Origin of the sequence: Ruminobacter amylophilus (assembly GCF_900115655.1) — a bacterium.
Lineage (GTDB): Bacteria > Pseudomonadota > Gammaproteobacteria > Enterobacterales > Succinivibrionaceae > Ruminobacter > Ruminobacter amylophilus.
The window spans coordinates 1-50,243 of sequence record NZ_FOXF01000013.1; the positions used below are offsets into that span (position 1 = coordinate 1).

Consider the following 50,243-nt stretch of genomic DNA (forward strand, 5'->3'; position numbering starts at 1 on the left):
AGACAAATAGAATTCGCGGCGAACCATTGACCTGAGGTATCCAATCCACGTATAACAGAGTGGCCAATGCCGTGCTTACACTGAGGAAAATGTCTTGCCTAAATTTCTGCTTGACAAAGGTCGTTTCATAACAGTTATACAGCGTTTTTGTCTTTTTACTTTGCAATATTCCCGTTTTTTTGAGAATATTTCAAATAGAACTAAAAACACACAAATAAATCACAATCCTTAGGAAAAGAAAATGTACAAAAAAATACATCTGTATGCCATTGCCTTCATCGGCCTGATTATTACATTCTGTACCATATACAATATTTTTAACAACAATCATATTCTTGATGCGGGCAATCTTTTTCTTCTTCTGCTATACGTGTGTTTCGCCGGAGCATATGTGCTTATTTACCAGAGATTTCACTTCAGATTCAAATATTCATGGATTGCAGGTCTAGTGTCATATCTTCTGACAGTACTGTTTGCCGGCCTGGCCGTATATAACCATTCATGGAGCGAATACGGACTGTTCTATCAGATACCGCTTGTTCTTGCTCTAACTTTAACTCATATATGTTTTGTTAATTTTTCCAGTGCAAAAGGTTTATTTTACACTCTGATATCGGGACTGCTTAAATTCCTTGCCGTGGGCACCGCTGCTATAATAATTGTTCTTCTGTTCATGGGAGATTCAACTGCTGCAGACTTCTTGCAAAAACTGGCAGCATCTCTATTTATTATGCTGTTATTCGGTGATTTTATGGTTTTCTATGTTAATTATTTCTACAGCCCCGAAAATGATAACTATAATGTTCTTACTCTGTACAAATCGTACAGAGAAAATGTGTATGCCGATAAATACGGCAGGCTTTATCACGTAGAAGCAGAAGACGTACCTGCAGACAAACAGAATTAATAAAGCGGAGGATTAACTCTGTATGAATGAATATCAGAATTTCCAGTCAATGGACAACAATGAAACCTACGAGACCGACTCAACTCATTTAAGTCGTCTGGATCGACTCAGAAAGACTATGCAGCATATGAATCTCGACGCTCTTATTATTACCAGAACTGATGAGCACTTAAGCGAATATCTTTCTCCCGACAAGGAACGACTCGCCTATATTTCAGGTTTTACCGGATCTGCCGGAACAGCAGTGATTCTGGAAAATGAACATCTGATAGACAGACTCAAGAATAAAACCGTAAAAAATGCGGGGAACACTGACATCACACTGAAAAATCCAGCCGCTATATTTGTTGACGGAAGATACACAATTCAGGCAAGAGTCCAGACCAGCGAAACACTGTTTGACGTTTTTCATTTTACAAATGTCAGACTTGAAGACTGGCTTATAGCAACTTTAGGAAATACGGCCCGCATAGGCATAGATCCAAAATGCATCAGTTACAACCGCTATTCAGCCATTAAATACGCTCTGAGTCCTTATCAACTTGAACTGATATTCACTGAAACCAATCTTATTGATGAAATTTGGACAGACAAACCTCAGGTACAGCCTTCCCCCGCACTGATATTCGAAGATCACTACAATGGCAACCCTAGCATTGAAAAAAGACACCTCATTGCTCAGAAACTGAAAGAAAAAAACATCGATGTCACCATTATCTCCAGCAGCGAATCGGTAAACTGGCTGTTAAACATTAGAGGCCGGGATGTTCCGAATCTTCCTATAGTAAACTGTTTCGCAGCAGTATACAGTTGCGAGGAAATCGAGTGGTTCGTTGATTTAAGAAAAATTCCTGAAGATAAAATATCAGATTTTCAGCATCATTTCGGTAATATAACCTACATGGAAGAGAATAAGCTTGAAGATCTTATAAATAGACTGGCCAAGCATAAATATTCTGTTTACATTGACGAAACATCCACTAACGCATGGATTATTGAAAAGCTCAAAAAAAGCAATATTCCACTGACCTTCGGACAGGATTTGTGTGAATACCCAAAAGCCTGCAAAAATCCCACCGAACTCAAGGGCATGAGAAACTGCCATCACAAGGATGCCGTAGCCATGTGCAGATTTTTGGCATGGCTCGACCACCTTACTGAAAATCTTATAAACGGGGAGCTCAAACCTCAGGCAGAAGAACTTGTCAAATCTCACAATGAAGCTACTTTGAGTGATCAGCTGTTTAAATTCCGTTCTGAACAAGACGGCTTTATTGAAACCAGCTTTGATACAATTTCCGCATTGGGTCCTAATGCCGCCATCATACATTACAACCATGTAAACCTTAACAGACCTAGGGCTTTAGGTAAGGATCCTTTATATCTTGTGGACAGTGGAGGACAGTATAACGAAGGTACTACTGATATTACCAGAACGGTTCTCGTAGGACCGGGACTTACCGAAGAGATGAAAGAGCGTTTCACTCTTGTACTCAAGGGAATGATAGCCCTGCATCTTGTAAAATTTCCGAAAGGTACTTTTGGTGGAGCATTGGACGTGCTTGCACGTGCACCATTATGGCAGAACGGTCTGAACTATGACCACGGAACAGGACATGGTGTCGGTCACTGCCTTAATGTTCACGAAGGACCTCAGGCCATTTCATACAGATATGGACAGACTCCGCTGGCCCCGGGAATGGTTACATCAGTAGAACCGGGGTATTACAAAGAAAATGAATACGGTATTCGTTGTGAAAACCTCTGTGTTGTAGAGACTGTACATGACACCCAAAATCAAACAGAGATGCTTGCATTTTTACCTATTACTTATGTACCATTTGACATCAGACTGATTAAAAAAGATTTACTGACGGATGATGAAAGAATATGGCTGAACAACTATCATCTTAAAATCAGGGAAATTGTCAGAGAACATCTGAGTGACATGGAAATAAACTGGTTACTTAAAGCTACGGCGGCGATTTAATAAATGAAAATTATAAACACTCTGCACGGTCTGTTCGGCAGTGCGAAACATAAAATCGAAAATTTATCCAAGATTGCGGTAAATGCGGACGCATACAATATTCTTGAGGATCCGAAAGTCTTCCGTGAGCGTTTGCTGACCAATATCAGAAATGCAAAATCCCGCATCTGCATATGTGCGCTTTACTGGCAGAATGATGAAATGGGTCAGGAAATAATGCAGGCCGTAAATGAAGCCGTAAATAAAAATCCTAAATTATATGTTCGCATTTACGTGGATTTTCACAGAGCTCAGAGAGGTCTTGTGGGCAAGACAAATCAGGTCGTAAACAGTGACTGGTACCATGAACTTGCCAAGAAACAGTTAATTCATCCTATCATCTACGGCGTACCTGTAAAACGCAGGGAAATTTTCGGCGTTTTTCATCTTAAGGGTTTTGTTATTGACGATACTGTTCTGTATAGCGGAGCCAGCATAAACAACGTCTATCTGCACAGACTGGACAAATATCGTATTGATCGTTACCACGAGATAAATTCACGTGAACTGGCCGATTCACTGTTCTATTACTGCGTTGATGTTTTCCACAGACACAATGCCGTTCAGGATTTTGCTCAGGATTCAATTCCAACATCAAAAGAACTTAATCTTGAAATCAAGAAGCAGCGTCGGGAACTGAGTACTGAAAGGTACAAAATCAACGACATGGAAATCGGAAGCCGACAAGTCGGTGTAACTCCGCTGGTCGGTCTTGGAAAGAAAAACAACATTCTCAATACTTCAATAATAAATCTTATTGAAGCTGCAACAGAAGACATAACCATCTGCACTCCTTATTTCAATTTTCCAAGTCAGGTATTGAAAGCCGTAAACAGAGCCCTGACAAAAGGTGTAACCATCACAATCATAGTAGGAGACAAAGAAGCTAATGACTTCTTTATTCATGAAGGAGAACCTTATAACAAGGTAGGAGCAGTTCCTTACATCTATGAAATGAATCTCCGTGATTTCGTGAATACACATACAGGGTACATCAATGATGACAAGCTCAGAATCAGACTATGGAAAGACGGACTGAACACATATCACGTCAAGGGGATATCAGTAGATAACAGATACCATCTCATTACCGGAAACAACCTTAATCCTCGTGCATGGAGACTTGATTTGGAAAACGGGCTGCTGGTTGACGACGAACATCACCTTCTACTTGAAAAAATTACTCACGAACGCAATTATCTTTTAAGCAAAACCACTCCAATAACAACGCCGACGGAACTTCAGACAATAGACGATTATCCGGAAGACTATCGCAAAATTATCCTGAAAGTTAGAAATTTCGGGGCACAGTGGTTATTACGAAAGCTGCTCTAGTTCATTTCCAAATACTTTATTGATGCAGAACCTTAGTGGTTCTGCCTGTCAGAGCAGCCATATACACATTGTTATACACAGACATAACGGTTACATATGGATATATCAGCTATTTCTATTGATGAACTGAAAGGCATTACAACCAAACAGGTATCAGCCTTGAATAAAATAGGCATCTTTACCGTTATGGATCTTCTGTTGCACCTTCCATATTCATATCTGGATCGAACCAAATTTACCGCGATAGATGAGCTTCCGGTTGATTCTTATGCCAGTGTCAGAGCAAAAATAATTTCCAGAACAACCGGCAGAAACAACATGCTCATTCTTACACTTTCCGATGACACCGGAGTTCTACGAGTTACTCTGTTTAACTGTCCAATATTTATAAACAGAGAACTGAAAACGGGAAACATTCTTATATGCCATGGTAAAGTAAGCATTTTCAATAACAGTCTGCAGATGACCAATCCAGAACTGAATCTAAAGGATTCCGAACTGCCTAAACACTACACACCTATATACAGACTGACCAAAGGAATCAAAATGCAGTCTATGCGAAATCTTGTGCAGAAAGCGTTAAACGAACTGGATAATATAGATGTCTGTGAAGAACTGATACCTCCTGAATTAAATCATACCGGTCTGACATTTAAGGAGGCTCTACAACTTGTGCATGCCCCTAAAATAGGCTCGTCTCTTTCCGAACTGTCATTATTCAATTCTCCTCAACAGCAGAGAATTATCTGTGAAGAACTGATATCCCAATACATAACTGTGCTTAAACTTAAGGAAAGCAACAGATTTCTCAATGGAATTCCTTTAAAACCTGTTGATAACCTGATAAAGAAATTTTTATCAACATTACAGTTCAGTCCAACAAATGCTCAAATCAGAGTTTTTAATGAGATCAGCAGGGATCTTGCAGAAGCCCAGCCGATGAACCGACTGGTACAGGGAGACGTGGGTTGCGGTAAAACACTTGTAGCCGTTATGGCCTCCCTGCAGGCTGTAGGCAACGGCATTCAGGCAGCAATCATGGCTCCAACCGAAATTCTTGCTGAACAGCATTTTGTAAACATCCAGAATTTTTTAGAACCTCTCGGATTAGAAACAGCAATACTTACCGGAAGTCAGAAAAAGGCAGAAAAAAACAAACAGCTTGAACTGATTAAAAGTGGTAAGGCATCCGTTATTGTCGGTACTCACGCCATTTTTCAGGAACAGGTTAATTTTCACAGCCTCGGACTGATAATAATAGATGAACAGCACCGGTTTGGTGTCGAACAGCGAATGAAACTCCGAAGCAAGTGCAGCATAGAAAATAAAGTTCCCCACATGCTGGCCATGACCGCCACACCTATTCCCAGAACACTGGCACAGACCATATATGCAGACATGCATGTATCCGTTATTGACGAATTACCTAAAGGTCGTAAACCTATTACTACCATCATGATCCCGGAAACAAGAAGAGATGAAATTATTGAAAGAATAGGTGTGAACTGTGCTGATAAAAAACAGGCATACTGGGTCTGCAGTCTTGTTAATGAATCTGAGGTTCTGGAATCTCAGGATGCGATTAATGCCTGTGAATATCTTACAAAAAAGCTCCCGAATCTGAAAATCGGCCTGGTTCACGGTCAAATGAAATCTGCAGACAAAGATTCCATTATGCGTGATTTCAAAAAAGGAAATATCGATGTACTTGTAGCCACTTCAGTTATTGAAGTAGGTGTTGACGTTCCAAATGCCTTCCTAATTGTTATAGAAAATGCTGAAAGATACGGACTGGCCCAGCTGCATCAGCTTCGAGGACGAGTAGGACGAGGACAGCTTGATTCATTCTGCTGTCTTATGTACTCAGACAAAATTAACAGCATAGGAATGGAACGCCTATCTACTCTTAAAAACAGTAATGACGGCTTTGTCATAGCCCAGAAGGATTTGGAAATCAGAGGACCGGGAGATCTGCTGGGAACAAGACAGACAGGAGAAATATCCTACCGCGTGGCTGATGCCATACGTGATTATCAGTCTATGGATAAATGTACAGAAATAGCCACGGAAATTTACCACAAACACAAAGACCTGACGCAAAAGCTGACGAAACGCTGGTTCCCAAACAGTGAAATCGTGAGTGTAATGTAGCTTCCACAAAAAAAAGCATACTATATTTTGGAGTATGCTTTTTCATTATCTAGTGATATTTTCTACTGCTTCTCATTTTGAAGCTGGAGTTTGTATTGCTTGTAACTAGACAAAGAAGCGGAAATTTCTGCTCCAAGCAGAACAATATACCAGTTGATATATGTCCATACCATCAGTAAAGGAAGTGCTGCTACGGCTCCGTATATCAGTGTATAACTGGTAAAATTCATAATGTAGTAGGTAAAAAACTGCCTCAGTAATTCCTGCACAAGAGCAGCAAATAAAGCACCTATTACTGCATGAGTAAAATTTACTTTAGTACACGGAACAGCCGTGAACAATAAAGTAAAAACCACAAAGGTTAAAAAACATGGAAGCATCTTCATCCCCAAGGTATTCAGCCATATTGCAGCAGAACTCTGCCCCAGATAATTGGATGCCAGAATAGAAGAAGAAACAACAATAGAAGCTCCCAGCAGAATAGGTCCCAACGTCAGCACGGTCCAATAGACTGAAAAAGTGGTTACCCTGGATCTGTTCAGCTTAACATGCCAGATTCTGTTAAGAGTGATATCAATTCGTCTAATCAACGCAAGAGCGATAAATATCAGCGTTATAACACCTACTGCCGTGGTTTTGGATGCATTTGAGACAAAAGAATCTATGTTCTCTTTTAATACCCCTCCTACCTGAGGCATCATATTGTTAAGAATATAATTCATCATTTCATCACGATAAGTAGTGAAACTTGGAGAAAGTGAGAAAACACTTAAAAGAACGGCCAGAACCGGAATGAGCGACATTATGGTAGTATAAGAAAGAGATGAAGCCAGAACATCTATTTCATCATCAGCTATTCTTTTGGATAAAAAGAATAGATAGGAGAGCTTTTTCTTCAGAAATTGATAAAAAGTAACAGCCTTCTGCTTCAATGAAGACTTTTTCTTATTCTGCTGTCCACCTTCCTGTACGTGAGCAGAGACTGTTTCAGGCTGTTCGCGCTTTTCAGAAGTCGTTATCTCTTGTTCAGTCATTTTTCCCCACCAAAATGCAAATACAACACTGAAGAAACTGCAACTTTATTCTTTATGTCCTCAAAACAAAGATCAGTAAAAATAAAGACGCTTACTTCATTATAGACAAAAAAAATCTCTCAATACCTGCAATTCCTCTCTAATCTGAAATTTAATCATCTAAAACCTGAATATAGGTTTTACAACGCACCTGAAATAGAAATACTGAATTCCATGTCTAACCAAACTGAAAAACCCCATGTAATAAGACATTACATGGGGTCTCTTATGACATATCAGTCCCACTCTGTTATTTTCCCTTTACAGCATTGACTACTGCGCTGTGCAGGAACTGAGTCATCTTTTCCCCGTGATTTTCCAGCATCTTAGGGAACATTGATATAGGAGTCATTCCTGGGAAGGTATTGATTTCATTTAACAAAATCTGATCTTCACCAACAAGGAAAAAGTCAATTCTGGATAAATCCTTTAATTTAAGAACCTTGAAAGCTCTGGCAGCATATTCTCGAATCTTTGCTTTGAGATTATCAGGAATGTTGGCCTCCACCATGGTGGTTGACTTTGAAGTACTGTTGTACTTTTCTTCAAAGGTATAGAAATCATTATCCGGGGTAACAATCTCCCCGGGATTGGTCACTACCAGCCTGCCTTCATATTCGTATGTGGCGACTTCAAGTTCACGCGGTTTTACAGCCTGTTCAAGCAGAACATCTTCACTGTATCCAAAAGCCTTTCTGATATACTCATCAAGTGAGGCTTCATCTGAAACCTTGTAACAGCCAACAGAAGATCCCTGAGAAGCAGCCTTAACAAAAACAGCTCCATACTGTCTGAAGAAATCATGAGCCTTTCTCAGATTCTCTTCATTATCTGAATCAATAAAACTGAAAGGTGTATTAGGAATGCCTATTGCACTTAGCCATAACTTTGTGCTTACCTTGTTAAAACATAGCTTGCTTGCTTCTGAACCGCATCCAAGATAAGGAAGATTCATGATTTCAAACAGTGACTGAATATCTCCGGTTTCACCGGGAACACCGTGAATGCATGGAATCACGTAATCAATATGATACGAAGAATCTTTGAAAGACAGCTCATGTTTATAATTTATACTACACTGATTACCTGACTCATCAACCCACTCGTTTTTGTGAATAACTACTTTTATTACATTAAATTCAGGAAATGTATTTAACTGCTGCTCAATATATGAGGCACTCACAAGAGATATTTCGTGTTCAGATCCGTCTCCGCCGCACAGGAGGAGAATATTGTATTGTTCCATGATTATGATTCCGTTGTTTAAGCATCCTTTGCTTATTATAAATACGCGATAATTATACTTTCATGTAATTATCGTTACAATCTGAAAAACCTAATGAACATCGATAATTTGACGACGAACAGCACAAATTTTTCGTTTTTTTAACCATTACTGATAAAATAAACCAAGTTTGAATTTTGTTGGATATGAACTGAAAATGAATTTAAGCAAAATTGTCGCATATGCAGTAATATCAGCTGTTATCACCACCGGTTGCGTTACCGTTACAGCTGACGGAAGAAAAATTAATGACAATAATGAGGTAGCTACAAATAATACCTCCAAAGAACTGTCACTTATGCTGAATACGTTAAAAGGTGATTATCTCAAGCTGAATACTCAAAAAACCAACAGGATTGTACAGGAAATTACTGATGGCAACCTGGATACCATAAAAATGGTTATGGATAACCCGAATGATTATGAACCACCTGTACTTTTTGCTTATGCTGATCAGGTATATAAATCCGGACATTATGACACGGCAATGTTCTGGTTCTACACGGCACAGCTCAGAGCCCGTTCCGATGCGAATAAATCTCTGGATAAATCAGTGCAGGAAGGTGTTACACGTTTAAGTTCTGTCTACAGCCAGACAATCGGTGTATACGCACTGGAACATCCCAATGAACTTGAATCAACCATGAAAAAAGTTTTGGAATGGGATGCCATCACCGAAAGAAACTACGATCCAAAATGGGTTGCGATTTTAGGCAACGAAGCCAAAATAAGTGATACCATTCGATTCTGCGAGCCTGAAAAATATAAATCCATAAATCAGGAAGTAAGACGCGGCTGGAAGATAGGTTTTGATGCAGCATTAAAAAAAATACGTGAAAGCAAGCTTGAAACACCGGATAATTAACCGAAGTTTCAACAAACACAACAGCTTCTTTTCTCAAATAAAAACATCCTGAAATATGTAATGCCCCCTGTAAGTTGGACAAACTTGCGGGGGCATTTTTATGAAGTTTACATACAAAGATAAAGTCGAGATGTATCGACTTTGGAAAGAAGAACACTACAGTTCAAGAAGACTTGCAGCACAATTTCAATGCAATCGAACCGTAGCGACCTACATAGTAAAGCTGATTGATATTCATGGAATATCTGTAGTTCAGAAAAAGAAAAATAGGGAGTATTCAGCAGAATTTAAGGAAGAAGCAATCCGGAGAGTTTTGATACAACATGAAAGTATAAAACAAGTTTCGTTGTCTCTAGCGATTCCGATCAAAGGTACATTGTCATTATGGATTAAGTCTTACATAGAAAACGGTTATAATGTCATCGAAAGAAAGCGAGGGTGTTATGGCCAAAAAGAATCAGCGGAAGACAGAATCATCAGAAGAGCTGATGAAGAAGATACAGGAGCTTCAGAAGCAGAACATGAAGCTATTGATAGAGAACGAATACTTAAAAAAATTAGACGCCTTAATTTCGGAAAGAGAAAAACGAGAGCAGAAGAAATAGCTCATGCTATCACTGAGTTAAGGCGGGAACTGAAATGCTCTCTGTGATTCATACTGGCAGTCATCAACGGTACGCCGGATGTTCCTCATATGACTCGTTCTGATTATTACTACACGATAAATAAAATTGACAAGGACGAAAAGAATCAGGAACTTACAGAAAAGATCAAGGCAATATATGCTGAACATAAGGAGCGCTACGGCTATCGTCGTATCACTATGGAACTGGCTCGCCGCGGTGTCTGTGCAAATCATAAGAAAGTTCAGCGCCTGATGCAGAAATATAAGCTTAAGGGTATTACTCCCAGAGCGAAGTATAAGTCATACAAAGGCGATTTCAACGGCACCGTTAAGAATCTGCTTCTTAACAAGGTGGTAGACACTAAAAAACATAAAACGTACTATACCAGGAATTTCTGTACTACAGCCGTGAATCAGAAATGGACCACTGATGTATCTGAATTTCACATCGCGGCCGGAAAGCTTTATCTGTCTCCGATCATGGATATGCACAATGCTGAAATCGTGTCTTTCAATATTTCAAAATCACCGAATTTCACTCAGACAATGGATATGTTGAATCAGGCGTTTCAAAAACATCAGAAGCTTGAAGGGCTTATCCTTCATTCAGATCAAGGCTGGCAATACCAGATGACTCCGTATCATTCAATGCTCAGAGAAAAAGGTATCATTCAGTCAATGTCTCGCAAGGGAAACTGCTATGACAACGGTATTATGGAAAATTTCTTTGGAAAGATGAAAAACGAGATGTTTTATGGACATGAATACGAGTTTAGCACACTGGATGAACTTAAAGACGCAATGGTGAAGTATATCCATTACTATAACAATAATAGAATACAGGAAAAACTAAAAGGCCGAACTCCTTGTGAGGTAAGGAATTCAGCCTTAGAATAAGCATAAGTTTTATTTGTTCAACTTATGGGGGTCACTCCAATATTGAAAATCAGGATGTTTACAATCTACACAGACAAAATCGTCATCCACAGAAGAACTGCCCCGCGGATATGTCAAGGCAATATCTTAAGCTGTTGCCTGCTCAATAAACTCTTTCATTTTCTGCTTGTTCAGGGCACCGACCTGTTTTGCAACAAGCTCACCATTCTTAAACACCAGTAATGTAGGAATATTTCTCACTCCGTACTGCGCAGCAAAATCTCTGCTCTGATCCACATTAACCTTAACAAAGGATACGTCGCTCATTTCCCCTGCCAAATCCTCAATAACAGGACCAACCATCTTACATGGTCCGCACCATGGAGCCCAGAAATCAACAAGCACAGGTTTTTTGCTGAACAGCACCTGTTCTTCAAATAAAGCATCATCAATTTCTTTTACTAAATCACTCATTTATATCTCCTTATAATTATTAAAAACCAGAGATCCCATTGGCATAACAGAAACCAGCCAAAGAATATTACGACTTGTTATAACCAACTTTATAGCGATGCACTTACCCAACTGACACATAAACAGAATTCCGGCCGGCATACATCTGGAAACATTTCAAGCCCTCAATATAACATATTGACAGCTTATTTTTTGTTAAATTCCCCCAAAAAAGATTATTTCTCCTTTTTGTGAACTTATGCCAAGAAACTAAAGTGAATAAAAAAATAATCCACACAGAGCATCACTATATTAATCCAGTAACTGACATTTTTACCTGAATATTGAAACCAATGCAATAATTTGTGATAAAAAGCTAATGAAAAATCCATTTAAACACAAGCCGATACATATAATGTATACTGTAAATAACTTTCAATCATATACTAAGATCTGACCTTCTTTCACTCTCATTCAAAAGTCAGACTGGAAAAAAGCAGAATTTAAGGAATACGGATATGCCAGGTTCTTCTCCTTTATATGCAGCAATAGATTTGGGATCAAACAGCTTCCACATGCTGGTTGTCAGAAATGTCTCCGGCGCAATCAGAGCTGTTTCCAGAGTTAAACGCAAAGTTAAACTGGCTCAGGGGCTCGATGAAAACAATATTCTTTCTGACGAAGCAATCCAAAGGGGGCTCGACTGCATCCGTCTTTTCTCAGAACAGCTAAAAGATATCCCGGAACAGAATATCCGAATCGTGGCCACTGCGACATTGCGTCTTGCGAAGAATGCATCCGTTTTTATTGAAAAGGCGGAAAAAATACTGGAACACAGCATTGAGATCATTTCAGGAGAAGAAGAAGCCAGAACAATCTACCACGGAGTCGTCAGCACCTCCAGTGCATCAGGTAACGTACTCGTTATTGATATCGGCGGGGCATCAACGGAACTTATCATAGGTCAAGGGCTTAATGTAAAGGTTCTCCACAGTACTCAAATGGGGTGTGTAACCTGGTTAAACAATTTCTTCACCGATGATGAAATCACCGAAGATAAGTACGATAAAGCCATTGAAGCGGCAATAGAGATATTATCTCCTCTGGCTGATGAATACCTGAGGGAAGGATTTGCAACATGTGTCGGGGCATCCGGCACAATTCAGTCACTTCAGGAAATTATGATATCCAACGGCGAAAGTGAAGTGGTAACACTCGAAAAGCTTATTCATCTGAAGGAAATGACCCTTGAATACGGAGCTTTTTCCAAACTTAACATTGCCGGCTTATCTGCTGAAAGACTGACTGTTTTCCCTTCAGGATTATCAATTTTAATTGCCATTTTCAGAATACTTGATATCAAGGGAATGACTTTGGCCGGAGGAGCTCTGCGTGAAGGTGTTATCTACAGGATGCTGGGAGATTACGCTCCGAGAAATATCAGGACCAAAACCGTAGACAGCCTGATTACCAGATATCAGATTGACAGAGAACAGGCTGAAAGAGTAACGAAGGTATCATTATTTGCTTTTGACAATCTCAAGGAAGCTTGGCAACTTAACGACCCTTCGGCAAGACCTGTTTTAAAATGGGCATCAATGCTGTACGAAATAGGCCTGTGCATCGAATATAAAAAAGCCCCGAAACATGCATCTTACATAATCGATAACATTGAAATGCCTGGTTTCACCAATGCACAGAAACATCTTCTCAGCGCTCTTCTGCTTAATGAAAGAGATGCCTTTAAACTTGAAGCCCTAAAAAAACAGAGTGCCGTATCTTATGAAGAAGCATGTGCTCTGGCAAGAATATTGCGTCTGGCCATTATAATATGTGTTCGTCGCAGTCCTGATGCCATTGACGGAGAGATCAGTTTTAACATGCCTGAATACGGCAGACTTGAGCTTGTCACTACTAAAGACTGGCTGGACAATCATTACCTGAGAGCCACCCTGCTGAAAGAAGAATGTCAGAGGCAGCAGGAACTTGGCTGGTCAATGACAATCAGAGAAAAATAATATGCAGATTCAACCCATACTCCTGGTAGCTGCCGGCGGGGCAATAGGAGCCGTATGCAGGTACTTGACCACAAGTGCTATCACTTCATTTTTCGGAAAAGAATTTCCCTATGGAACAATAACAGTAAATATCATAGGCTCCTTTCTGATTGGACTGCTTACCTCCGTACTCAGTCAAAACTATTTGGAACCACAGCTGAAGCTTCTTTTGATTACCGGGCTGTTGGGTGGATTTACGACTTTCTCGACATTTTCTCTCGATACAGTTAATCTAATTCATGCATCTGATTACATCAAATTATTCCTTTACATTGCCGGAAGTATTGTATTGGGAGTCGGCGCGGCCGTTACCGGTCTGCTTATCGGAGAAGCCATAAAAGCTCATTAGTTTTCACAGAAAAAAATATCAACACATTAAATTACTGAAATAGGATTTTACATGGCCACAAATTCACAGTTAGTACTCATTGACGGTAATAACTTTCTGTACCGTGCCTACTACAGCACGGCCCGTTCCGGTCTGACCAACAGTAAAGGCGAACCTACCGGAGCCACAAAGGTTTACATCAGCATGATTCAGAAACTGGAAAAATCATACCCCAATGCACTCATTGCGGTAGTATTCGATTCTCATGGTCCATGTTTCAGACATGAATTGTTTCCCGATTATAAAGGAACGAGAAAACCAATGCCTGACGACCTCCGAGCCCAGGTAGATACCATAAAAAAAATAATTACAGCCATGGGAATTCCTTTGATTTCCGTACCTTGTGTTGAAGCTGACGATGTTCTCGGAACATATGCAAAACTAGGTTCAGAATCAGGAATGGATGTATTCCTTGCAACAGGAGACAAAGATCTTGCGGCAATGGTTAACGAACATGTATTCATTGTAAACACCATGGACGACACTGTTATGGATCGTGACGGTGTAATAGCAAAATTCGGGGTTCCGCCTGAGCTTATCAGTGATTATTTGGCACTCAAGGGAGACACTGCCGATAACATTCCAGGAATGACCGGCATAGGTGATAAATCAGCAACTGCACTGTTAAATTCCATTGGCTCAATTGAAAAAATTGCAGCCAACCTTGATGAGGTAAAAAATCTTAATTTCCGCGGCTCAAAAACATTTGCGGAAAACTTCATTAAACAACAGGAAAACGTCAGACTGTCCAAAATACTCACAACAATTAAGACAGATGTGGACGTACCGCTGAAACCGTCAGAACTTGTAAGACAGAAAACCGATCACAAAACGTTGCTGGAAATATACACAGCTTGTGAATTCACTAAATTAATCGCCACCGAAAAAGCATGCATCGCCAATGAAGCCAACGGAGATCTGTTTTCCACTCAGCAGGAAAGCACAAACAGTGAAGACGCCGTTACTGACAATCACAGTTCAGAAAACATCAATTTGTCTCAAAAGAAACATATCCGTGTAACCGTAAGCAGCGAAAATACACTGAAAATGCTTATAGCAGAGCTGAAAATCAGTGATTCCCCTGTTCTTTATCCTTTAAGAACTTGGATTAACGCAGTAAATTCCTGTTTAACAGGGCTTGCAATAAGGACAATTAATTGCGACTTCTACATACCACTGGGACACACATATTTAGGAGCTCCGGCTCAGCTTGAATACTCAGAGGTGTTCTCGGCTTTATCTCCAGTCATCAACAACGGACAGAAGGAAATAATCTCATACGACATCAAAGATCTGATGCATACTTTGGATAAGTATGGTATTGAAATAACAATGCCATATCAGGATATAATGAATGAACTCCACAGCTTTAATTCGGCAGCAGATACGGATTTATCCAAAGCATCAGAAATCTTCTTAGGCCAAAGTCTTGATGACGAACAGGAATTATGTTCTGTAGCCGTACCATCAGGCAAAAGAAAACAGAAAATCCTTCTGGCAGAAGTAGAGGTTGAAAGAGCAGCTGAATTTGCGTTCAAACACCTTGAGGCAATACAGAACCTTCATCAGATCATAGGTCAAAAATTAAATGAAATGCCTGAAAACAAACAGGCTTATCTCGTTCAGGAATTACCACTGATAAAAGTTCTTTACAAAATGGAAAACAATGGTTTTTATCTGGATAACAACGAGTTTTCAAAACAGAGCTTATCCCTTAATCAGAAACTGAGGGAAGTTAAAGACAATATACTCATGCTGGCAGGAGAGGATTTCAACATCAACTCAACCAAGGAAGTATCATACATTCTGTATGATAAACTCGGTATCGACTGTCCCAAAAAAACTCCTACAGGTCAGCCATCAACATCAGAAGAAACTCTTTCTCTAATTGCCGAGAACTATGAAATAGCCAGACTTATCCTTAATTACAGAGCTCTGGCAAAACTTATCAACACCTACGTTGACAAACTTCCTGCTCTGGTTGATGCATCCACCGGAAGAATTCACGGCTTGTTCCATCAAACAGGAACATCAACAGGTAGATTATCTTCAAGCGATCCAAATTTACAGAACATTCCGGTAAGAACACCGGAAGGAAGAGCCGTTCGAGCAGGTTTTGCAGCAAAGCCTGGATACAAAATCGTAGCCGCTGACTATTCACAGATTGAATTACGCCTTATGGCTCATATCGCCAACGAGCATAACATGATCAGATCATTCAATGCTCATGAAGATATTCACAGATCAACAGCAGCTCAGATTCATAATATCAGCTTAGATGATGTTACTTCCGATATGAGACGTTCAGCCAAAGCTATTAATTTCGGACTGATTTACGGTATGAACCGTTTCGGTCTGGCTAAACAACTCAATATTTCCAACGATGTTGCCAAAAACTACATAGATAATTATTTCGCCAAATACCCTGGAGTAAAAACATATATGGCCGAAATCAAAAAATCGGTTCATGAAAATGGATATGTTTCAACCATAAGCGGAAGAAAGCTGAATTTTGATGCCATACATACCGCGTCAAAAATGGCACTTTCCGGGATAGAAAGAGCAGCAATAAATGCACCAATGCAGGGAAGCGCGGCTGAAATTATCAAATCAGCAATGATCCGGATAGATGAATGGATGAGCAAACTCCCGGATGACAACATAAAAATGCTTTTACAGGTTCATGACGAATTAATTTTTGAAGTTAAAGCAGAATTTGTAGAAGAATATAGCAGAATTATTTCAGAAATCATGTCTTCCGTGATAAAACTTGAAATACCTCTTGAAGTCAGCGTTGGAGTGGGACAAAACTGGAGCGAGGCACACTGATTATGATAAAGAATTTATTATTTACTCTTTTTATGTGCGGTATGACATCTACCGCAATGGCAGTTGATCTGACCGCCACAAAAGATCTGGAAGATGTATCAGAGGCTCTGATGTACATGCCTTTAATCGAAAGAATGGACGATATCAGAGCAGAGATATTCCTTAGCAATACTCCTGATGCACTGGCTAAGAACTCCAACGATATGATGAAGCTAAAAAAGGTGTCTCTTGATGAAGATAAACTGGAAGTAGTTTACGATTTTGAAGTCATCATACCAAAGGAAATGAAAACAGAATCCATAATTAGTGATTATGCACAGGATATAAAGAAAATCACAACAGAAGAAGACTGTTCATCAATGAACTTTTATCACGCTGATGTAGCCAATCACTATATTATAAAAACAGCTGACACAGGCAACGTTATTGCGGACTATGTGACTTCCTATGGTTTCTGCAGAAATAAAGTACGGATTCCGTATGCACACTAAACTTTTATTCTGATTAACAAAATATAAAAGGCATTTCCGATGGAAATGCCTTTTGAATAATAATTATATGATTAGGGTAAAATTAGAAATTCCTTTTTTCAATGGTTATTGAAGGTCTATTTTCAGGATTAACCTTATCATACTCAATCTTTATATAAGAAAATCCTCTCTGATTCCAATCGCCTGTATCCATAATAAGATACTGATTATCAATCATAACTTCTTCAGCATTATGGGTATGCCCGTGGATTAACACATCTGCTCTGATTTTTTTCATAAGCTTAACAGCCTTGTCAGTATTTATCATCCGCTTAACAAAATTGGCAGCAGCAAAATTACGTATGCTCCTGTCACGCATGTTCATGGCGATTTCCGCCCGATAACTGTACGAGGTGCACACATTAAAAAGCCACTGCATAAAACCGCAACGGCTAAACCACCTGAAGAAACGATATCCCAGTGATTCATCACAGAGTTCATCACCGTGAACCATGGCAATTACGGAACCATTAATCTCCACTCTGCTGATATCTTTAAGAAGCTGAATTTTAAAATAACTGGCATCTCTGTTATTAAGCAGAAAATCTCGATTTCCATGGATAAAATACACCTTGCCACCTCTGGAAATTATGGATGAATTAATTTCCCTGACAGCAGCATGCACCTTATCATCAGGATTTATACCGACATAATAATTAAAAAGATCCCCTAGAATGTACAGTTCATCCTCAACCGAAATCTCGTCAGCGAAAGCCCTGAATTTATCGAGTAATTCAGGAGTATCCACTGACAAGTGGAGATCTGCAATAACAAAGACTCTCACTATTTTACTTGGCCACTACTTCGTTAATTACGATATCCTCTACAGGAACGTCGCCGTAAGGTCTGAACTTATTGGTTGTTTTTACTGATTCAATCTTATCAACAACATCAAAACCATCAACAACCTTACCGAAAACGCAGTAACCCCAACCATGAAGATCTTTACCTGAATGATTAAGAAAATCATTATCCTTGGTGTTAATAAAGAACTGAGAGGTAGCTGAATGAGGATCCATGGTTCTTGCCATTGCAATGGTATACTTATCATTCTTTAAACCATTATCAGCCTCATTTTCTATCGGAGCTCTACGGGAAGCCTTATCCTTTAAACCTGCTGTAAGTCCTCCTCCCTGGATCATAAAACCCTTGATTACACGATGAAAAATAGTTCCTTCGTAGTAACCATCAGCAACATATTTTAAGAAATTATCTACGGTTACAGGAGCTTTTTCCGGATTTAATTCAAGAGTGATATCACCGACATTTGTTTTAATAATTACCATTGACATACGACAAAACCTTAAAAAAAACAAAAACAAAGCTGCAAACAGGCACAGCCATTTAACTGTCATGCATTATACCACAACAGAAATAATGACTTACTCAACTTTCCCACATGATTTTGAGTGGAAAAACATAGCGCAACCTTAATCCATGCGGTTTAGGTGTTTTTTAAAAACATGTATTGATTCGCTTTATGTACAGCTTGTTTGTGACAAAAAATCAAAAAATTTGATCTGATTTATACTTTCATATCACTCTTGCTTTATGCCGTTATAACCGGCATTTTTAATTCCCTTTGTTACCATGTTTCTCTTAGTATAGAAAGGCATAACCTCAGCCTTATCAGGCATTTTCCATATAAAAGCCTTTTTGGTGGCTCTGTTTCCTCCAGCGTTGTTTCTTTTGATATCAAGGGTCTTGTGTCTTCTGTAGAAATCAGCGATTATTCTGTTTCGCTTTTCCATTATTTCGCTACCCTTACCTTCAAAACATAATGCCGGCGTAACGTAGCATATACCACTGTGGCGATGCTCTTTATTATACCAGTCGTAGTAGCCCTTACACCACACACGGGCATGTTCGATGACAAGATTAAATGTTAAGACGGTAATATTCGGGAAGGGAGATATCGGTCACCTTACAGATCCGAAGGTTGCGGCCTCCGCACTGAATGCCATAAAGGAACGCGTGTTCATCGTGCCTTACGGTCGATTCACCACCATGGAACAGACCGATGATTCCGTCGTAATATACTACCTTGACGAAACAGATCACGAATGCTACCTGAAGGTGGACTATGTTCTCTGTGCTACCGGAAGAATACCGAATCTGGATGAGCTGCAGCTTGAAACTGCCGGCATTCAGCTTAACTCCCTCAATCAGGCATACTGTGACGAGGAAACTCTTCGGACCAGCGTTCCGCACATTTTTATTGCGGGTGACACCACCTCATCCACGAGAAGCAACCTGCAGAAGGCCCTGTACCAGGGAAAGATTGCGGGAGCAAATGCCGCAACATATCCTAGACTGTATCAGACCTGCAACATGCCGCATCAGGACATAACCTTCACGGATCCGGAAATCACCGTTACCGGTCTGTCATTTGAGGAAGTAAAGCAGCGTGCAAGAACAGGACATAAATTCATACTTGGTGAAAGCTCAACTGCAGACAACACCACTTCCGTGATAAAGGGATACAGACACGGTCTGGTTCATGTATACTTTGATCGTGAAACCCAGCTGCTTCTGGGTGCGGAAATCTGCGCTCCTTATGCACAGCAGATGTCGCAGTTCATTTACGGAGCCCTGTACAACAGACAGACTCTGGATGACCTCATAGGATACAACTTCTACCACCCATCCGCTTTTGAAATGCTCACGGAAGCCTTTGAGGATGCAAAGAAGAGTTTTAAGTTGCTGGGGCCCGTAGCCTAGATCGTATCATCTTCCCGCCTCATCTTTTCTCCGCAGGCCGGCTAACCTCCATGCTCAAAATGGATTTAAATAATAAAACGGTCACAATGACTGACCGTTTTATGCTGCCGTACTGCCTCATTCCCCTGCATCCGCACGCTCTGGCTGACACTCCCGGCGGTGTCAGTAGGTTTTACCGAAAAAGCGTTCCTTTCTCATAATCATCAAAGAATCCACAGCTCCGCAACCCACGGCCCGGCAACAATCACGACTTCCCCATAACCTTTTAAAAACATCACACTTCTCACTTTTGAATAATATTTATTTTCTGTTTTTTGAAATGAGAAACATGTCACTAATACCCGTATGATTTCGTGTAACATGTAAATTGGCCTTATAAGTGAACGGCCAACAGAATCAATACACTTAGCAATATTTTAAAGAAACGGAAAATGGATTTACCAAGCACAGAATCCCTGCTTACCCCTCTTCCCGATAATGACACCGGCGAGAATCTGGAATACGATTCCGCGTATCTGCAGATGGAAGAACTTGCTCTTGCCGTTCCGCCAACTGAAATCGGCGACAGCGTAAGCGAAGGAAAAGAACCTGACTACAGGTCTCTCATAAAGAACACCATTGAGCTCTGGAATAGAACCAGGGATCTGCGTGTTGCGGCTTATCACACCCTGGCCGCCTTCTGTCTTAACGGACTTGAAGGCATGAAGCAGGGCCTTTCAATGATAAATTATCTGTGCGGTTCTTTATGGGATAAATGCTATCCCGAACTGGATCCTGACGATGACAACGATCCTACCGAAAGAATCAACATTCTGAGCATGCTCTCCCCAAAGACAGGAAGCTACAACGACCCTATTGATTTCATCGGTCAGTTCCGCAGACACAGAATATGCGACGAACTGCCCTACACCCTGAGAGACGTTCTCATTGCTCAGGGGATTATCACGGCGGAAGCAAAAACTGATTTTTCACTGATGGTGTCCGAATTCAGAAACCTACCGCGTGACATTATTGCACAGAAATCCGCACTGCTTGGTGAAATAAAAGAGCTCCTTGAAAACATCAGAAACAGCATTAACACCAAAACTGGAGACTCTGCACTGCTTAACTTCGAAGCCCTTGATCGGGAAATCGGGCACATGAACAGGTTTCTTGACACCCTGCTCCCTGAAGAAAATACCGCAAATGAAGATACTGCAGTTCCCGTCACGGCAGACACGTCCCAGCAGGGAAATGCCGGAGCATCCAAGACGGCATGCGGGGTAACGAATCTCAGTACCGTCATCATTACTAACAGAAATGATGCTCTGATGATGGTAAAGAAAAGCGCCGAATATTTCCGCAAAGCTGAACCTTCAAGCCCGTTGCCGTACCTTCTGGACAGGGTCCTGAAAATGTCCGACATGAATTTTATCGAGATTCTCACTGAAATCGACAAGGGAGCACTCGAAAAGGTTCGTGAACAGCTTGGAGTTCCAGAGCAGAATCAGGAATATTAATACGGGATTATCAAAAACGTTTTTAAAAATTGTTACCAGTAGTTCATTCACGATGAACAGTAGAACGAGGAGATTTTAACAATGGCAATTACAAATTCTCAAAAGTTTGTGGGCAAGAACCGCGCCCCTCGCGTTCAGGTTGAATATGATGTCGAACTCTACGGCTCAGAGAAAAAGGTAAACCTTCCTTTCGTAATGGGAGTCATGTCAGATCTTTCCGGAAAACCGGCAGAACCGCTTCCAAACGTGGAAGAACGAAACTTTCAGGAATTCAACGCCGAGAACTTTGATGACCGTTTAAAGAGCATCAAGCCGAGAGTGGCTTTCTCAGTACCCAACACCCTTACCGGTGAAGGCAACATTGCCGTGGACATTACCTTTGAAAGCATGGATGACTTCTCTCCGGACAAGGTAGCCGAAAAGGTAGAAGGACTCAAGCAGCTTCTCGAAGCCCGCAAACAGCTTTCCAACCTCTTAAGCTACATGGACGGCAAGACCGGTGCGGAGGAACTCATTGCCAAGCTTCTGAAGGATCCCGCACTGCTTCAGGCACTTGCCAAGGAAGCAAAACCGGCAGACGAAGAAAACAAGGCTGAATAAGGAGGAAAAACATGAGCGAAGTTGAAAAATCAGCAGAACAGGGACAGGCTGCTTCAGGTATTGAATTTTCTGAATTTGACCAGCTTCTTGAACAGGAATTCAAGCCAAAGTCAGCAGAAGCCAAGACCGCAGTGCAGAGTGCCGTACAGACCCTTGTCGGTCAGGCTCTCGAGAATGCCAATATCGTCAGTGACGATGCAATCAAGACAATTGAAAGCATCATCACCGAGCTGGATAAGAAGCTCAGCACCCAGGTTAACGAAATCATTCACCACAAGGATTTCACCAGTATGGAAAGTGCGTGGAGAGGCGTATCCTATCTTGTCAACAATACAAACACCAACGAATCAATGAAGATTCGCGTGATGAACATCAGCAAGAAAGAACTGCTCAAGACCCTGAAAAAATTCAAGGGCACCTCCTGGGATCAGAGCCCTATCTTCAAAAAGATCTATGAAGACGAATACGGCACCGCCGGCGGTGAACCTTTCGGTGCACTCATCGGTGACTACTACTTCAACCAGACCGGTCCGGACATTGAACTGTTAAAGGGGATCTCCCAGATCGCCGCCGCTGCCCATGCTCCCTTCATCAGCGCCGCAGATCCTTCAATCATGAACCTTGACAGCTGGCAGGATCTTTCAAAGCCCCGTGACATCAGCAAGGTGTTCTCGACCCCTGAATACGCGGCATGGAGATCATTCAGAGAATCTGATGACAGCCGTTATGTTGTTCTGACACTTCCACGCGTACTTTCACGTGCTCCTTACGGTGAAACAACCAATCCGGTTGAAGGCTTCAACTACAACGAAGACACCAACCTCGGAGATTCACAGAACTATAACTGGATGAATGCCGCATATGCAATGGGCGTCAACATCAACCGTTCGTTTACCGACTACGGCTGGTGTGCACACATCCGCGGCGTTGAGTCCGGCGGTGTTGTTGAATCACTTCCTACCCACACATTCCCTACCGATGACGGCGGCATGATTATGAAGTGCCCTACCGAAATCGCAATTACGGATCGTCGCGAAGCCGAACTGTCAAAGAACGGTTTCCTGCCTCTGTGTTACTGGAAGAACACCGACTATGCGGTATTCCTCGGTGGCCAGACCGTGAACAAGCCACAGGAATATGACAACCCGGACGCAACCGCGAACGCAAATCTGTCGGCAAGACTTCCTTATATTTTTGCCACCTCACGCTTTGCCCACTACCTCAAGTGCATCGTAAGAGACAAGATTGGCTCATTCAAGGAACGAGCCGACATGGAACAATGGCTGTCCAACTGGATTTCAAACTACGTAACATCCGATCCTAACGCTTCCGAAGAGGTAAAAGCCAAATACCCTCTTGCCGAAGCCAAGGTTGTGGTTGAAGACGTGGAAGGTAATCCGGGATACTACAATGCCAAATTCTATTTAAGACCGCACTACCAGCTTGAAGGTCTCACCACATCATTGAGACTTACCACCAAGATCCCTAGTGCAGGCAAATAGGTCATAGTCCTGCATCACGCCATGTGATAATTGCGCGAAGCTGACATATGCTTCGCGCAATTTATTTTTAAGGTAAAGCTCCCCTCCCCCCGTTTTCCATGAAATTATTTCATTCCGTTTCAAAAAGTCCTTCAACAGGAACTCAATTTGGGACAGTCACCCTCAAAAAGATGCTCTTTCATGACGATTTTTATCCAGTCATAATCTACCTGAAACCGTTGAAAAATAAGCATGTTAAGCTATTTTATTTATACTGATTTTTCGGTTAAGAATCATACCAACTTTTCACCGTTTAATAACTAAATACAAAATATTGAAACGGCTTCACAACATGAAAATAAAAGGTGTGACCATGTTAAAAAACGAGATCAAATATTTACCAACAATCCCTACCTTGTGCAAGAATTAAGCCATGAACGCGAAGGTTCAGCAATGAACCAAAGCTTTATTTTGTGATTTTAGTGTTTTAATTTTGAAAGCAGGAGTACTGTTATGGCATCTGACTTTTTTATCAAACTCGATGGTATCGATGGTGAATCCAACGATAAGGCACACGCAAAGTGGATCGAAGTTGTTAACTTCAAGCACGGCTCTGCACAGAACGTAACCTCTGGCCGTACAACCGATGTTTCAGGCAGAGGCACCTTCACCCCGTTCAGCTTTACCCATGTTCTGGACAAGGCCACCCCTAAAATCCAGCAGTTCTGTATGAACGGTCAGAAGATCGCCAAGGTCAGCTTCCAGGTATGCCGTGCCATCGCAGGCGCTCAGGTACCTGTATACGAAGTTACCCTTGAAAACTGCAAGATCGTTAAGGCAGAAGTTGTTTCAACCGCTCCGGGTTCAGCACCTGACGTCATCCTTCCTCCAGAAAATTCCGCTTATCCTGTGGAAGTTGTTGACATCGTTGCCGGCAAGATCACCTGGAAGTTCACCGCAATCAAGCCTGACAACACCAAGGACGGCGCAGTTGAAGCTTCATTCAACCAGATAGAAAACGCCTAAGTTTACACCTGCCGGCCGACACTCGGTTTTCAGGCAAACAGCATAAAAAAGGACGGATAATTTAAAATCCGTCCTTTTTACGCGTTTATGCATATTTATTATCGTTCTCCAAATATTTTTGACTAATACGTCAATTACCTTCGTCAAAACAATATAAACATTTGAAACTGTTGAACTGATCGCGGTTTAAATACCCCGTTATTCGTTACCATAGTATCAGGTCAGCATCTCTCAGAAGATTGGATGATCCGCCGGCCCCATGACGGCATACAGGCGCTTAACGTCCAATCCCTGAATAAATCAAAGGGGATTCTTCTTATGATAAAACTAAAGAAAAAACAGTTATTCTCAAAGCTGTCAAACGTGGCATACAGGGCACTCGAAAGTGCCACCACCCTCTGCAAAACCAGAGGAAATCCTTACGTTGACATAGCCCATTACATTAACCAGATACTATTAAGCGAACCCAACGATCTCCACGAGATCATTAAATACTTCAACATAGACGAGGCCAGACTATCAAACGATCTTACCAAAACACTGGATCTTCTGCCTCGCGGTGCCAGTTCAATATCGGGATTCTCACCTCTTGTGGAAACAGCCATTCAGGAAGCATGGATGGCGGCATCCATAGTATACTGCTCAGGAGCCATCCGTACCGGACACATCATTCTGGCCCTTAAGCTTAATCCAGACCTTGCCCGCAGGCTTCATGAAATAAGCGGCGAGTTCATTAAGATGAACGGAGATCTCCTGCAGGAAAAGTTTTCAGAAATAGTCAGTGACTCAGCCGAAGCAGGTCACGTCAATACGGTGTCTGATGCCGGTACCGGGCAGGTGGCATCCGTAATGTCAGATCCGTCTCTCGGCAAGGGAGAAGCTCTTAAACTCTACACTACCGACATGACGGCACTTGCAAAGGAAGGCAAAATCGACAACATCGTCGGAAGAGACGAGGAAATCCGTAAAATGCTGGACGTACTGCTCCGTCGCCGTCAGAACAACCCAATACTTACAGGGGAAGCCGGCGTAGGTAAAACAGCCGTAGTCGAAGGCTTTGCCGTGCGACTGGCAAGAGGAGAAGTACCTGACTGCCTAAAAGGTACCGTACTCCGTTCCCTTGACCTGGGACTGCTTCAGGCAGGCGCATCCATGAAGGGGGAATTTGAAAACAGACTGAAACAGGTAATAGAAGAAGTCAAAGCCTCTGACACACCGATTATCCTCTTCATTGACGAAGCCCATACCCTTATAGGTGCCGGAGGCACGGCCGGTCAGAATGACGCGGCAAACCTCCTTAAACCGGCACTTGCGAGGGGCGAACTGAGGTGCATCGCCGCCACCACATATCGCGAATACGTAAAATACTTCGAAAAGGATCCTGCACTTACCAGACGCTTTGAAAATATTCTGGTACAGGAACCGGATGACGAAAAGGCCTTCAGAATGCTCCGCAACATGACGGGCTTTCTCGAAAAATACCACGGGGTTCGTATTCTTGACGAAGCCGTTAAAGCCACCGTTACCCTGTCCCGCCGCTATATTCCGACAAGACAGCTTCCTGACAAAGGAGTAAGCATTCTTGACACGGCGTGCGCCAAGGTAGCGCTCTCCCAAAGTACGATACCTGCCGAAATCGAATTCACCGGCCGCAGGCTTGAGGCTCTGAAGCTCGAAAAGGACATTCTCACAAAGGAACATCGCGAAGGTTTTAACAGAGAAGAACAGATTGCGGAAGTTTCCGCTTCAATTGAAAAAAGCGAAGCGCATCTCAAAGAACTTAACGAACGCTTTGAGCTGATTAAAAAGAAGTCAGCTGAATACATCGGACTCAGAACAAAACTTGTCTCAGACAGTTCATCATGTGCCGATGCGGGGGCTGACGGCACCATTACTGAATCAGAAGCATCAAATGCTCAGACTCCCGATAAGGGTATAATCTCCGATGAGGACAGAAAGAAGCTGCAGAGCACCCGTTGCGAACTCAACGAGCTTCAGGGCGACAGTCCGATGATCCTTCCGGAAGTCGATGAACAGGCCGTAAGTACGGTTATTTCGGAATGGACGGGCATTCCTTTAGGCCGCATGGTGAAGGATGAAATCACCTCCGTGCTTAATCTTGGCAACTACATGAAGGAGAGGGTCATCGGTCAGGATCAGGGAATTGACCTCATAGCCAAGCGCATCCTCACGGCTCGGGCATCACTTGCCGATCCGAACAAGCCGATTGCGGTAATAATGCTTGCCGGTCCTTCAGGCGTGGGTAAGACCGAAACAGCACTCGCGCTTGCGGAACAGCTGTACGGAACCGAAAACAATCTGGTTACGATTAACATGAGTGAATTTCAGGAAGCCCACACCGTGTCAACCCTTAAAGGTGCCCCTCCGGGATACGTGGGTTACGGCGAAGGAGGTGTGCTTACGGAGGCCGTAAGACGTCGTCCGTACAGTGTGGTGCTTCTTGACGAAATAGAAAAAGCCCACAGGGACGTTCATGAGATCTTCTTCCAGGTCTTTGACAAGGGGCAGATGGAAGACGGCTCAGGAAGACTCATTAACTTCCGCAACACCGTCATCATTCTCACCACCAACGTGGGTGATGAAACCATCATGGAGCTTTCCGCTGACGAGAACAATCTGCCTGATACCATGACGCTTGCAAACGCCATAAAGGATGACATGATGAAGGTATTCCCGGCAGCACTCCTTGGCCGCATAACCATCGTGCCTTACTATCCTCTCGGGAAGGCAGCCACCAACAGAATCATTGATCTCAAGCTCAACAAGATCAGGAAACGCGTCATGGAAGGATATCATGCGGAACTCACCTGCACGCAGGCTCTGCGTGATGAAATCATCCGCCGCTGTGATAACGCGGCCTCAGGTGCACGCCTCATCGATGCCGTGATAAGCAACGATCTGCTTCCGGACATCAGTGAAAAATTCCTGGAGGTAACCATGGAGGGTAAAGAACTTGCGTCAGTAAAGGCTGACGCGGCCGACGGAAAGTTCGTGTTTGAATTTACCGAAAAGTAAGACAGACATGATCCTGCCTTAGCAGTTTCAGCGTGAAGCCGCGGGGTCTCCTCCGCGGCCTCACTGTTTTTTAGGGGCAAAAACTCCAACTCTATTTCAGGTATCACGGAAATTAAACGTCGCCGCATGTAAATCAGTCACCATCGGCATTGTTTGAAATACAATAAACCTTAGATCTAACGCCAACCTTACCGATATTTAATTATTCTTAAGATGCAGACTTTTACGTTTATTCCGGAGCAGATCGGACGGTACCTTAAAAACCGTTTTTCAAAAAGCCAAAACCTCCGGAGGCAGAAAGAATACCGACCGGTAAGAAATGACAGCAGGGAAACAGCTCATGAACAGATTCAGCTTTTTCACGGAACCTGAGCCCGGGCAGGGCGTAACTGCGGAAAACGAAACCCGAAGCATTTTGTCCGATCCGCAGGAAAACGATACGGAAGTTACCGCGTTAGCGGACACTTCGGAAATCACGAAGTGTCTGTCTGCGCTTGACGCCGAACAGAAAAAAGGACTTCTGACCTGTGTCAGGGTCATAAGCGGAAATCCTGAGCTTGCGACACAGAATCCCCGCTATCTCATTGAATCACTCATTGCCGAAACCGACATAAAGATAGGAGAGGAAATAAACCTCATCATTCACCATCCCGATTTTCTGGAAATTGAGGGAATATGGCGCGGACTCTATTATCTTGTTACCTCCACCAACACCTCGGCTAACCTCAAGATAAGAGTATTCAACATCTCCAAAAAGCTGCTCGGAAAAACCCTTAAAAAATTCAGGGGAACATCCTGGGATCAGAGTCCCATATTCAAAAAACTCTATGAGGACGAGTACGGAACCGCAGGCGGTGAACCGCTGGGAGTCATTATCGGTGACTACTACTTCAATCATTCGGCACCGGATCTTGAACTTTTAAAGGGAATCTCCCAGATAGCCGCTGCCGCACACAGTCCGTTCATAAGTGCCGCGGATCCGTCCGTCATGAATCTTGATTCATGGTCAGAACTCGCCAATCCTCGCGGTATATCAAAAATATTCAGCACGCCTGAATATGCCTCATGGACATCCTTCCGCAACTCAGACGACAGCCGATACGTGGCACTGACACTGCCAAGAATTCTGGCACGACTCCCCTACGGCCCTGATTCAAATCACATTGAAGGCCTGAATTTCACTGAGGATACGACCGGTAACGCCAGCCTCAACCACGTATGGATGAATTCAGCCTATGCCATGGGAATCAACATCAACAGAGCTTTCGAAAAATACGGCTGGTGTGCCAAGATCCGCGGAATAAAATCAGGCGGTCTCGTTGACCACCTGTCCAAATTCATCGGACTTACTGGCAATCCGGCCGAGGACATGAAGGTTCCCGTGGAAATTGCCATATCCGATCACCGAGAGGCTGAAATTTCCTCATGCGGTTTCATCCCGCTGTGTTTCTGCAAAAATACCGACTACGCCGTATTCCTCGGCGGTCAGACCGTTAACAGTCCAAGGGTTTACGACAACCCGAATGCCTCGGCAAATGCCCAGCTGTCATCAAGACTGCCATACCTCTTTGCTGTGTCAAGATTCGCCCACTACGTCAAATGCATAGTACGCGACAAACTCGGCTCCTTCGAATCAAAGGAGGACATGACAAAATGGCTTTCGGACTGGAGCAGTGAATACGTAACCACCGACCCCAACGCCGATGAGGACATCAAGGCCCGTTATCCGCTCGCGGAAGCAAAAGTCAGCATTGACGACATTGAAAACCAGCCGGGATACTATAACGTTAAATTCTATCTAAAACCGCATTATCAGCTAGAAGGTCTGACCACCACCCTGTGTCTTACCACAAAGGTTCCGCGTCCCGCATCACAGTGACGCCTGAAAGAATGCTCAACGGGTAGGATGATGCTATTTTTACCGCTTAAATTAAAACATTACGCAAAATTTTAATGAGTCATGCATGTTAAAATTAGGTTATCCGGAGTGTCCGGATCGCATTTTCATAAAATGATTCATGGACGAACTCCGACATGGTACAGAAAATACACATTCAGGACAAATTTCAGCCGTGCATTCTGTCAAGACTCACTGACAGAAGCCTCACCGGGAACGGATCCGCCGAAGATTCGCTTCTTTCCCGCATTCATCGGGAAATTCTGCTGAATCTTAAAATGCTGTTCAATTCAAGAATGCATCCTGGGGCCGATGATCTGGACAAATGGCCGGAGGTAAGAACGTCGGTTCTCGGCTACGGGCTGTCCGACTTCTGCGGACTGGATAACAGTGACAGAATTTTTGACATGGTAAAAAAGGAAATATCATGGCAAATCAGATGCTTTGAACCCAGACTTAACCCGGACACTCTGGTCATTACCAGACTTGACACTCAGGAGGCGGACAAGTGCAGTTTATCCCTGCACATCGAAGCAGCTTTTGCGATATCAGAGCTGAAAGACGGTTTTTCCTGCAATTTCTACATAGAACTGGAAACAGGAAGGGCAGCCGTTAAAGGAGATGCTTAAGTAAATGAAAAAAGACTTCTTTGCGTATTACAGTGACAACCTGGCATACATCCGCAAGATCGGCCAAGAATTTGCCAGGGAATTCCCAAAAACCGCGTCTCATCTTGATCTGTCCTCGATCGAGTGTCAGGATCCTTTTGTTGAAAGACTGCTTGAAGGAACGGCTTTTCTCAGTGCAAGAATTGAAAACAGGCTCGATCACGGATACGAACGTTTCCTTGAATCCATCCTGAACTCTGTTAATCCAAATGCCGTGGCTCCAATTCCGTCCATGTGCAACGTTCAGATTCCCGAAGCATCACTTCCGGAAATAACCGGCGGCTGTCTCCGTGTTTCCCCCGGATGCAGATTCACCAAGACAAAATCCGAAAGCACCACACAGATCTGTTTCGAGAGTTTCTTTGAAACCGAAATCCACGCTCTGTCACTCAAAGACGTAAAAACAATGGAACACGACATTTCCATTACCAATCTCACGGGAGAAGGCTACAGAAACTCAATTTCCATGACGCTCAATACCGAGGGCAATGCCACCTTCGCATCCATCAATCCGGAATATCTGGACATTTACCTGAATCTTACCGATCAGGATGCATCCAATCTGTGCGAATACTTCTTCGCCAGTCTGAAAAGAGTATTCATAAAACTTCCGGACAACAGCTACGTGGAGATTCACGGAGTATCAGTGGAACTTTCACTGCTTGATGCAAAGAGCAATGTCTACTCCGCAAACTCCCCTGCCATCAGCGGCATCAACAACATGAATCTCTACATGAAGTATCCGGGGCTCGTGAAATTTCTGCGCATCAGAGGCCTGAAGAATGCCTTTAACGGCATAACCTCAAAGGAAATCTCACTGGTATTCATATTCGATAAAAAGCAGAATTTCGGAAACAGTGACAAACTGCATCGGGAATCACTTCTTCTCAATGTCATTCCTCTCATAAATCTGTTCAGAAAAAGAACCCAGAGAATGTTCACCAACCATGACTTTGAGATAAACGTAAGCGTTGACAGTACCCATCAGCTGGACTATGAAATTTACTACGTTATCGGAGCAGACTTCTTTGACAACTCAAATCAGCCCATCTTCAGCGCGTATCCGTTTTTTTCAACAGGCTCCGATCAGGGAGACGGAAGGACATACCGCAATTTCTTCAGCGTACACCGCAGACAGAGACAGACAGGAAGCACGGGATATAAAAACCGTCTCTATAAAAAGCAGGAGACGTTCATATCATTCTCAGGTCAGGACTATGTTCAGAAGATGAATGAAAACCTGCAGTTCGTGGCGGACTGTCTGGTAACAAACGCCGACCTTCCATGCTGTCTGACCAATCACGATCGTCTCAACACCGCATCTTTGGGCGATCTGCACGAGGTTCAGATCATAGGCCAGATTACAAAGCCAATGCCTCCCCTGATATCATCCGGCAGTTCCGATGACTTTAAAAGACTGGCTTTTATCATGTGTAACTTTGCCTCCGTTCTTGCCAGTGGCGATGATGGACTGCTGTACAATCTGAAACAGCTTATGGATGCCTTCTCAATGAAAAACGCGGAGGAAACCGCCCGCATGAAATCAGCCCTGCGAAAGGTAAAAATCAATTCCAAAGTCTACCGTTTCATCAGTAAGGGAGTGGTGTTTTTTGAGAAAGGCTATCTGATTGAACTTACCCTGAGTCACAGGGATCTGGAAGGTATCGGATTCTTCACCTTCTCCAGAATCATTGCCTCTCTCATCATAAATTACCGGGATCTGAACATTCCGGTATGCGTTGACGTCTATTCGGATGAAAAAGGATTTGTATACTCATGCAAGAACTTGATGGAATAATTAAATCCCTGGCAAAAGAAGATGACGGCAGCACGGAAGCCGACTTTTTCTACCTTGTCCGCCTTCTGGAAAATCAGATGAAGGAGTTGCCGCGCATTGGTACGGCACAGCATCCGAATGCCGAAGCATTACGATTCGGTCAGATGCCTTTTCTGAAACATACTGATTCAGACATTCATTCGGTGACCCAAAAATCAGCCGAAGGCCGGTACGGAATTTATGAGGTTCTTGTTTATTTCTTCGGACTTCTTGGACCAAACGGTCCAATGCCCCTTGAGCTTACCGATTTTATTTACCATCAGAACATCAATGACTATGATGCCACGACCAGACGTTTTCTTGACATCATAAATCACCGTTTCCTGTCCCTCTACTACCGGGCCTTCAGCATGTGTGAAATGCCGGTATGTTTTGACAGAGAGGATCCGACTCTCATGAACTTCTTCAGAAGCTTCAACCGTCAGGGATACAAAAAGATCACAAGTCTTCCGGAATATGCCCAATTTGCCTTCACGACAGAGTTTCTTCACGGAAGACGCTCGGCTCTCGGGCTGGAAAACATCCTCAAATCATATTTTGGCATACATATAAACATCAGGGAATTTGTGGAAAAAACGCATTTCATCCCGAAAGAGGTTAGGATGCATCTTGGAAACAGAGATACCTCCGTACTGGGACTCAATGCCCAGATAGGAAGCAGATATACCACTCGGACACAGGACATTATCGTGGAAATCGGCCCCATAAATTATAAAGAGAGTCTTGACTATATGCCCGGAACACCTAACTTCAGACAGATGTATGAAATCATCTCCTCCTATCTCAACAGACCTCTCACCGTCCATACCGAACTGAAAATAGACGCAGAAACTGTCAGGGAGCTTTATCTTGACGGTACCAGGGCTTTGGGACACGGAACCCACCTCAATTCAAGTCAGGGTAAAGGCATTACGACCGTCAGCATCAACATGACATCCATCATGATGCACAGATTCTTCAAGAAAGTTCCCTCCTGACCACCGTTTTGAGGCGACCGGTGTTAACAACTGCTTAACTAAATCTATAAATAGTTTATAATACATTTAAAATAGTTATAGGTTTATTTTTAATGAATAAGATTATTTCAATTGGACAGGCTGCTAAATTGCTTGGTGTTCATGTTCAGACTTTACGTAACTGGGAAAAATCAGGGAAGCTAAAGCCTGACAGTATATCTCCTGGAGGAACCAGAAGATATAACAGTGATACCATAATGAGGATAAGCGGTAAAGAGCTTCCTCAAATTGAAAAAGATGACAGGGTCACCATCGCTTATGCCAGAGTAAGTTCTCAGGATCAGAAAGAGGAGCTCAAAAGGCAGGCTCAGGTTTTGGAACTTTACTGTGCTGAGCACGGTTATAAGTATGAACTTATAACCGATTTAGGTTCGGGAATGAATTATTACAAGAAAGGACTGACCGCATTAATCAGCAGGATTCTTGATGACGGCGTAAAAAGACTTGTTCTAACGCATAAGGACAGACTGTTAAGATTCGGAGCCGAGCTGATTTTTTCAATATGCGAAGCCAAAGGTGTGGAAGTCGTGATTATCAACAGAGGCGAGGAAAAAGCCTCCTTTGAAGAAGATTTTGCAAAGGATGTGCTGGAGATAATCACCGTATTTTCAGCCCGTCTGTACGGAAGTCGCAGCGGTAAGAACAGAAAGATTATAGAGAAACTGCAGGAAAGCGTAAAATAATAATGTCACAGGTGCTCAGTCATAAAATCAGAATTGAAGCTAACAATAAGTTTAAGACTTATTGCCGGAAGGCTTTTGGCTGTTCACGTAAGGCATATAACTGGGGATTGGCGGAATACAAAAAGGAATTGGAAAAGTATAAAGAGGCAATGTCTTTATACAGAAAAGAACTGGGACGGTATGAAGAAGCTCCTCTGCAGTTCAGTCAGGTTCCGGAAAAACCACGGCTTCCGTCAGTACTTGATTTAAAGAAACGCTTTAACAGCATCAAGGCGAAGGATTTTCCATACATGTACGAGGTCACCAAATATGCCTCGCAACAGCCGTTCATATTTCTCGGAAAGGCGCTGAACAGATATTATGACGCGAAGAAAAAGAAAATCGGCAAAGTAGGTTTTCCCGTGTTCAAGAAAAGATCGGAAACTTCCGGTTCATTCTATCTGGGAGGAGATCAGGTAGAACTGCAAAGATTCAAAACCTGTTCCGGTGCTGAGAAAAAATCAGGAAAGCTCTTTTTGAGAATACCAAACTTCGGTTGGGTAAAGCTCACGGAAGAACTGCGTTTTTCAGGGCATGTTAACAATGTAACCATCAGTCAGGACGGAGATGAATTCTTTGCAAGCTTCAGCATCAGTGTTCAGGAAGAATCAATTGAAAAGAAACCTGCTCCTAAAAATACCGGAGTAGGAATAGATCTCGGGTTGGACGCAGCTATTACTCTGTCTGACGGAATTAAGATATATGCGCCCAAACCGTTAAAAAAGAATATAAATAAAATAAAGGCTTTACAGAGAAAACTATCAAGAAAGCAGCATCCGAAAACCAAGGATGATCAGACGAAGTTTTCAAAAAGTTACATGAGACTTTTAAGGAAGATAAAAAAACTTCATACAAAGATAAGTCATTTAAGGAAAGACTTTATTAACAAAGCGGCATCAGTTATTGCGAGAAACTACAGGTATGTTGTTTTGGAGAATTTGAGTGTGACAGGAATGATGTCCAATCACAGACTTGCACGTTCTCTGGCAGATGTAAGCTTCGGCAGACTGAAAACAGCAATCGTTAATAAGGTTCAAATGAATGACGGAAAGATTATTGAGGCAGACAGATTTTATCCGAGCTCAAAGACGTGCTGTAAATGCGGGGCGGTAAAGAAAGAATTAAAACTTTCAGACCGAATTTACAGATGTGACAGCTGCGGAAATGAAATTGACAGAGACGAACAGGCTTCAATAAATCTGTTAAATTTGATTAAAAAAAGCGGTGTAGCTAACGCCGTCAGGAGTCCGGAGCTGAGATCAATACTGGCTGACTTTAATAAGAATCAGCTGGCAAATCTGGCGATGAAGGCTTAATTTGGTAAAAAATTTATTTTATAGGTTTTTATAGATCCAAAATAGCGGAATTTTTACTAACGACCCGTATGCCCCGCTGGTTCCGTTTAAACCGGATGAACAGCCTCAGTTACCGAAATACTTCAGGAAAAAATCCTGTTTACGTATACACATCTTCTTCAATTATGGAGGTACGGAGTTCCGTCCTCATCTTTCTGAATCAGCATTTTTCAAACCCGCCGGGCACGTGAAAAATCTGCCGAAAATAACCACTGTGACTGTATTCTCAAAATTGTAAAACCCGTAAATCCCTGTCTGTACAATAACTTGCGTATAAGATTATGATAACAGTAACTGTTCGGAGATTTTTATGCCTGATAAACTAGACTGGCTCAATGAGCACTTTGTTCTGCTAAAGTACAGAACCGTTGCCGAGGTGGTTGAGAACTGCCACTACAAGGTACCTTTTGAATTAAGAAAAACCGCAGATGAACATCCGCTGGCGGAAGACTTTCTTAAGCAGCTTGCCGAGGCTGAAAACTATCAGAAAGCCAGTGAATTTCTGGCATTCAACCTGCACCAGCGGGCTCTGGCATGGTGGGGATACTGTTGCGTGCTCAGCGTCAAAAACGAACTTTTCGATATTCCTTTTGAACCGAGAGACATATCGGACATCGGCACGCACAAGAATCCTGAACTTCCGGAATGGGCCAAAATGCCTGAACCAGAAAAGATGGACTACAAAACAAACCCCGACTACATAAAGCTGCAACAGGAAATTTCCGCAATTAAGGCGAAAAACGAGGAACTTATTAAAATGCTGCCTCCCGGAATATGGGAAAGGCATATGGAACTTCGTAAAAATATTTATGAGAAGTTCAAAAGCATCGTCGGCATGGATCCCGAGGAAATGCTTACGGATGCCATAAAAAAAGTCGAAGAATTTAAGGAACCTGCATTTGTAAACGAGGAAAAATCACCTGTTTTCCAGATGAAAAGAGAACTCGACGCAAAAATTGAAGCCATCAGAAAGAAAACCGTTGAAACCATTAAGGCGGCTGTTCCTTCAAAAAGCAGGGAAGAACTTAAGGAACAGACTGATAATGCCATGGATGCGGTCTATGCCGGAATAACGGCTCCCACGGATGAGAATGCCACAAGATGTCTTAACCTTGGCAATGCCTGTCCGGAAACACATGAGGGACTGCTTTCACTCCTTACCTTCTGGTGCTACGGCAATCTTACGCCGAACATGGAGCAGATTGTCAGAACTCCTCCGGAGCTCCCTCCTACCGGACTTAATTCACTGCTCCTTAAGTGCGCCCTTACTGAAGGCGGCACCAGGGAATTCAAGGAACGCATGAAGCTGTACTTTGAAATCGGCAGAGAAGTAGTGTTCGGAATCAACAACTGGTCTGAATTTCTTACGGAAATGGAACCTCCGCATCATAAAATCGGTCACGGAGGCTTTACGGGGGTTATTGGGAAGGTACCGGACGATGCATCCATGAAACAGGCTGCCGAAAAAGCCTTAAACGATGCAGGCAACAAGAAATTTGAACGTTTCAGGGGCTGAAAATGAATCTGAACCAGAATATTTTTCTTGCATGTGCATGTCTGTTCTCAACCGTGATTGTCGGATGTTCATCATCTGAGGGGACCAGTGCAAGCTTTGACGTGAGCATCTATCCGTCTAAGGATCTGGCCAAGGTATACGGCTACTATCCCAGCTTTGAGGTAGACATACTCGGGGCCGGGAACGAGGACACCATTAAGCTCGGAACCTACTCAATTGACAGATATTTTGAGTCGGAAAGTCCCGTGCGCAAATACTACGCTCCGGTAACCTTCAGATTCTCAGACAATGATCTGAAGGTAAAAACCCTGAGTTCAGACGATCCCGCGTACAAAAAAATCATGGGACGTTCACCGCAGTATCTGGCTGTAATCGTCAATCTGCCTTACGGTCCCGAGAAAAAAGAAGGAGAAGAAGGTGCGGCCGCTCCGAAGCTTGATCCCCGCATATTCACCTATCAGATACCTACGGGGTTTTTCGAGGAACAGCCGGATCTGTACCTCAAAATTGTGGGCACCGGAATAGTAAGAACCACAAAGGAAGATGCCGAGGAGGATCTTCCTGAGGCCCCGGAAACGGCAAAACAGCCTCATAATATGGAACTTAACTGCGTTAAATCCAGTGGCAGGGAGCTTAAATGTCAGGAGCTTCCGCCGAAGGAGGAAAGAGCCCCTAACTGACAGCGCTAAACGGCGAGGCTTGTCACCTGCCGTTTTATAACACTTCCGGCAATCCGGAATTTTGGAATGTAAAATACAAACAAAGAAGAGAATGCCAGCGTGAAATTTCCAATGTTTCTTCACTGGAGTGAAGGGCTCTTTCTGCAGCCTCATCACTTTCAGCAGTTTCAGCGTGTCATCAATGACGCGCTTAATGCACACTCAAGCCTTGCCATCCCCTACAAGGAAGGCATCTGTGACATTGAAGTGGACACAGAGGCTCTGAAGTCAAAAAGAATCGTCATCAATTCATTGGCGGCAGTCATGCCTGACGGGGTTTTCCTTTGTATGCCCGGAAACTGCGCAGTCATGCCGCACACACTCGATCTGGACATTCATCATGCAGACGAAGAAATAACCATTTATCTTGCGGTACCGTTCTACTCAGTAATGGATTCCAATCTTAATGAAACCGGCAACAGCGAACAGCGCCGTTATCTGCTTCACGAAACTACCTGTGTCGATGAAAATACCGGTGACAATGAAACCACTGTTTTTAAAAGAAGCCTTAACGTTAAGATTATTACGGATCCTAAAAAAGCCACTGACTGTGCCGTTCTGCCAATCATGAAACTGAGATGGACTCTCGAAAACAGCAACACTCCGGTTTTGGAAAAGGTATCGACCTATACCCCTCCAACCATTCTTATCTCCGGAACCTCAAACCTTTTCACTATGGTAAGGGAGCTTTTCTTTGAACTGAAAAACTGCAAATCAAAGCTTTTAACGGACATTGAAAATTCCGGTTATGTACCTTCACTTGCTACCGGATCCAACGTTCTGAAAATCATGCATCTCCAATGTCTGAACGTATACATCAACACCATTAACAATCTGCTGGTTCCAGACAAAACCACGCCGTTCGATCTGTACTGTGTGCTCTCAAATCTTCAGGCTTCACTTAAGGCGCTTTATCCTCTTTCAGACACTCATGAACTAAGCGGATATGACCATTACAACCTTTTCGGCGTTTATGACGAGGTAATACGTTCCATAAGATCTCTCGTAAACATCAAAGGAAAGGCTGAATTCATCGAGATTGATTTTGAAAACACCGGCAGTGAATCTCACCTTGAAGCAAGGTTCAAGGCCGAGGAACTCAGCAAGGCGTCAGACTTCTACATAGCCCTTGAAGGAGAACTCAACTGGAGAGAGCTTATCAATGACATTGAAGCCGGGGATAATTTCAGGCTTATCGACAGAGGTTCGCTTGAAAGCCGCGTCCGCGGAGTCAAGCTGAGTTACTCAAGATTTCCGCCACGCTATCTGCCTCTGGAAAACAGCAACACGGTTTACTTTAAGGTAATGAAGGATGAATCAGCCAGAATATGGCGTTACATTCTGGATGACAAAACAATGATCATAGACTGCGCATATTCTCTTCTCGACAAATTCACCGCAAAGCTGTTTGTGCTGACGGAAAATGAAGAGAATTAAAAAGGACCGAGGGAATGGAACCAAACGGGATTTATGAGCTTGTAAGTCCGATACTGCATAAGCTCTGCAACTATTACATTTATGAGCGTAACGGATACAAACTTGGATATGCGGAATTTACCGCAGAGATAAGTCATCTTCTGAAAAATGCCAGGAACACCGCTGAAAAAAGCGATGCTCTCAGCTCCGCATACAGAAAGATTGAATTCCCGCTCATATTCTTCCTCGATTATATGGTTAAGGAATCCGGTTTCTCCTTCTCTCAGGATTACGTCCCCTTGGCTCACAGCTACAATGAACTGTCAGGCGATGACAAATTCTTCGACTGTCTGGATGAAGCCATTGCCGGGGAAAGCGATCCGGAAATTCTGAACATATACTACATCATGCTTGGCCTGGGCTTTGACGGAGCATTCAAAAGAGAACCTGCTGAAGTTGTCAGACGCATGCAGCTCTGTTTCGAAAAACTGGATGACAGATATTCTTCAGGTTATGAAATGGTGTGCCGGGAGATGTCAGCAGACATGGTAACTGAAACGGAGCCGTCTGATACGCCATGGTTTCTTGCCCATAAAATCAAAATACTGTCAGCCATTATCGTTGTTGCGCTGTTCAGTTTAATTCTGAATGTTCTCAGCATTCACGTCAACACCCGTCCTTTCAGAAAAAGCATAATGTCGGCATTGGAAATGGCCGCCCCGAGCCGTGACTATCTTGTTGACGACGGTAAGGAATTATTCCAAGCAGGCTCTGATAAAAACAGAATCGGATACGGTACGGTCAACGAAAAACAGGATCTCTCCGGCATAGAACCGGAAATCACGGCAGACAGTGATAACAAGGAAGAATTCTCACACGAATTTAAGTATGACGGAAGAACGGACGACAGGGAAGCCGTCGGCAAGAGAACGGCAGAAAAACTCAGCGGCAACAGCACTGCTCCGGCAGTACCCGACACCGTACGCGAAAAGGAGTCCAAATAAAAATGAATAATGCCTCAACTCCAGACATTCAGACGGAATCACAGGATTTTATGACATCACTTTTCGGCAATCCGCTGGGAATAGTGATACTCATTATTCTGTTTTTGATTCTGGCACTTGCAGTATATATACTCGTTAAGAGATTTAAACACAGGCACCAGATGAAAAAGGAACGCCGTTCACTTAAAGACGATTTAATGATCTGGTCCAACCTTTCCAAAATGGTATCCGGTGAGAACGAAAACAAACAGGGTAAGCAGAATCTGTCCCCTAACACCGAACTCATCAAAATGTTCTTCGCATCGGCCAAAAAGGTTATCGGTACAAGATGTCCAAAAAAAGGCAGTACCCCGTGGTACGTGGTTATCGGCGAACCTCTCTCCGGAAAGGACAGCCTGTTCACTGAAGGACAGCTGAATACCTATACCGTTCTGCATGAAAACGACACCCACGGAAAGGAACCCGTAAATTTTCATGTAAACAGTGAACGCATTTACCTTAGCGTCAAGGGACACGTTTTCTTTGACAACTGGATGGGAGGCTCCTCCGCAGAATGGTATACCATATGCGACCTTATCAAAAAAAACCACCGCATCAAACCGCTCTCCGGCATTATTCTGACAATTCCGGCAGACGCTCTGCTTGCCGACAATGAAGGCCTTACCGAGAAAAAGGCCTCACTGATATCCTCTGAACTTCTGCGTCTAACCGGAACAATCAGAATGAGAATTCCGGTAAGAGTGCTCATCACCAAATCAGACTGCATCCGCGGCTTCAGAGAATTCTTCTCAGGCGTTTCCGGAACAGGCAGAAACAGAACCGTGGGATTCAGTCTCACCAGCAACAGCGGAGTCTATGAGGAAGAGCGTTTCACAGAGGAGTGGAACAGCTTCATCTCCGATTTGAAGGAAACTGCCGCAGGCATGTTCCTTTCCAAAAAAATCATTGATGCAAGCTACACCGACAATGGCAGAATAGATCTGTCCTCCTACATATTCACCTTTCCGCAGCAGGTTGAAACACTCAGATCCAATCTCAGGCACTACCTGAAGATAATTTTCAATTCCGCAAGCACCGGTACACCGCGTGTCATGACGGAAGGGGTTTACTTCTGCTCCACTGCGGATCAGGGCATCTGTTTTGACTCAGGCTTTGCCGAACTGAAGCAGGCCACGACGGATGAATCTCCGCTGACCGAATCCCACGAACATCTTAAGGGTTCATATTTTGTCAGCAGCGTACTTGGCTCATCCCTCGGTTTCCTCGACAGAAGAGCCGACTTTACAAAAAGCGAAAAGATAAGACGCAACGTTCCAGCCGTTACCATAGGACTGGTTCTCGGTCTGCTGACCCTTAACTATCTTGCAGGAGCGATACTCGGTCAGAGCCTTATCAGCAGAAAGCTAGAAATGGACACCCAGTACTACAAGCAGATAAGCACTCTTTTCAAGTCTCACGCCATGCTGAACTCACCTCTTCTTGACGTGGACTATAACTCCGGAAACGGTATCGATCGCTTTGATGAACTTATGGAAAACATTCCGGGCGTAACCAGATTTAATTTCTTCACAAATTCAAAACTGACGCTCCTTGCGGACAGGCCTCTGCCGATGATCTACGCCCCGACCAATTACCTTTTTTATGACTACAACAATCTGTACCATCAGGAACGTCAGACCATTTACAACCAAATGGCCGCGGACATGATTTTTTTCCCGGCAGCAACCTCTTTTACCTACAATCTGAAAAACAACGACTCTTACTACACTGAAGCCAGGGCTGATGCACTGCTGGCATTCATGAAGCTTTCACAGGTCGGTGGTGATCCCGGAATTCTCTCCGAAAGAAATTCCCGCACCATCAGAAAGAGTCTGCAGTCAATTGTTGACTACATGTACCCTGACGTATCATCAAAGGTTGCCAAAGAACTCAGCGACATTACCGGAGGAAACGAAAACTACTCCGCCAGCGTAATCAGACAGATACTTCTCTACAAGGAATACTACCCAAGCATCAATCAGGGAATACGCAATCTCATAAAACAGATCATTGAGGGAAACGCCTACCCTGAGTCTGATTATCAGACCTTTAAAATCCTTATCAAGAATGGTAATGAAATAAAGCACACGGCAGAAAAGTTCATCAGTTTCACCTCCGACATCTCCAACCGGGATCTGGATCAGTCAATTGAGGAATACATGAAACTCCGCCGTGAAATCTACTACACCATCAACAGGGCTGATTATCTTGACAGAAACTATGCCGAGTTTCTCAGCACTTTCTCAACCCCAGTGGTAGAAAAGAAAGACAGCAAAGATAAAGCAGAAGCCGGTAAAACACTTGATCTCCAGAGATCCGCTTTATTTGAAAAAAGCTATCTGGACTATAAGAATATAGTGAATGATGATTTTAAGGAATTTACTGACTACATCCAGAACAACACGGAAAGAAAGAGATATTTTGATTCAGACTACTCTGACACCAGCAAGGTTCTGCATCTGCAGAATGTTGCCGCCGACAACATCACCCGTGATTATGAACAGACTAAAAAACGCCTTTCATCAATAATCAACAGTCGCGTCTACGACAAAATCAAATTCGGAAATCAGGAAGAAAAATACGGATATCGCGTTCTGGCCGATATTCTTAAACTGGTCTACGCCACGGAAGACGAGCTTCCGCTTGAGGTAAAGGCTCCGGAATACTTTGAAAGTCAGTTTAAAAAGCTGGAAAGCGTCTTTGCATTAAAGAACAGAAATCTTAAGAACTTCATGGAAAGCCACAAGAATCTGGAAAATGCCAAGGATCTGGTTAACGCTGCCCAGATGTATCTCGAATACGCAGAGTTTGTTTCAAAGGTTCAGCTGTCTAAAAATCTCCTGAAGCATTATCCTGACGACAGCAGTCTTACAAGAAAGGTTGCAGATCTTGCCATGAGCATGAATGATGCCGCAGACGATGAAGACGGCCTGTTTAACGGGATGGTTAACTTCGAATCAGCAAGAAGGGCTCTGGGATATTTTGAACTGGATGAACAGTATGCTCCGAAGGCAGTAGAATCATTCATAAATCCCATTGCCTATCTCCTGCAGTTTGACAGCCGGGTAAAAGCAAAAGCTCAGCAGAAGGACGATAAGAACAGGATCGAAAACAAGTCTTCAAAACTCTTCTCTCAATATGTCGAGAATGACAAGCGCATCAGCAGGATAAGAAAAAGCGTCATGCTTTACTCCGATGCCTACGTTAACTATTGGGCCGCATTCGGAGACAGCATAAGACCGGTGTTCTATGATTACTCAACCTTCCACGACTTCACAAAAGAAAGTCGGGCATATGAAATCAATGCGCAGCTCCGTGATGTCTACAACACGTCATACGAAGTTTTGTCCCAGATTCATGATTCCGTGCTTTCAGCCAACGGTCAGGGCAGCAGAAACAATGCCCTTAAGGTCATTGATTCCAGAAGAAAACTCATGGATCTTAACTACAATCAGGCCTGCACTAACATTCTGAACGCCTGGACACTGCTCCCAGACGATGTACTCAGTGCCAACCGTTACGTCAACTCTCTGGATAAAAAGAAAGTACGTAACGACTTTACACTGGTTATGGCCCAGGGCAAGTCCCAGAACACACTGCCGTGGTGGGACTCCTACGTAAGACTCGGCATCCGTCTGCTTAAATCCGAAGCAAACTATTCCGTTGCCGCGTCTCTTACCGAATTCCAGAACAGGCTCTACTATTTCCCTGTACTGCGTAACGGCAACACCAGCGGACAGGTCATTGTTCCTGAAGACATGCAGAAACTCAGAAAGCAGCTGCTGAGCTTCGGCATCGGACAGAAGAAGGCCGCAGGTAACGATACCGGCAAAAACGAAACCGCAGCTTCACAGAATCCACAGGCTGAGGAAAGTTCTGATGAGGGTGTAAGCTCAATTCAGGAACCTCTTCTGAACGGTCTCAAGGCTGGCCGCAGTGACATATCCGAGTGGGTCAGCAACGTTGACTTCATCTTAAAGACGTTCGGCTCCACTGATAATCCGGTAATTGCCAAGATTGCAATTCCGAACGTCAGAACCCAGAACGCGCTTATAGAGAAGCTGTACGGAAAGGACTACTCCAATGCCATGCTGCGCTTCAGATACGTGGACATCAGAGCCGGAAAGGCCGCTAAAAAGCGTTTCAGCACCTTTGTCAATGATGAGGACAAGGTCATCTATGAAGATACCGTGGACATTGACAGTCTGGAACTTGACTTCTACAGATATTCCGATGACAGCAAGGCCGGTGCCAAAGTGGCAATCAGCGGAAGATACGCGCCGTTAAAACTTTATCTGGATGAACACCTGATTCATTTAAATAATGATAAGAACAACGCATCTTACGTACCCGTTAACGTGTTATCATCAGAAGGAGACAAGGGAATTCTGTTCCTAAAGGTCTACTTCGGACAGAAGATGCTGGCCCCGGAAAAATGGCCGTCAGTTGAAAACTGGCCGGCACTGTCAGCCTACTGATAACGAAGGAGCTCTTCAAGCCCTACCGCTCATATGACCTCAGACTGGCAGACCGTGACAATTTATTTGAGAGAATGAACTTATGTTGAAAAAAGAAATTAACATCTCTTTTATCGGCAAATGCGATTTTAAGAATGTCACTCCATACAAATGCATACTGAGTGAAGGCATCAGTGTTCCCTTCAGGGCAGTGGTAACACTGTTTTCCAAAGACGCTCTCAAACGAAACAGTCTGAACGGCTGTCTCAACGTTAAGACTGAAATTACCCTGCTTCAGTACAACACTGCCGGCTCAATTAGTCGTGGCCGCAGGTTTCAGGGAATAATAACGTCATACAGGTCACTTGGACTTGTGTCAAGTCTGGGCAGTACAGCTTCAGGAGATGACTGTTACTGTTATGAACTCACAATAGAACCGGAAATGGTACTGATGGGACTTAACCGTCGCACCCGCAGGTTCAGCAGCGACAGTACCCCTACCGATGTCATCAGTGAAATTTTTGCGTCCTATCAGCAGAACTGCGAAATCAGCTCATCCATGTTTGACCGCATTCCAGAAAACGGATACATTCTGCAGCAGAACAATGAAAGTGATCTGAGCTTTATCAACAGAATCTGCCGAAATTTCGGTTTTAACTATGTATTCGAACTCACTCCTGCTGAAGACGACTCATCAAAATCTTCAGTAAAGGTTGTGTTCTCCAGAGGTTGGAAAACAGGTCACGCCAAACAGCTGACAGGAAACAGTACCCTGGTTAACAAGGAAACAATCGTCTGTGCGGTCGGTCGCGGCAATGCTGAAAGCTTTGATGCGGAGCCTGTATACCTTGAAAGGATGATAAGCTCGGGATACATCGGTAAGGGAAGCATTTATACCGGTGAGAACAGTGCCACCACCCTGCGTGCAGACAGCATTATAAATTCAGAATACCAGATTCAGCATGAAGGTTTTGACCATGTCAAAGGTCTGGCTGCCCCACTGAAAAAATCAATGTCAGACTATATCAGTGAATCCCAGGCAGCCCTCAGCAACGTCTCATCTGACAGAATCCGTATTACATCACACGATTTTGCCGTGGCAGCAGGTCAGATTCTTGAAATAGATGGCGAGAGCTATCTGGTAATCCGCTCGCATTTTGGTTTCAATCTGGATTACCCCGCAGCATTTAAACAGGCCGTAGGGTTCGAGACAAAAGAACATGAGCTTGATCTTACTGCCGTAGCAATTCCGAAACCGGAAAACGAAGAAAGTACTCTTGCGCCACTCTGTACGCTTGGAGGCATAAATGCCGATGACGCAGACTCAGCAGAAAAAGACACGGTGACGGTGAACGCCCCGTCAACAGTGCTTGCAGGCACTAATAATACGGTCAGAGAAAGCGGCAGTTCATCCGTACCTTCAGTATTCATTGCCACCGTATGCGATAAGGATGGTGCCGTAACGTCAATCGGAACCATTCAGCCGTCATCTGATGACAATACGGCATTCCCGTCATCATTCTACGCTTTACTTAACGATGCAAACCAAACAGTAACCGCAACATATGTAAGCACATCATCCGGTGATGATTCTCTGGGGAATTTCCCAAGAATCGGTCAGAAAGTTCTGCTTATTTTAGTTAACGGCAGTTATTATTTTCAGGGATACCTGCCGACAACGGAAGCTCTGCCCGTATTTGACAGTTCCATGAGAAATGAACTTATATACAGCAGACATCTCTGTGCGAACAATCTCACTAAAACAATAAACAATGGGAACAGGGATTCCGATGACAATATTTTGGATTTCACACAATTAAGTTCGACAAAAAACCTTATTAAACACATGGTTAATACAGGTAAAATTACTTCTTTCATGAATATTGTCGGAACAAAATTCAGTTCCCAGAAAATCATAGATACCTATACGTCATCACATAAAAGTAATCTTGAGACCAATCTTAAGAACATTATAGATGCCAAAAACAAACTTGACGGTGACCTCAAGGCAGCCCGGAGTGGCAGTCAGACATCAACAGACGATGACATACAGAAACTTAAGGATCTGTACACATCTCAGGATGGCTACGTAGATGATCTGATAAGTGCAATAAAGACTGATGCAGTGATATCATCTGCATTAAAAAAAATAATCAAGAACGATACCAGCATAAGCGAATATAAGGACGATCAGCTTACAGAAAGTCAGCTTAAAGATAAACAAATGGATTTAGCTCTGCAGAAAGCTCTTGTTCCTTGTGGCAGTATTCTGTTTACCACAGGATGCAGCAGAATATATGCAAAAGGACATGAAATATATGCTGATGCTGACACTTCCGTGTTGTCAAACAATGTTACGGTTAAAGCTCAGAACAATCTTATTCTGACGGCTGATAAGTCAATAACACTTCAGGTTGGCAATTCAAAGCTTAATATTAACGGCAACACCATCCAGATGGCGGTTGCGTACTTTACCAACAAATTCTCACCTTGGGATGCATCCGTGTCACTGAGTCCGACAACCGGTGTCACCGTTAGCGGTTTCCAGTTCAAGGCCAATTCCCTGACAAGCTCTGCCATTTCCGATTCATTTGGCGGAGGCTTCAGTACTAAATACGGACAGGTCACTTCCAACGGCGTTCGCCTTAAATCAGCTACTCTGACTGCACCTGCCGTTCTAAAAACAGCCGCCGGATTGGGAGCAAAGGTGCTTAATGGTGCTTTCAGCACCGGCTGGACGGATTCGAACTCCGAAGGATGGATGGTAAGCTCCAGCTGTGTAAAAGCAGCCAACAGCATTACTTCAATCATTGCTGACATAATTGCAACCATAATCCTTTACAATAAAGACACGAACAGATACTGTAAAACAAGAAGTGTCTATAATGCTGTGATAGCAGGCATTGGTCTGGCTCTTGACGCAGTGGATATGATTGAGAATCTTGTTACCAACATAATCCTTGCCGAAAATGATAATGACATTTCATTTTGCAAGCGTACAAAGGAAAACAACTACATAAGCCCTCATGATATCTATTTAATGGTTAGCAGCAGTGCGCGAATGGCTACCTCTCTGGCATCCTATACTCCGCTTGCAGCAGATAATCTGAAATCAATGAAATCTGCTTCCTCAATGGAACTCTCAGCTACAAATATAGCATTTGGAGCCAAAACAACAACGAACACGTCGCAGATTGATCAAAAATCAAATTCACCTGTGTCGGATGTATCCCAAACACAAGTGATAGATCAAAAGATAAAGGAGGGAGAAGATGAAGATTCTGAAATTGATAATCAAGACGATTAATATAATTATTTAAAATAAAAATCAATAACAGAATTATGATAATAAAGCCGATGAACAAAATGGTAAATTCCCTAATCTGAATACCTGCAGTCAAACATCTAAAAATGAGGTACCCAAAATGAATACCGATGAACTCAGTCTTAAGCTCGGCACAGCCATTGCCGAAGCGGTTGCAGTTTCAGCTTTAAATCTAAGTATTGACATCGGCATCATTGCACTGTGTGCCGCGTCAACAACCAACTACAAAAATGATAATATTACCGGCAGCAAACACCTGTGTGCAGATGATGGCAAGACCACCATTCACGAAAACAATACCTCAGCCAGCAAAACCGAGGAAAGTCTTGCCAAAGATGAGGTTGAGGCACAAAAAGGTGCTGTGAAGGCATCAGAAACCGAAGGTAACGCCTCAACTGCAAATGCCAATGCTCTTGATGCCGATGCCAAAGCCGTAGGTACCCAGGCCGGTGCCCTGAATACCGATACCAAAGCCCTGAATATTGAATAGCCGCAACGTCAAGGAGGTGAATTATGCCAACCCCGATAGCAACAATTGCCAACCTTACAGCCACCGGTGACGTCATTGCAGGCCCGGGAGCTCCCATAAGGCTGATCAAGGGACTGCCTGCCGCATGCATCGGCGATGCAGTTGCCGGAGCCGTATGCGTGGGAGTAATTTCAGCAACCACCGCTGTTACGAGACTGCGGGCAGGACGTCCGGTAGCTAACATAGGTTCTGTGGTAACCGGAGTAAATCCCGTTACAGGCATTCCGGTCGTCACCGCTGTTGCGGTATGTCCTAACATCAACAGAATTGTATAATCTCAGGCAGACTGACGTCTCATGGATATAAACGTTACGGAAAACGGAATAACATTCTCCGTAGCGGTTACACGCCTGCAGGCTTAGGTTCTACTCCGACAGAAACCTGTACAGGTTGGAAAGCCTGCTGAGGCTCTCCTTACTGCCGTTTTTTTCAGCCTCTGCGGTGGCATATTCAAGTTCCGATACCATGACATCCCTGGCACTATTTATTCTCGAAGAAACAATATCCCTGTATACGTCCTCATAACCAAGCGGGAACGGATACTCCTCAAGGTAGAGATAGTCAAGCATGGCCGTACGAAGCGGTCCTGACACCTTTCCCACATATGCGGAAACCTCGGATGCTCCGAGAAACACTCTTCCTGAAGGTACAAGCCCCGTGAGCCGGCGAAGTTTTTCGTCGGTTACGGCTGTGGTGTCATCGGAATCGGCGTTTTTAAGAAGCTCCCCTAGTCCGGACATAAGTATCTCATGCTCAGGCGTATCGGAATTACAGTAAGGCAGAGCCTCGGCAAATCTCCTTTTAATGGACTCAAAATCAGTCCCGAGAGACTGTGCCACGGCACCGTTAATTGCCGAGCTTACGGTATAGCACACCGAGCCGTTAAGCGGGAGTACGCACGGCTTCACTTCTTTTGATATGTCCATTCCAAGAATATAGTCCCGGGTCACCATTACGGGGGTGATTATACGAAAGCCGTCTTCGGTGATTCCCAGTACAATTCTGCCGGAGGACTCAGCCGTGCCGAGAACCATATCCCTTTTCACAAAGTAGCTGAGAAGCTTCGGCGCTTTCCCGTAGAGGTCGGCAAATACCCTGTACATACACCCTATGTACCTGTTTTCCGCAAAGCCCAGCTCCGAACAGAGCTTCTTGATGTTGCACCAGGCCTTCGGATAGTAAATGTTTTTTAGGGTTACTGCGGCATGCAGTATGCTTTTAAATGAGGAAACTGTTTTATCTCTTAAAACATCAGTCATCTGGAGACTCACCAGAAGTTCCCTGAACATCTGACATGACTTAGCATTCGAAAAAACCACCTGTTCGTGCTTTTTCAAAATGTCGGCAAGAAGCGGAGCCGCCTCTGAAGGTTTCAGTCCGTGATTTTTAACAGTCTCAATACAGTCACAGTCAAAGGATACCGCAAAGGCGGGAGACGGACATATCCCTGCAGGAGGAGTCACCACGATACGGCTTCTGCCATCCTCCTCATATGATTCGGCATTGACGGAAACGATGTCCACGCACCATGGATAATTATCACGGTTGTAAGGAAGAAGATGTTATAACATGAAGTCCTTATACTCAAAGCTGTTACGTGATGTTTTACTGAATACCAAAAAGGAAATACTCGGCTCCGTTGAAGTTCGCTCAAAAAAAGAAAACATTCCACTGAAGATTGTGTTTGTCCGCAACAGAAATGACATAAACAGGTATATCTGCCTGCTGTCTACAGACATTACCTTAACGGAAGAAGAAATCATCAGAACCTACGCCAGACGCTGGAGCATAGAGGTTTCTTTCTACAACCAGAAACAGTTTCTCAGGCTTGAATCATGCTGTGCCAATCAGTACGGTTCAATCATTGCACATACGACCATGGTCTGCGTGTGCACAATGATGCTTGAGTTTATCAGACGGTACGAAAAAGACGTGAGAAGCTTTGGAGCAGTTTTTGAAAGCTGTGCCGAACAATTG

Annotated in this window: 38 protein-coding genes and 1 pseudogene; 32 read left to right on the forward strand and 7 right to left on the reverse strand. The window is 43.4% G+C overall.

The features are described 5' to 3' along the window. Positions 1-241: 241 nt before the first annotated feature. The 4 genes from BMY80_RS04940 to recG all read left to right on the forward strand — a co-directional run bounded on the left by BMY80_RS04940 (position 242) and on the right by recG (position 6,422). The gene (locus tag BMY80_RS04940) at positions 242-907 is read left to right on the forward strand and encodes a hypothetical protein (protein ID WP_093141476.1); all 666 of its coding nucleotides are present in this window, start codon (positions 242-244) and stop codon (positions 905-907) included. 22 nt (positions 908-929) lie between these two features. Then, entirely contained in the window at positions 930-2,897 is a 1,968-nt protein-coding gene (locus BMY80_RS04945) for an aminopeptidase P family protein (RefSeq protein ID WP_245730047.1), read from the forward strand. Positions 2,898-2,900: 3 nt separating this feature from the next. Further along, positions 2,901-4,271, forward strand: a complete 1,371-nt coding sequence (gene pssA, locus BMY80_RS04950) for a CDP-diacylglycerol--serine O-phosphatidyltransferase (protein ID WP_093141477.1) — start codon at positions 2,901-2,903, stop codon at positions 4,269-4,271. Between the two features lie 96 nt (positions 4,272-4,367). After that, on the forward strand, positions 4,368-6,422 hold the full coding sequence (gene recG / locus BMY80_RS04955; RefSeq protein WP_093141480.1) for an ATP-dependent DNA helicase RecG: 2,055 nt from the start codon (positions 4,368-4,370) through the stop codon (positions 6,420-6,422). Between the two features lie 62 nt (positions 6,423-6,484). Here the strand turns inward: recG and BMY80_RS04960 are convergent, their stop codons facing one another. Further along, on the reverse strand, positions 6,485-7,456 hold the full coding sequence (locus tag BMY80_RS04960) for a YihY family inner membrane protein (RefSeq protein ID WP_093141483.1): 972 nt from the start codon (positions 7,454-7,456) through the stop codon (positions 6,485-6,487). Between the two features lie 289 nt (positions 7,457-7,745). Beyond that, positions 7,746-8,741, reverse strand: coding sequence for a D-alanine--D-alanine ligase (locus tag BMY80_RS04965; RefSeq protein WP_093141485.1), 996 nt, complete (start codon positions 8,739-8,741; stop codon positions 7,746-7,748). A gap of 196 nt (positions 8,742-8,937) precedes the next feature. On the opposite strand from BMY80_RS04965, the gene BMY80_RS04970 reads away from it, so the two are divergent. The 3 genes from BMY80_RS04970 (at position 8,938) to BMY80_RS12370 (ending at position 11,167) form a co-directional block, all read left to right on the forward strand. Continuing rightward, positions 8,938-9,645: a hypothetical protein gene (locus BMY80_RS04970; protein WP_031578477.1), complete on the forward strand. Its 708-nt coding sequence runs from the start codon at positions 8,938-8,940 to the stop codon at positions 9,643-9,645. Between the two features lie 100 nt (positions 9,646-9,745). Next, positions 9,746-10,297, forward strand: a complete 552-nt coding sequence (locus tag BMY80_RS12365) for a transposase (RefSeq protein WP_218140317.1) — start codon at positions 9,746-9,748, stop codon at positions 10,295-10,297. A 42-nt stretch (positions 10,298-10,339) separates the two neighbouring features. After that, positions 10,340-11,167 carry an IS3 family transposase gene (locus BMY80_RS12370; protein WP_218140318.1) on the forward strand — a complete coding sequence of 276 codons (828 nt, stop codon included), beginning with the start codon at positions 10,340-10,342 and terminating at the stop codon, positions 11,165-11,167. Positions 11,168-11,293: 126 nt separating this feature from the next. Here the strand turns inward: BMY80_RS12370 and trxA are convergent, their stop codons facing one another. Then, complete coding sequence (gene trxA, locus BMY80_RS04980) at positions 11,294-11,620, reverse strand: thioredoxin (RefSeq protein ID WP_031578476.1); 327 nt, start codon at positions 11,618-11,620, stop codon at positions 11,294-11,296. Positions 11,621-12,117: 497 nt separating this feature from the next. On the opposite strand from trxA, the gene gppA reads away from it, so the two are divergent. From gppA to BMY80_RS05000, 4 genes are read left to right on the forward strand one after another with little or no spacing between them, the layout of a single operon-like run. Next, positions 12,118-13,617 (forward strand): guanosine-5'-triphosphate,3'-diphosphate diphosphatase, encoded by a 1,500-nt coding sequence (gppA, locus tag BMY80_RS04985; protein WP_093141489.1) that lies wholly within the window; start codon positions 12,118-12,120, stop codon positions 13,615-13,617. Between the two features lies 1 nt (position 13,618). Beyond that, positions 13,619-14,005, forward strand: a complete 387-nt coding sequence (gene crcB / locus BMY80_RS04990) for a fluoride efflux transporter CrcB (protein WP_245730049.1) — start codon at positions 13,619-13,621, stop codon at positions 14,003-14,005. Positions 14,006-14,056: 51 nt separating this feature from the next. Further along, positions 14,057-16,873, forward strand: coding sequence for a DNA polymerase I (gene polA, locus BMY80_RS04995; RefSeq protein WP_093141492.1), 2,817 nt, complete (start codon positions 14,057-14,059; stop codon positions 16,871-16,873). 2 nt (positions 16,874-16,875) lie between these two features. Further along, positions 16,876-17,364 carry a hypothetical protein gene (locus BMY80_RS05000; protein WP_093141494.1) on the forward strand — a complete coding sequence of 163 codons (489 nt, stop codon included), beginning with the start codon at positions 16,876-16,878 and terminating at the stop codon, positions 17,362-17,364. Between the two features lie 82 nt (positions 17,365-17,446). On the opposite strand, the gene BMY80_RS05005 is transcribed toward BMY80_RS05000, so the two are convergent. From BMY80_RS05005 to BMY80_RS05015, 3 genes are all read right to left on the reverse strand, one after another. Beyond that, positions 17,447-18,187: a UDP-2,3-diacylglucosamine diphosphatase gene (locus tag BMY80_RS05005; RefSeq protein WP_281242271.1), complete on the reverse strand. Its 741-nt coding sequence runs from the start codon at positions 18,185-18,187 to the stop codon at positions 17,447-17,449. A 4-nt stretch (positions 18,188-18,191) separates the two neighbouring features. Beyond that, positions 18,192-18,689 (reverse strand): peptidylprolyl isomerase, encoded by a 498-nt coding sequence (locus BMY80_RS05010; protein ID WP_037318529.1) that lies wholly within the window; start codon positions 18,687-18,689, stop codon positions 18,192-18,194. 252 nt (positions 18,690-18,941) lie between these two features. Beyond that, positions 18,942-19,259: a hypothetical protein gene (locus BMY80_RS05015; protein ID WP_143066453.1), complete on the reverse strand. Its 318-nt coding sequence runs from the start codon at positions 19,257-19,259 to the stop codon at positions 18,942-18,944. Positions 19,260-19,272: 13 nt separating this feature from the next. Between BMY80_RS05015 and BMY80_RS05020 the strand changes: the two genes are divergently transcribed. From BMY80_RS05020 to BMY80_RS05115, 20 genes and pseudogenes are all read left to right on the forward strand, one after another. Then, on the forward strand, positions 19,273-20,124 hold the full coding sequence (locus tag BMY80_RS05020) for an FAD-dependent oxidoreductase (protein ID WP_093141502.1): 852 nt from the start codon (positions 19,273-19,275) through the stop codon (positions 20,122-20,124). A 431-nt stretch (positions 20,125-20,555) separates the two neighbouring features. After that, the gene (gene tssA, locus BMY80_RS05025) at positions 20,556-21,623 is read left to right on the forward strand and encodes a type VI secretion system protein TssA (RefSeq protein WP_093141504.1); all 1,068 of its coding nucleotides are present in this window, start codon (positions 20,556-20,558) and stop codon (positions 21,621-21,623) included. 81 nt (positions 21,624-21,704) lie between these two features. Further along, positions 21,705-22,223, forward strand: coding sequence for a type VI secretion system contractile sheath small subunit (gene tssB / locus BMY80_RS05030; protein WP_093141507.1), 519 nt, complete (start codon positions 21,705-21,707; stop codon positions 22,221-22,223). 11 nt (positions 22,224-22,234) lie between these two features. After that, on the forward strand, positions 22,235-23,725 hold the full coding sequence (tssC, locus tag BMY80_RS05035; protein ID WP_093141509.1) for a type VI secretion system contractile sheath large subunit: 1,491 nt from the start codon (positions 22,235-22,237) through the stop codon (positions 23,723-23,725). 492 nt (positions 23,726-24,217) lie between these two features. Further along, complete coding sequence (locus tag BMY80_RS05040; protein WP_093141512.1) at positions 24,218-24,730, forward strand: Hcp family type VI secretion system effector; 513 nt, start codon at positions 24,218-24,220, stop codon at positions 24,728-24,730. Positions 24,731-25,048: 318 nt separating this feature from the next. Then, a complete protein-coding gene (tssH, locus tag BMY80_RS05045; RefSeq protein WP_093141514.1) occupies positions 25,049-27,766 on the forward strand; it encodes a type VI secretion system ATPase TssH in 2,718 nt (905 codons plus the stop codon). 340 nt (positions 27,767-28,106) lie between these two features. Then, on the forward strand, positions 28,107-29,645 hold the full coding sequence (gene tssC / locus BMY80_RS05050) for a type VI secretion system contractile sheath large subunit (RefSeq protein WP_093141557.1): 1,539 nt from the start codon (positions 28,107-28,109) through the stop codon (positions 29,643-29,645). 155 nt (positions 29,646-29,800) lie between these two features. Continuing rightward, on the forward strand, positions 29,801-30,292 hold the full coding sequence (locus tag BMY80_RS05055; RefSeq protein ID WP_093141517.1) for a type VI secretion system baseplate subunit TssE: 492 nt from the start codon (positions 29,801-29,803) through the stop codon (positions 30,290-30,292). A 4-nt stretch (positions 30,293-30,296) separates the two neighbouring features. Further along, the gene (gene tssF / locus BMY80_RS05060; RefSeq protein ID WP_093141519.1) at positions 30,297-32,129 is read left to right on the forward strand and encodes a type VI secretion system baseplate subunit TssF; all 1,833 of its coding nucleotides are present in this window, start codon (positions 30,297-30,299) and stop codon (positions 32,127-32,129) included. Beyond that, positions 32,108-33,145: a type VI secretion system baseplate subunit TssG gene (gene tssG, locus BMY80_RS05065; RefSeq protein WP_093141521.1), complete on the forward strand. Its 1,038-nt coding sequence runs from the start codon at positions 32,108-32,110 to the stop codon at positions 33,143-33,145. The genes tssF and tssG overlap by 22 nt, the downstream gene beginning before the upstream one ends. Positions 33,146-33,237: 92 nt before the next feature. Then, positions 33,238-33,892, forward strand: a pseudogene (locus tag BMY80_RS05070) (IS607 family transposase). Then, a complete protein-coding gene (locus BMY80_RS05075; protein ID WP_093141527.1) occupies positions 33,870-35,222 on the forward strand; it encodes an RNA-guided endonuclease InsQ/TnpB family protein in 1,353 nt (450 codons plus the stop codon). The pseudogene BMY80_RS05070 and the gene BMY80_RS05075 overlap by 23 nt, the downstream one beginning before the upstream one ends. A 349-nt stretch (positions 35,223-35,571) precedes the next feature. Beyond that, on the forward strand, positions 35,572-36,777 hold the full coding sequence (locus tag BMY80_RS05080; protein ID WP_093141530.1) for a DUF6931 family protein: 1,206 nt from the start codon (positions 35,572-35,574) through the stop codon (positions 36,775-36,777). Positions 36,778-36,779: 2 nt separating this feature from the next. Next, positions 36,780-37,457, forward strand: coding sequence for a hypothetical protein (locus BMY80_RS05085; RefSeq protein WP_093141533.1), 678 nt, complete (start codon positions 36,780-36,782; stop codon positions 37,455-37,457). 99 nt (positions 37,458-37,556) lie between these two features. After that, positions 37,557-38,933: a type VI secretion system baseplate subunit TssK gene (gene tssK, locus BMY80_RS05090; RefSeq protein ID WP_143066454.1), complete on the forward strand. Its 1,377-nt coding sequence runs from the start codon at positions 37,557-37,559 to the stop codon at positions 38,931-38,933. Between the two features lie 14 nt (positions 38,934-38,947). Further along, entirely contained in the window at positions 38,948-39,916 is a 969-nt protein-coding gene (locus BMY80_RS05095) for a DotU family type IV/VI secretion system protein (protein WP_093141538.1), read from the forward strand. A 2-nt stretch (positions 39,917-39,918) separates the two neighbouring features. Then, positions 39,919-44,433 carry a type VI secretion system protein gene (locus tag BMY80_RS05100; RefSeq protein WP_093141540.1) on the forward strand — a complete coding sequence of 1,505 codons (4,515 nt, stop codon included), beginning with the start codon at positions 39,919-39,921 and terminating at the stop codon, positions 44,431-44,433. An 82-nt stretch (positions 44,434-44,515) separates the two neighbouring features. After that, positions 44,516-47,719 carry a phage late control D family protein gene (locus BMY80_RS05105; RefSeq protein WP_093141543.1) on the forward strand — a complete coding sequence of 1,068 codons (3,204 nt, stop codon included), beginning with the start codon at positions 44,516-44,518 and terminating at the stop codon, positions 47,717-47,719. Between the two features lie 118 nt (positions 47,720-47,837). Then, complete coding sequence (locus tag BMY80_RS05110) at positions 47,838-48,227, forward strand: hypothetical protein (protein ID WP_093141544.1); 390 nt, start codon at positions 47,838-47,840, stop codon at positions 48,225-48,227. Between the two features lie 23 nt (positions 48,228-48,250). Then, positions 48,251-48,541: a hypothetical protein gene (locus tag BMY80_RS05115; RefSeq protein ID WP_093141547.1), complete on the forward strand. Its 291-nt coding sequence runs from the start codon at positions 48,251-48,253 to the stop codon at positions 48,539-48,541. A gap of 90 nt (positions 48,542-48,631) precedes the next feature. Here the strand turns inward: BMY80_RS05115 and BMY80_RS05120 are convergent, their stop codons facing one another. Continuing rightward, positions 48,632-49,789 carry a hypothetical protein gene (locus BMY80_RS05120; protein ID WP_093141549.1) on the reverse strand — a complete coding sequence of 386 codons (1,158 nt, stop codon included), beginning with the start codon at positions 49,787-49,789 and terminating at the stop codon, positions 48,632-48,634. A gap of 46 nt (positions 49,790-49,835) precedes the next feature. Here BMY80_RS05120 and BMY80_RS05125 point away from each other — a divergent pair. Next, positions 49,836-50,243 (forward strand): transposase (locus tag BMY80_RS05125; RefSeq protein ID WP_143066455.1); only part of this gene is annotated, 408 nt, incomplete at its 3' end.

Coding starts and splice junctions, on each gene's coding strand:
- tssC (WP_093141509.1), top strand. CDS start 22,235: ATGAGCGAAGTTGAAAAATCAGCAGAACAGGGACAGGCTGCTTCAGGT.
- tssF (WP_093141519.1), top strand. CDS start 30,297: ATGAAAAAAGACTTCTTTGCGTATTACAGTGACAACCTGGCATACATC.
- BMY80_RS05085 (WP_093141533.1), top strand. CDS start 36,780: ATGAATCTGAACCAGAATATTTTTCTTGCATGTGCATGTCTGTTCTCA.
- BMY80_RS05020 (WP_093141502.1), top strand. CDS start 19,273: ATGACAAGATTAAATGTTAAGACGGTAATATTCGGGAAGGGAGATATC.
- crcB (WP_245730049.1), top strand. CDS start 13,619: ATGCAGATTCAACCCATACTCCTGGTAGCTGCCGGCGGGGCAATAGGA.
- BMY80_RS05075 (WP_093141527.1), top strand. CDS start 33,870: ATGTCACAGGTGCTCAGTCATAAAATCAGAATTGAAGCTAACAATAAG.
- BMY80_RS05040 (WP_093141512.1), top strand. CDS start 24,218: ATGGCATCTGACTTTTTTATCAAACTCGATGGTATCGATGGTGAATCC.
- BMY80_RS04970 (WP_031578477.1), top strand. CDS start 8,938: ATGAATTTAAGCAAAATTGTCGCATATGCAGTAATATCAGCTGTTATC.
- BMY80_RS05110 (WP_093141544.1), top strand. CDS start 47,838: ATGAATACCGATGAACTCAGTCTTAAGCTCGGCACAGCCATTGCCGAA.
- BMY80_RS05080 (WP_093141530.1), top strand. CDS start 35,572: ATGCCTGATAAACTAGACTGGCTCAATGAGCACTTTGTTCTGCTAAAG.
- BMY80_RS05105 (WP_093141543.1), top strand. CDS start 44,516: ATGTTGAAAAAAGAAATTAACATCTCTTTTATCGGCAAATGCGATTTT.
- tssH (WP_093141514.1), top strand. CDS start 25,049: ATGATAAAACTAAAGAAAAAACAGTTATTCTCAAAGCTGTCAAACGTG.
- BMY80_RS12370 (WP_218140318.1), top strand. CDS start 10,340: ATGACTCGTTCTGATTATTACTACACGATAAATAAAATTGACAAGGAC.
- BMY80_RS05095 (WP_093141538.1), top strand. CDS start 38,948: ATGGAACCAAACGGGATTTATGAGCTTGTAAGTCCGATACTGCATAAG.
- tssB (WP_093141507.1), top strand. CDS start 21,705: ATGGCAATTACAAATTCTCAAAAGTTTGTGGGCAAGAACCGCGCCCCT.
- polA (WP_093141492.1), top strand. CDS start 14,057: ATGGCCACAAATTCACAGTTAGTACTCATTGACGGTAATAACTTTCTG.
- BMY80_RS04960 (WP_093141483.1), bottom strand. CDS start 7,456: ATGACTGAACAAGAGATAACGACTTCTGAAAAGCGCGAACAGCCTGAA.
- BMY80_RS05055 (WP_093141517.1), top strand. CDS start 29,801: ATGGTACAGAAAATACACATTCAGGACAAATTTCAGCCGTGCATTCTG.
- BMY80_RS04945 (WP_245730047.1), top strand. CDS start 930: ATGAATGAATATCAGAATTTCCAGTCAATGGACAACAATGAAACCTAC.
- BMY80_RS05115 (WP_093141547.1), top strand. CDS start 48,251: ATGCCAACCCCGATAGCAACAATTGCCAACCTTACAGCCACCGGTGAC.
- pssA (WP_093141477.1), top strand. CDS start 2,901: ATGAAAATTATAAACACTCTGCACGGTCTGTTCGGCAGTGCGAAACAT.
- BMY80_RS05100 (WP_093141540.1), top strand. CDS start 39,919: ATGAATAATGCCTCAACTCCAGACATTCAGACGGAATCACAGGATTTT.
- trxA (WP_031578476.1), bottom strand. CDS start 11,620: ATGAGTGATTTAGTAAAAGAAATTGATGATGCTTTATTTGAAGAACAG.
- BMY80_RS05000 (WP_093141494.1), top strand. CDS start 16,876: ATGATAAAGAATTTATTATTTACTCTTTTTATGTGCGGTATGACATCT.
- BMY80_RS05010 (WP_037318529.1), bottom strand. CDS start 18,689: ATGGTAATTATTAAAACAAATGTCGGTGATATCACTCTTGAATTAAAT.
- gppA (WP_093141489.1), top strand. CDS start 12,118: ATGCCAGGTTCTTCTCCTTTATATGCAGCAATAGATTTGGGATCAAAC.
- BMY80_RS04965 (WP_093141485.1), bottom strand. CDS start 8,741: ATGGAACAATACAATATTCTCCTCCTGTGCGGCGGAGACGGATCTGAA.
- BMY80_RS12365 (WP_218140317.1), top strand. CDS start 9,746: ATGAAGTTTACATACAAAGATAAAGTCGAGATGTATCGACTTTGGAAA.
- tssG (WP_093141521.1), top strand. CDS start 32,108: ATGCAAGAACTTGATGGAATAATTAAATCCCTGGCAAAAGAAGATGAC.
- BMY80_RS04940 (WP_093141476.1), top strand. CDS start 242: ATGTACAAAAAAATACATCTGTATGCCATTGCCTTCATCGGCCTGATT.
- tssC (WP_093141557.1), top strand. CDS start 28,107: ATGAACAGATTCAGCTTTTTCACGGAACCTGAGCCCGGGCAGGGCGTA.
- tssA (WP_093141504.1), top strand. CDS start 20,556: ATGGATTTACCAAGCACAGAATCCCTGCTTACCCCTCTTCCCGATAAT.
- recG (WP_093141480.1), top strand. CDS start 4,368: ATGGATATATCAGCTATTTCTATTGATGAACTGAAAGGCATTACAACC.